Origin of the sequence: Serratia odorifera, from assembly GCF_041448735.1 — a bacterium.
GTDB lineage: Bacteria > Pseudomonadota > Gammaproteobacteria > Enterobacterales > Enterobacteriaceae > Serratia_F > Serratia_F odorifera.
This window is the reverse complement of record NZ_JBGMUT010000001.1, coordinates 684,888-741,437: the sequence shown is the minus strand read 5'-3', so window position 1 is coordinate 741,437 and position 56,550 is coordinate 684,888. Positions and strand designations below refer to the sequence as shown.

Here is a 56,550-nt window from a genome sequence, read left to right as displayed (position 1 = left end):
GGCCGGCGGCCAGGCGGTAACATGAAAGACAGCGACAAAGATCCCGATGACACCTTCAGTGATTTATTAAAAGTCATTGCGCTTGTCGTTATTGTCATGGTTGTTTTAGCCATCTGGTATTTCAGCGCGTAAGGCATAAGGAGGAACACGTGGCAAGCAAGCGCATGCGCAGCAAACACTGGAAAATGTTCCTGATTCTGTTGTTGATCTGTCTGGCGCTGCTACTGTTGCGCTGGGCGGCGATGGTATTCGGTTAATTTCCACTATCACACCTCACGTTATCGCTTCCCCTTACCGTTGTTTGCTCTGGTCGCCGGCATCGGTGGCGAATAGCCGCGCCAACTGCTACATTGAGCAAAAATCACCCAACCGAGGTTAACGATGATGTTCTCGGAACAGGAGATCAAACCCGTCTGGGACGAAGTGGCACGGCTGATCGGCGACAGCGTGATGCAAATGCGTCACCGGGGCGAAACGCTGTCGGTAGAATCGCTGGCAAAACATCTTTCACAGCAGTTGGCATGCAGCCAGAATATTGAACGCCGCATCCTGATCGGTGCCGCCATCAACATGCTGAAGGGAGAAAAGTGAATCGCCAACCGGACGGCTGGCGATTCGGCAGATGCTCAAGGTATGCAAGCCCAAGCATCCGGTTGGCAGTGTCTCACGCTAACGTGGCGATATTAATCAGAATTATCGCGATTTTATCATCAGACGGCATTTATCCTCCGAGGCTTTACATCAGCCAGCCCAACAATAGCGTTGCGCCAATTACCGTTGACGCGCCGCCAATACGCGTCGCAATCTGAGCAAACGGCATCAACCCCATGCGGTTGGACGCCGACAAAATCGCCACGTCGCCAGTACCACCCAAGCCGCTGTGACAACAGGTAACGATAGCCGCTTCCACCGGGAACATTTTCAAAGCGGGCGCAATCAGGAAACTCACCACGCCCATCGACAGTACTACCGATCCGCAGACGATCACATAGCCAAGCGAAAATACCGCCACCACGCTTTCCAGCGGCACATACAGCATGCCCAACCCAATCATCAGCGGCCACACCAGAGCTGCGGACACGAACTTGTAAAAACTGTGCGCGCCGGTTTCCATGCTGGCCGGAATGATGCGACAGTATTTGCACAATACCGCAAACAGAATCATCAATACCGGACCGGGAATGTGCACGATATGTTCAAACAGCCCGCCGACGATAAAGAAGGCGCAAATCACCAGCAGGCCACCGCCCATCAGTTGAAAATCCACCTGCCCCCCCTGCTCTTTTATCGCAAACACCGCATTCTCCTGCGCCGAACGGATCAGCATACCTTCACCGCTCAGCGCCTTGCGCTGCATGCCGATACGCGCCAGCACCCCGGCGGTGACGATGGCAAAAATGTTGCCCATCACCGCTGCCGGTGCCAGTTGCGCAACGTACACGTCCGGCGTGGCGCCCAGAATGGCGGAATAGGCCAGCGACAGCGGCAGAATACCCTCGCCAATGCCGCCGCCGATGATCGGCACAATGATAAAGAAAAAGGTGTGGTAGAAGCTGAAACCAAACAGTTTGCCCACCAGCAGTCCGGTGGCCACTGCGGTGACCGTTCCGACCACCAGCGGTACAAACATCCGTATCATGCCCTGGATCAGAATGACCCGGTGCATGCCCAGAATACTGCCGACCACCAGACTGGCGATAACGAAATACAGCAGGTTGGCATCCTTCATCAGCAAATGTACCGTAGCCATGACGTTTGGCTGGAAGAAGTCAAAGTACACCAGTACCGACGGTACCATCAGACATAAAATTGCCGGACCGCCAATATCGCGCAGCAGCGGTATGCTTTTGCCTAATTGCGCCAATGCAAAACCCAGCGTCATGATCACTGCCAAGCCGCCGATCATGTTTTTGGGCAAAAAGTTGGCATAAGCGGAAACCGCCACGATGGCACTAATAGTGATAAACAAGGCTACCGGCACCGCACCGATATCCAATTGACGTAATTGATTAATTATTCCGGATGAGTCCGATTGCGCTGTGTTTTTCTCACAGGCAAGTTCTGCGTTTAACTGTTTCATTATTCACCCTGCTGGAAAGTGTCGGGATTGAAGCGCTTCGCCGAATGGCAATCAGCTTAATTAATCAATAAAAACAATCAATTAATCACAACCCTAAGACCGGATGGGATGGATTCTTATTTGTGGATAAAACACTAGACAACCCTGACGATATGATAAAAAATAAAAAATAAGAACAAAATTGACTCGCGTAAATTAAATATTGTGAGCCTGCGCCAAGGTTGATTTTAATTAATTATCGTCAGCGTTTTGTAATTAAATTAATCAGTCAAAAATTCGCTGCTATGCTATACGGGAAAGCCTGTCGTCAGGCCTTTCATTAATAAGAATCGGAGCGGTGCAAGCTGAATCCGGTCAGCTACATCTGAACCCGTATTTCAATACGCCGCCGCATATTGAAAACGGGCATAATATCGCCAATAAGGAAGTAGAATATGTCTTCAACCGCTGTTACCCCTCAAACTCTCGCACGTTATGGTATTCACCACGCAATCGATGTCGTCTACAACCCTAGCTATGAACTGCTGTTCAACGAAGAGACGCGCGCCGACTTGCCGGCACTGGAGCGCGGCACCCTGACCAGCCTGGGCGCCGTCAATGTGGATACCGGTGAATTCACCGGTCGTTCGCCAAAAGACAAGTATATCGTGCGCGACGACACGACCCGCGACACCGTCTGGTGGTCCGATAACGGTACCGGTAAGAATGACAACCAGCCGCTGTCGCCAGAGGTCTGGCAGCAGTTGAAAGCGCGGGTTGGCGAACAACTGTCTGGCAAACGCCTGTTTATCGTGGACGCATTCTGCGGCGCCAACGCCGACAGCCGTCTGAAAGTACGCTTCATTACCGAAGTCGCCTGGCAGGCGCACTTTGTAAAAAACATGTTCATCCGCCCGAGCGACGACGAACTGGCAGACTTTGAACCGGATTTTGTGGTGATGAACGGCGCCAAGTGCACCAACCCGGACTGGCAGCAACAGGGGATGCACTCTGAAAACTTTGTTGCCTTTAACCTGACCGAACGTATGCAACTGATCGGCGGTACCTGGTACGGCGGCGAAATGAAGAAAGGCATGTTCTCGATCATGAACTACCTGCTGCCGCTGAAGGGCATCGCCTCGATGCACTGCTCGGCCAACGTCGGCCAACAGGGCGACGTGGCGGTGTTCTTTGGCCTGTCCGGCACCGGCAAGACCACCCTGTCCACCGATCCGAAACGCCAGTTGATCGGTGATGACGAGCACGGTTGGGATGACGACGGCGTGTTCAACTTCGAAGGTGGCTGCTACGCCAAGACCATCAAGCTGTCGCCGCAGGCCGAACCGGAGATTTACCAGGCGATTCGCCGCGACGCGCTGTTGGAGAACGTGGCGGTGCGTGACAATGGCACCGTCGATTTCGATGACGCCGGCAAAACGGAAAACACCCGCGTCTCCTACCCGATTTACCATATCGACAACATCGTCAAACCGGTATCAAAAGCGGGTCATGCGCAGAAAATCATTTTCCTTACCGCTGACGCCTTCGGCGTGCTGCCGCCGGTATCACGCCTGACGCCGGAACAAACCCAGTATCACTTCCTGTCCGGATTCACCGCCAAGCTGGCCGGCACCGAACGTGGCATCACCACGCCGACACCAACCTTCTCCGCCTGTTTCGGCGCGGCATTCCTGACGCTGCATCCCACTCAGTACGCTGAAGTGCTGGTGAAACGCATGGAGGCCGCCGGCGCCCAAGCCTATCTGGTCAATACCGGCTGGAACGGCAGCGGCAAACGTATCTCGATCAAGGACACTCGTGGCATTATCGACGCGATATTGAGCGGCGACATCGATCAGGCCGACACCTTTACCCTGCCGATCTTCGGGCTGGCGGTACCGAGCGCATTGCCGGGGGTCGATCCGTCGATTCTTGATCCGCGCAAAACCTACGCCGACGAATCACTGTGGCAAGAAAAGGCCGAAGATCTGGCACAGCGCTTTATCGATAACTTCGCCAAATACACCGTTACCCCAGCCGGCGAAAAACTGCTGGGTGCCGGGCCGACGCTGTAAACGACAAGGGCGCCACGGCGCCCTTGCTCCAATCTTCCGGGGCAGCCTGTCATGCCCCGTTCACGATTATCCGGTTAGCCGTTTACCATCCGTCCCGGTCACGATCGCATTTACCGCAGAAATCAATTGATTGTTTTGCCATCTAAATTTAGAACGGTCGAACAATAACAGATTAACGGGGAAGGCAATGGCAGCGCATACAGCGGTAATCGATGCCCGTCGTTCGCGACAGGCATTGCTGGCCGGTTCGGTTGGCAACTTTATTGAATGGTATGAATTCGGCGTTTACGGGTTTCTGGCAACCGTTATCGCCGCCAACTTTTTCACTCTGCAAGGCGAAAGCGAGATCACCAGCCTGATACTGACCTACGCCGCGTTCGCGCTGGCGTTTTTCTGCCGGCCCATCGGCGCGGTGATCTTTGGCCGCATCGGCGACCGCATAGGCCGTCGCCCGACGCTGATCGCGGTACTGCTGCTGATGACGCTGGCTACGGCGCTGATCGGCGTTATGCCAACCTACGCCGCCATCGGCGTTGCCGCACCGCTGCTGCTGACGCTGCTGCGCATGTTGCAAGGGCTGTTTGCCGGCGGCGAGTTTGGCGGCGCGGTGTCGTTGATGACCGAATTTGCCCCGCCCGGAAAACGTGGGCAATACGGTGCCTGGCAATCGCTCACCGTGGCGCTCGGGTTGCTGGCCGGCGCCGGTCTGGTCGCCTTGCTGGCCGCGCTGCTGAGCAAAGAACAATTATACCAGTGGGGATGGCGTATCCCCTTCCTGCTGGCCTTGCCGATGGGCGCGGTGGCACTGTGGCTGCGTCTGAAGCTGGAAGAAACGCCCACCTTTACCCAGGCGCAACAGTCCCCACAGTCCGACTCTGCCCCGGCGGCCAGCCTGCGTGGCGTGCTGACCACCATCCTGCTCGGCATTGGCCGCATGATGGGCTGGTCGGCCGCCGGTTATACCTTCCTGGTGGTGATGCCCTCCTATCTGCAAACCTCGCTGCATGCCACCTTCCAACAGGCGCTGGTGGCTACGGTGCTGGCCAACGTCGGTTTTGCTCTGACCATCCTGCCTGCCGGTATCCTCAGTGACCGCTGGGGGCGCAAAACGGTGATGCTGACCGCCATGCTGGCGGTGATCCTGTTCACCTTTCCGCTATTGCATCTGCTGCAAGATGTGCAAACCTCGCTGGCAATCAAAGGTATCGCCGTGCTGAGCGCCGGTGCGGTGGTTGGCCTACTGGCCGGCCCCGGCCCGGCAATGCTGGCGGAAATGTTTCCGACCCGGGTGCGCTATACCGGCCTCGGGCTGGCCTATTCACTGTCCAATGCGGTGTTTTCCGGCTCTGCCGGGCTGATCATCACCGGCTTGATCAAACAAACCGGCAATATTGATATTCCCGCCTACTACGTGGTCGCCACCTCATTAGTCAGCCTGCTGGCCTTGATGACACTGCGGCGCGACGACCATTTGCGCTCGCTGAACGAACGCTAACGGCTATGGCCCTGCTTGCAGGGCCATAGCCCTATTTCGTGATGGCGATCGCGCATCGCAAATGTTAACGTTAACTTTTGTGATTAACATCGCAAACAAGGCGCAGAACATCTTCCAAAGCGCAAAAGTTAACGTTAACAATAACGCCAACTTTCCTCACTGGGACATGGTCATGAACCGCGAAACAAAAAAATACTATCTGCTACTGAGCGGCCTGTTGTTCTTCTTTTTCTTTACCTGGTCATCCAGTTTTTCACTGATCGCCATCTGGCTGCATCAAAAAATCGGGCTGAAAGGCGCGGAAACCGGGCTAATCTTTTCCGCCATGTCGCTGATGGCGCTGTTTATCCAGCCGTTATACGGTTTTATTCAGGACAAGCTCGGCTTGCGCAAGCATCTGCTGCTGTTTATCGGCGTGCTGCTGGTGCTGACCGGTCCGTTCTTTATCTATGCCTACGCACCGCTGCTGCGCTTCAACCTGGCGCTGGGTGCTCTGGTCGGCGGCGTGTTCATCAGTCTGGCATTCAACGCCGGTATCGGCGTTCTGGAATCCTACACCGAGCGCGTCAGCCGCATTGTCGGCTTCGAGTTTGGCCGCGCCCGCATGTGGGGATCGCTCGGCTGGGCCAGCGCAACCTTCTTTGCCGGATTTATCTACAACATTAATCCCAATATCAATTTCTGGCTGGCTTCCGGTTCGGCAGTGCTGTTCCTGTTGCTGCTCAGCCAGGTGCAGGTGCTGAAACCCAACGCCATGGCGGCGCTGGAGTATGGCAAACCGGACAACCTGCGTTTGCAGGACGCGCTCGACCTGCTTCGCCTGCCGCGCTTTTGGGCACTGGTGGTGTTCGTCATCGGCACCAGCGTCTACGGCGTTTTCGACCAGCAGTTTCCGGTCTATTTTGCCTCTCAGTTCTCAAGCGCGCAGCAGGGCAACGAAATGTACGGCTTCCTCAATTCGTTGCAGGTGTTTCTCGAGGCCGGTGGCATGTTCCTCGCCCCGTTGCTGGTCAACCGCATCGGTATCAAGCAAAGCCTGTTGCTGGCCAGTAGCGTGATGGCATTGCGTATGTTCGGTTCCGGCCTGGCCAGCGGCGCCATCATGATTTCGGCGATGAAACTGCTGCATGCGGTAGAACTGCCGATCCTGTTGGTGGCGCTGTTCAAATACATTACCAGCCGCTTCGACAGCCGCCTGTCCTCCACGCTGTACCTGGTCGGCTTCCAGTTTATCGGCCAGGTTGCCGCCAGTTTCCTGGCGCCGCTGGCGGGCTATGGCTACGACCATATCGGCTTTGCCGATACCTATCTGCTGATGGGGTGCGCCGTGGCCTGCACCACCCTGCTTTCCTGTTTCCTGCTGCGCGGCGAATCGGCCGACGGTAAACCGAACATTCATCCCGTAAGTGAGCCAAGCCAATGAAAAATACTTTAGCCCAAGCCGATCATGCCGTAGAAATGCTGCGCGCCACGCGTAAGGACGATTATTACCCGCGCTTCCATCTGGCGGCCGCCGCCGGCTGGATCAACGATCCCAACGGGTTGATTTGCTTTAACGGCGTCTATCACGCGTTTTTCCAGCACCATCCGTATGACGAAAACTGGGGGCCAATGCATTGGGGACATGCCATCAGCCACGATCTGGTGCACTGGCAGCCGATGCCGATCGCGCTGACGCCCGGTGACAGCGATGACCTCGACGGCTGTTTTTCCGGTTGCGCAGTCGACGATAACGGCGTATTGACGCTGATCTACACCGGTCACCGCTGGCTGGGTGAGCCAGGCGACGACAGCCAGCTACGCGAGGTGCAATGCCTGGCCACCAGCGAGGACGGCGTACATTTCACCAAACACGGCGCGGTGCTGACGCCGCCGGATGGCATCCAGCACTTCCGCGATCCCAAGGTGTGGCGTCAGGATGGCCAATGGTGGATGGTAGTGGGCGCCAAGCGGCACGACCTCGGCCAGATACGACTGTATTGCTCCCACGACCTGCGTCATTGGCGCTTTGATCGCATCCTGGCGACGGCGGAGGAACCATCGCAGGGCTACATGTGGGAATGCCCGGATTTCTTCCCGTTGGGGGAACAACAGCTGTTGCTTTTTTCGCCGCAGGGTCTGACGGCGCACGGCTACCGCCAGCGCAATCGCTTCCAGAGCGGCTACCTGCTCGGCAACTGGCAGCCCGGTAGCGACTTCGAACTGACCCAACCGTTTGTCGAACTTGACGCCGGGCACGATTTCTACGCGCCACAGAGCTTTACCGCTGCCGATGGCCGCCGCCTGCTGTTTGGCTGGATGAACATGTGGGAGTCGCCGATGCCGAGCAAAGCGCACGGCTGGGCCGGAGCATTGACCTTGCCGCGCGAACTTTCGCAGGCCGAGGACGGTAGCATACTGATGAATCCGGCAACCGAGCTCAGCGCATTGCGCGGCGAAGCACAGCGCTTTGGCGCCACACAGTTCGCCAACCGGCAGTTGCTGCTCGGCGACGGGATACAAGAACTGGCGTTGAGCCTGGCCATCGACGCCAGCGATGCGGAGCGTTACGGCGTCAGCGTTGGCAGCGCCGTGCGGTTGTACGTTGACAATCAGGCACGTCGCCTGGTGGTTGAGCGTTTCAGCGACGACGCCGGGCTGTGCGGCTGCCGCAGCGTACCGTTGCCGGTGGGCGAAACGCTGCAGCTGCGCATTTTTGTCGATCGATCTTCAATAGAGGTGTTCGTGAATCGTGGTGAAGCCTGCCTGACCAGTTGCATCTACCCCAGCGACGGCGATCGGCGCATCAGTCTGTTCGCTGAAAGCGGCAGCGCCACCTTTGGTGAAATTACCGGCTGGGCGCTAAACGCTATTTGGCAGTAATCGCCAGGGCGGGTCCGTAGCGGGCCCGCCAACGACAGGATTACATCGAACCACGCAACAACAGCGGGCATGGCACCTGCACCGTGTCGCGATGCTCGCGTTGTTCGATCAGGTGCAGCGCCGCTTGCCGGCCCAGTTCGTAATGCGGCAACTGTACGGTAGTCAGCGGCGGCTGGAACAGCTGACCGATGCCCACCATATTGTCATACCCTAACACCGCCACCTGCTGCGGTATTTTCCAGCCCTGCGCCAACAGCGTCTGGTACACCAGAAATGCCACCCGGTCATTGCCACACACCACCACGTCGCACTCTTTACGCCCCGGTGCAAAATGGCGCGTCAACAGTGCCACACAGTCGCGATAGTGTTCATCACCACCGGTCAGGTCGAGATGATACTGCTTCAACTGCGCCAGATCGCCGCCCGTTTCCTGCCAGGCACGTTCCAAACCACGCCGCCGCAGCATCGCCGCCGGCGTGCTTTGCGGCAGATGGATACACAGCGGCGCGCGGTAGCCTTTGGCGATCAGCGCGCGCATGGCGTCATACTGGCCCTGTTCGTCATCGGGGATGTACGTTGCCACCTGGCTACCGGCGCTGAGGCAGTTCGCCAGCACCAGCCGTTTATCCAGCAGCTTGGTCGGCAACGTAACCTCACGCAGCCCCATGGTGGTAAAGATCACCCCGTCAGGGCGGTGCGCCATCAGCAAGTCCACGGTTTTTTCCGCCGACTCATCGGCAAACAGGTTAACCACGAAACTTTGCCAGCCGTGTTCACGCGCGGTTTTTTCAATCGACAGGATCATTTCCACCGAGAACGGCGTGGTCGCGGTGTCCAGCGCCAGCACGCCGATGGTCTGCACCCGACCGCCGTCGCCGCGAATACGCCGAGCGGCCAGATCCGGCACGTACTCCAATTGATCAATGGCCTGTTTCACCCGGCGGTAGGTATCGGCACGCAGTTTGCCAGGTTCGTTGATGGCACGCGATACCGTCATCAGCGATACGCCGGCCAGTTTTGCTACGTCTTTCAGCGAGGCCATGCACCCTTCTCAGCGTCAAATGGTATGTAAAGGCAAATAATCCCATAACTTAGCCACCGACTCTAGCCGAATGCGCAGCCGTTAGCCACCACTCGGGTGGTGCGACCTAATATCAGCCCATAACGCCAACGCGTTTGGCGTCAACGGCACCAGTTGGCTGGCGTGGTCCATCGCTGACCACCAGCCGCCCTGCCGTGGATGCAGCGTGAGCGGCTGCGGCTGGCGCAATTGCCAGTCGCCACGCAGGACGTAGATCACGCCGGCATGACCCGTTGGCAACGGCGTAGCGGCTACGACAGCTTGCACGTCGGCGCTCTGGCGCCCACGCCGCGTCATGATGTTGAAATCCTGACTGCTGCCGCCCGGTAATTGCGCCTGCACCTCCAGGTCGCCGGAAAAGGCAAATGGTTCGCCAATCGTCGTCAAACGATGATCGACCTGACCGGCGCTGTATAAATGCACGCCGTCGCCTTCCAGCAGTGTGATCGAACGATCGATGCCGCTGAAGGCAGAAAACGGCCCCGCCTGGGCAATGGTGGCAATGCTGGCGCGCCAGTCAAAATCCGCGTTGCCGAGCGGCAGGCTGACGATTTCGCGCGTCTCCCCCCCGCCGTTACGCCACGGGCTGACCGGCAGCTGTTTGAATTCGAAACGGTTAAACGGCATTACGCCTCCTGCTGGAAGGTTTTCAACACCTGCATAAACGCGGCGCTGCTCTGCTGTTGCAGCGCATGTTGTCCCTGCTCGATCACTTGCCGTCCGCCGACAAACACGTCGCGAATCTGCTCTTTACCGCCGGCGAACAGCCAACGGTTGAGAATGGAGGCATCAGGCGCGGCAGCAAGGTAGGGATCGTTACCGTCCAGCACCAGCCAGTCGGCACGATAACCGACCGTCAGTTGGCCTAGCGCCACGCCGCATGCCTGCGCACCGCCCTGCAACGCCTGCTGGTACAGCACATCTGCTACCGCTGGCTGTTGTGCGGTGGTCAGACGATTGCGGCGCCGATCGCGCAGCCGCTGACCATATTCAAACCAGCGCAACTCTTCCACCACGTTGAGGGATACATGGCTATCGGAGCCGATCCCCCAACGCCCCTGTTGTTGCAGATAGCGGTCGCCCGGGAAGATGCCGTCACCGAGATTGGCCTCGGTGGTCAGACACAGCCCGGCCACCGCCTGACTGCGCGCCAACTGCGCCAGTTCACCGTCATCCAGATGGGTGGCATGCACCAGACACCAGCGCGCATCAACCGGCAGATGTTCATACAGCCAGGCAACCGGGCGCTGGCCGCTCCAGCTCAGGCAGTCGTTAACCTCTTTCTGCTGTTCGGCAATGTGAATATGCACCGGCAGCGCACGGTCGGACGCGGCCAGCACCTGCTCCATTTGCCTGAGTTCCACGGCACGCAACGAATGGAAGCACAGCCCATGGTTCTGCAACGGCACGCCGGCCAGTTGCCCGGCCAGGGTTTGCTGCTGCGCCAGGTAACCGTCAACGTCCTGAATGAAACGCCGCTGTCCGTCCTGCGCCGGCTGGGCGCCAAATCCGGCGTAGCTGTACAGGACCGGCAGCAGCGTCATGCCGATCCCCGCCTGCCGTGCCGCCTGACTGAGCCGCCCGGTCATTTCGCCACGATCGGCATATGCCCTGCCGTACTCATCGTGATGCAGATAATGGAACTCCGCCACCTGGGTGTAACCCCCCTTCAGCATTTCGATATACAGCTGGCGCGCGATAATTTCGACCTGTTCCGGCGTCAGACGCTGTACCAGGCGGTACATCAGATCGCGCCAGGTCCAGAAACTGTCCTGCGGGTTGCCAGCCACCTCCGCCAACCCGGCCATGACGCGTTGAAACGCATGGGAATGGAGGTTAGGCATGCCGGGAACCACGTCACCCTGCAGACGTAGACAGCCTTCCGGGTTCGATTTTGGGGTAACCTTGGCAAGAAAACCGTGGGCGTCGACGTCCAGCCGGACATCATGGGCCCAGCCGGTGGCAAGCAATGCACGGGGAGCAAAATAAGCAGGCATGGCAGTATTCCAACGTTGGTATAAGGGCGAAAGCGCGCGACACGCGCATTTGTAAGCCAATTGTATATTTCTGGTTAATTGACCACTACTTGTATATACATATACATACGCCAGCAGCAACAGTAAACTGGTGTTATGATATTTTTATTTGACGAGGTTAACGTCGTGGTGGATCAACCGACCGTGTTACAGCTGGCTGCTGCAATGAGCGATACCCCTGCCCCCATTTATCAGCGGGTGAAGCAGGCTATCGTCAATCAAATCCGTGCGGGTCATTGGCAACCGCATCAGCGCGTGCCGTCGGAAAGCGAACTGGTGGCGGAGCTCGGCGTCAGCCGTATGACCATTAACCGCGCGCTGCGTGAACTGACCAGCGAAGGCTTCCTGATCCGCATGCAGGGCGTCGGTACCTTTGTTGCCGAAGCCAAAGCGCATACCGCACTGTTGGAAGTGCATAACATCGCCGATGAAATCGCCGCGCGGGGTCATCGCCATAGCAGCAAGATCCTGGAGTTCAAGGCGCGAGCCGCCAGCGATGAAGAAGCCAGCGCGCTGGGCATTTCGCCGGGACAACAGCTGTTTTACTCGCAGATCGTTCATTACGAAAACGAGATGCCGGTGCAGTTGGAAAACCGCTGTGTCAATCCGTTGGCAGCACCCGATTATATGGCGCAGAATTTCGATCGGGTTACGCCCTACATCTACCTGACCCAGGCCGCGCCGCTGACCGCCGGCGAGCATATCGTCGAAGCGGTGACGCCAACCCGTCAGGAACGCGACTTGCTGCAGTTGGAGGATCACGAACCTTGCCTGCTGATTCATCGCCGCACCTGGTCAGGGAAAACCGTGGTGACCTCTGCCCGCCTGCTGTATCCCGGCAGCCGCTATCAGCTGTTTGGCCGCTTCACCAACGAGGTGTGAGATGATGGGGGCGATAGCCCCCGTTAGTTACCGGCGATCACATCCTGATAACAAATTTCCCGCCCTGCTCTTGCCGCATGCCGATGAATGCGCTAGGTTGTTTTTAATTGTATATACAACCATGTGGGAGTTGGTCACCATGTCCTCCGAAATTCACTGCGACAGCCTGTGGTATGGCGCAGACCTTGTCACCATGCGCGACGGCAAATATCACATTCTGCATGACGGGGCCATCGCGGTACGCGACGGTAACATCGTCTGGATTGGCCAACGTGCAGCGTTGCCAGCGATTAGCGCGACCAAAACGGTAGAGTTTGACGGCGGCATCATCACTCCAGGCCTGGTGGACTGCCATACGCATCTGGTGTTTGGCGGCGATCGCAGCGCCGAATTCGAGCAGCGACTGAACGGCGTCAGCTACGCCGAGATCGCCGCACAGGGCGGCGGTATCGTTTCCACCGTGAAGGCCACCCGCGACACCGACGAACAACAGCTGTTGCAGCAGGCGCTGTTTCGCCTGAAACCGCTGCTGGCAGAAGGCGTGACCTGCGTTGAAATCAAGTCCGGTTATGGCCTGACGCCGCAAAGCGAACTGAAAATGCTGCGGGTGGCACGCCGGCTGGGCGAACTGCTGCCGGTCGAGGTAAAAACCACCTGTCTGGCAGCCCATGCGTTGCCGCCGGAATACGCCGGTCGGGCTGACGACTATATCGATTTGGTGTGCGATACCATCATTCCCGAAGCTGCCGCGGCCGGGCTCGCGGATGCGGTTGATGCCTTTTGCGAGCATTTGGCCTTTTCGCCACAGCAGGTGGAAAAGGTGTTCGCCGCCGCCGAGCGTGCCGGTCTGCCGGTCAAACTGCATGCCGAGCAGCTGTCTGCATTGGGTGGTAGCGCGTTGGCGGCGCGTCATCACGCCCTGTCTGCCGATCACCTTGAATATGCCACCGAACAGGATGCACAGGCGATGGCCGCCGCCGGTACCGTGGCGGTGTTGCTGCCAGGCGCCTATTACCTGCTGCGTGAGACCCAGTGCCCACCGATCGCGCTGTTCCGTAAACACCAGGTGGCAATGGCCATCGCCAGCGATGCCAACCCGGGCACGTCGCCGGCTCTGTCGCTGCGTCTGATGATCAACATGGCCTGCACGCTGTTCCGTCTGACACCGGAAGAAGCGCTGGCTGGCGTCACCCTCAATGCCGCCAGGGCCTTGGGGTTACAGCACAGCCACGGCTCGCTGGAAAGCGGCAAAGTGGCGGATTTTGTCCATTGGCCGTTATCACGCCCGGCTGAACTGGCTTATTGGTTGGGTGGGCAACTGCCCTGTACGGTGATTTTCCGAGGAGAAGTACGTCAATGACCATTCGAGATCCGTTTCAATTTCATACCGGCACTCTACCGCTGCTGATCAGCATTCCGCACGCCGGCACCCGCTTGACGCCCGCGGTTGAAGCCGGCCTGACCGACGATGCACGGCCGCTGTCTGACACCGACTGGCACATTCCCCAGCTGTATGATTTCGCCCGGGCGATGGGCGCCAGCCTGCTGGTGGGCAATTATTCGCGTTTTGTCATCGATCTTAACCGCCCGTCTGACGATAAGCCGCTGTATACCACCGCCACGACCGGTCTGTTCCCCGATGTGCTGTTTGATGGCCGCGCCAGCTTCCAGCCGGGTAAAGCGCCGTCAGAGCAGGAACGCGCCGGCTATTTACAACACATCTGGCATCCCTATCATCAACAATTACAGGATGAGCTGGCACGCTTGAAAGCCAAACACGGCTACGCCATGCTGTTCGATGCCCACTCTATCGCGTCGGTGATCCCGCGGCTGTTCGACGGCCAACTGCCGGATCTCAACCTCGGTACCAACGGAGGTGAAAGCTGTGCCACCGCACTGAGCGATCGGCTACTGCGCCGTTGCGAAGATCAACAACGCTTCAGTTATGTGCTTAATGGCCGGTTTAAAGGTGGTTATATCACGCGTGCCTATGGCAAACCGGCTGAAAACCAGCATGCGGTGCAATTGGAGTTGGCGCAGGTGAATTATATGTCCGAACAATACCCGTTCGCTTTTGACGCCGAACGGGCTGCGCCGCTACAGCGTCTGTTGCAGCAATTGCTTGAAACCATGATTGCCTGGGGCGCAGCACAACGCTGATTGCCCACTTAATTTATCCTCCGGGTCGTCACTTTCCTGGCCCGGAGGCGCCCTGCCTCTTCCTGCCCCATCCTGCTGCGTCCGGTTAAGCGCCAACAACGCTGGCATCTGATGTGCAATTTGCGTACTGCTTCGCAGTTTTAACTAAAACAGCGTTCCCATTTTACCCCAGCGCACAAAACGGCGGCTGCCGACGCGCGTGCTGCGCCACAATCGGCGCAAAACCACTGCCTGCGGCAGAATAAGAAACATCTGACTGAACCGTGCCAATCCCTATCAGTCCCAGTAGCCATCTGCTGAGACTGGAATTGATGCAGTCCGTCATGTCACTCTGGAGGCTACCATGTCCGATATCCCGCTAAACTGGCGCCAGGCCCATGCTGTCGCCGAACGGCTGCTGGCCGACTGGCAACGCCCAGGCGAGCCCGGTGGCGCGATTATCCTGTTTGACGCCGAGCAGACGCAGGCCGTCGCCTGTGCCGGCCTGGCCGATCTGGCCCAGGGCACCCCCTTTAGCGCCGACAGCGTGGTTCGTTATGCCTCGGTCACCAAGCATATCTTCGCTGCGCTGGCGCTTAACGCCGTCGATGGCGCGTTGCAGCTCGATCAACCTATCGGCGATTTGTTGCCACAGCTGCGCGGCGAATTGGCGAAAGTTCGCGTCGGCCAGGCGCTGGATATGACCAGCGGCTTGCCCGACGTACGGGAAACCCTCGGCCTGCTTGGCATTTCTGGACATACCGTCAGCGATGCCACGCCGGTGCTGGAGTTTGTTTATGGTCTGAACCGGCTCAACTTCCCACCCGGCAGTGAAATCAGTTACAGCAATACCGGTTATCGGCTGGTGGAGGCCGCGCTGAACGCGCAAGGTCACACGTTTGATCGACTGGTGCAACAACACATCGCCGAGCCGCTGGCAGTCCAACTGAGGGCGCCTGAGAGCTGGTTCGATATCGTTGCGGGACTGGTGCCCGGCTATTGGCCCACGCCTCACGGCTGGCAGTTGGCCAGCAACGGACTACACCTATCGGCATCGGGCAGCCTGACCGGCAGCGCCAACGCCCTGACCCGCTGGCTGCAGTCTCTGCTGGCAGATCGCGGGCCAGGCGCTGGCGTACTGGCGCAGTTAAGCGCTGCGCGGCGTTTAGCCAATGGCCAGCTCAGCGATTATGGCCTCGGTATGGCGCATACCAGGTTGGGAGCGCAGCGCCTGTTGGGGCACGGCGGTTCGCATGCCGGCTATAAAACCCACTTCCTGCTGGCAGCCGATCGCAGCGCGGGCATGGTGCTGGTAGCCAATCGCGAAGATTGCGACAGTTTCAACATCGCCTTGCAGGTGATGGCCGCCTTGTTGGGGGAAACCCTGCCGCCGCGCAGTGATGCCATACCCGATGGCATCTATGCCAGCGTGGCTGAGCCCTACTGGCTGGAAGTCAACGACGGCAACGTCGCCTATTTGGGTATCAGCGAACCACTGTACCAAGGAACGGATGGCTATGCCGTATCGCTGTCGGCGCATATGCCGATGCGTTTGCGCTGGAATGGAGAAGCGGTCGAAGGTGAAGTGGGACATGTCACACGGCATTTCTTGCCAGTAACGCTGAATAACGATTGCCTGAAACACGTACAGGGAGTGTGGTATCACCCGCAGTATCGTACTGCGTTTGAAATCCGCGGCGATCGGATACATATCGGCGTTGGCCCCGCAGCGCAGATCGGCAGGTTAAGCTCGCTGGGCCATGGCCGCATGCTGGTTGAATCGCAGGATGGCCCCTGGCTAAAACGTTTCTGTCTGTATTTCCGGGGTTATAGCGTCGATCTGATCGCCAACCGCAGCCGGGTGCTGACCTTTCAACGCAGCACCACCGGCCGTACCGACTAAACCAGACTAGGGCGTGCTGCGGGTTCTCACCGCCAGCAGCGCGTCAAACAGCCGCTGTTTATCGGCATCGCTCAGATTATGCTGTTGCAGTGCGTTGACGAACCCCTGACGCTCTGTTTCGCTAATCGGCCCAGCCTGCAAGCGCTGCGCCAGCCGTTGCAGTATGGCACTGCTCAGGCGCGCGATCTGCGGCCGCACCTGGTTCAGCGGGCGCGGCTGCCAGTGCTGTTCCGGCTGCGATAACCAGTCGGCCCGATACCGGTATTGAATCGCCTTGGCGACATCCATTTGCGCCATGACAAACGGTTTAATCGTGGCAGCATCCAGCCCTAGCGTTTCGGCTTCGGCCTGGGTACTGGCCAACACCTTGCTTTCCTGGGCCAGATCTTCAATCGGCAAATGCTGCTGCGCTTTATAGCCGGCCACGTCTTTCATCAATGACAGTCGCTGGTTGACGGTTTCGGCGATCGGCTTAGCCTCGTTCGCCAACGTGGAGAAACTGCACAGTAAACCCGCTATCAGCATAATTTTAAACATAATCCCTCTGTTTTTTCCGTCTGCGAATCAGGCAATATAATGCAATGCGTTCAGGCGGATCATCTTTATTTTCGCCCACAAAAAAGCCCTGCCGGAGCAGGGCTTGATATGTTTGCTTGCGTGCTAGTCGAAAACACCGTTAATTACGGAAGCGACAATCGCCGTGCTGAGCGCTACCAACACCAGATCGTCGCCGGCAACGCGCCATTCATAACCAGGATAATGTGGCAGTTGGCCCAGCAAGGACGCCGGTACGGCTTTCTTGGCGATGCCCGGAGGCAGCGGCTTGCCGCGTGCCAGGTTCTTGGCAATGCCCGGAGGCAGAGCCTGATAGCCGGTCAGGCCATAGTTGAGAGCCAGCGGGCGCACACGATCGTAAGAAAGGTTCACGGACACCAGGTCGTTATTGCCGCCTTTGCCCTGTTTACCTTTGGCATGATCGCCGCTGTTACCGTTACCTTTACCGTTTCCATTACCATTGCCATGGTTGCCATGATTTGCACTGTTGCCATGACCGTTACCATTGCCGCCGCCGTTGCCATTACCGCCTTTATCAGCGAAAACCGGTGCTGCGCTCATACCCAGTGATACGCACAGCGCCAGAGCTGTCAGGGTCATACGACGTTTTTTCATGATGTAACATCCTGCGTGGGGGAACTGAGATTACTATAAGTGTAGTTTACCCTATAAAGTATACGGAAAACTCTTATATTGTTTCCCCCTGCTCCGTGGGTCGCGGGGCAAACTGCCGTGGCGATCGCCACCAGCAATATATAATGCATAACCATTCGGTTTTACTGAGCGTTTACCTAAGATTTTTCTTGCGACGTAATAAGCGATGCCGTACTTTGGTCAGGTAACAAAAAAGAGTTAGCATGCTCTTTTTCGTCACGCCTCAAATTTTCATGTGATCCAAACAGGATAAGACACGTCTCTTTCCCGCCGCTTGGTGCGGGACTCTTTTTCTCTTTTGGCCGCGTCTGCACCAAACTGGTGCTTTATGTTGAGATTTCGTGGTTAATATCTTAAATTTGACGGCTGAGAAACCTTAACCTCCCACGGTGGCCAGGTTGGCAACGGGTGGGCGTTCAGGAGCAAAAGTAATGCAAATGACCCTCATGGAATACATCACTCTGCATTTTAACGGCGATCTTCACCGCTACGCGCAGGCGGAAGGCGTAAGCAGCGATCAGATCCGCCGCTGGATCGACAACGAATGCTATGTCATCAAGGGACGACTGGTTATGCCGGTTAAGCACCTGCCTGTCGAAGTCATGCAGTGATGCCATAAAAAACCCCGTCGATGCGGGGTTTTTTATATTCAGTGCCACAATCAGAAATTGTAACCAACCACCAGATAGTAACCCCAGCCGGTAGACTTGATTGGCCCTTGCGGCGTGCCGATATCTACGCCATCTTGCCATTGACCGCCGTTATGGAAATAACGTGCAACTACCGAGTAATGCCAGTGATCGTAGTTCAGCGCCAGGATATGGCTGGATGCAATGGAATTGCTGGTGCGTGCCTGACGGCCGTTGACGATGAAATCGTCCTTGCCCAGATCGGAGCCAAAATCAAAGTTGGTAAAGCCGATGTAATTCAGATTACCGCCCCATAGCTGGGTCAACGGCACAAAATATTTTACCTTGAAGCGGTAACCATCCCAGCTGTTCTGGTTGGCGGCACCGTAGTTCTGCCATTGGTATTTGGCATAAATGTTCATCGACAGGCTCATTGGCAGACCGGTATCGATGTCGGTACCCAGACCCATATACCAGGTGCTCTGGCGAGATGAATCGTTGCGTCCCATGTCATAGATGTAGTTGTTGGCGAAATACCATTCTTTAAACGGCCCGAAGCTGAGATCGGCGCCGGTCAGCTTGTCGATGGAAAAGCGCGGCTCGATTTCCATAAACAGCGGTGAACCTTTGTCCCAGATACCGCGATCCGGCGCATTGCCCACGCCAAAGAATTTCGGCACGTCGACGTAGCCATAGAAATCAAACCATTCGTGTTTGGCGAAGGCTTCGTATTCCAGATAGACATCGTTGTTCAACTGCGGTCCGAAGCGAGTATGGTAGCTCCCTACCACGTTCACGCTCTGATGCCACCAATCTGAAACGTATTGACTGTCTTTGCTATCAGCCATTGATGATGCACTGTACGATGCTGCGAGAAGCACACCTGCTGCGAGAGCTATTTTTTTCATTTTATTACCACATGCTTAAAGGGCCATTTCCTGCCCGTTAGAAAAAATGACAAATGAGTCTGAATGACACCTGGCGTAACCAACGGTGAATCAATGCACATTCACCGCGCGCATTATAGAAATCACCGAGTGTAATAATCTGTGATCCAGTCACCCATTTCGCGAATAGGTAATCGATTGCGTTCACATTTGTCAAATTATGTTTCATGCAAATTCACAATCGCTGTGATTTTTGTCATGAGCGGACGTTTTTTATGCAGGATTCGTGCCCAATTCCACCAACAGCCGGCTATCGTCCAGGTTACATTTTTTGACGGAAGATGCCGGCGCGCAGCCGGCAGAGATGGAGAGCGAGGGGAGTAAAACTGACTAACTCAACGGGCGCCTGGAACCGCTTTGGCAATATTGTCGGCGCGAAACACCACTTCTTCGCCACGTGCAATTTCCCACTCTTTGGGTGGGATATCCGTTTTCGGCGCGGCAGCGATCACCGTACCAATAATGCGCTTGTCTTCGCGACGCAAGATACTGACGTCAAGCTGATATTCGTGGCGCAGGTTGGCGGTGGTGAGCCGCACCGTATCGCCCCGGCCGAAGTTCTGATCGTCGATAATGGGCTGCTGAATAAACTGCACATCGCTTCTCATGGTTCACGTTCCTTCTGACAGAAGACGTAATTTGAGCTTAGCTGATTTCAGGCCTGACGCAGGGAGCCGTATCAAATATCTGCACTTATCCGCGAGTTGCTCGCCAGCATATCAGCGAGCCCAAAATCACCATCACCACGCCTTGCCAAAAGCTCACCGTCAGTGCGGTGCTGAGCAATAGCGCAGCAAATACCGAGGACAACACCGGGGTAAAATACGACGCCGTGGCCAATAACGTCATGTTGCCCCGCAAGATGCCGACATTCCATGCCGCATAGCCGGTCCCCATCGCCATGCCGGCGCACAGCAGCGTCGCGGTGACCGGCAGCGTGAAATGCAAGGCCGATTCATTGCTGAAGGCATATTGCAGCCACAGTACCAGCGCCGTCAGGGTAATGAACACCACCACGCCGTTATGACCCTGGGCAATACGCCGGGTGACGTTACAATAAACCGCCCAGATAACCGCGCCGCTGAACGCCAGGCAATAACTGAGCGGGTTACTGTGAACGTTTGCCAGCATTTGCGCCGGCGACCAGCCCCCCTCGCCGCTCATGATCCACCCAATGCCCAGCAACGCCAGCAATAGCCCTGGGATCACCCACAGCGTGGCTTTTTGGCCGTTGAACACAATGGCCATTAATACCGTCAGGCTCGGCCACAGGTAGTTGATCATGCCAAGTTCGATCGCCTGCAGCCGGTTGTTGGCGTAACCCAGTGACAAGGAAAGACAGATCTCATAAGTGACGAACAGCAGGCTGCCGAGCAATAAGTAGGGTTTGGGAAAATGGTTTAGTCTGGGCAGCCCCATCACCACCAGCAGGAAAATCGCTCCCACGCTGTAGATCATCGCCGCGCCGCCAATCGGCCCCAGCGCTTCGCTGACGCTGCGAATCAGGCCGACGACGCTGCTCCACAGGACAATCGCCAATAATCCCATCAGCGTGGCGCGGTAAGTCGTGGAGATCGCAGGCATTTGACTCTTCCAATGAATTCATTTCAACCAGCGTTTGACTGTACAACGGCGCAGAGAAGAATAAAAGTGAAACGGAGATCGGCTCCCCGTTTCGGCAAATCACCCGTAGAGTCAGAGCGCCGGACAACACAGCGTCAAGGCAGCCAGATTTTCCGACAACGCCCCGATTACGCTGTGAGACCGCTGCACGCCTGGTAATGTGACAGCGTCACTGTTGGGTTTGGCGTTCGAACTGCGGTGGTGGCTGGCGGAAACGCCGGGTGAGGTATACCAGATAGGCAAAGCCCAGAGCCGCCCAGCACAACCCCATGGTCAGCGAGCTCTTTTCCAGATTCAGCCACAGCACGCCAACCGTCAGCGCACCGACCAGCGGCAAAATCAGGAAATGGACGCGATCCTTCCAGGTTTTGTTGCGCCCTTCGCGAATAAAGAAATGACTGATCACCGACAGGTTAACGAAGGTAAACGCCACCAAGGCACCAAAGTTGATCAGCGCAGTGGCGGTCACCAGATCAAAGGACAACGCAGACAGCGCCACGGCACCGACCATCAGCACGTTCAGCGTCGGGGTGCGCCATTTCGGATGAATGTAACCGAACAGTTTTTCCGGGAACACGTTGTCACGCCCCATGACGTACAGCAAGCGCGACACGCTGGCATGGGATGCCAGACCGGACGCCAGGGTATTGATAAAGGTAGTGCACAGGAAAATCGACTGGAACAGCTTGCCGCCCACGTACAGCGCTATTTCCGGCAGTGCCGCATCCGGCTGTTTGAAACGTTCGATCGTGGGGAAAAACAGCTGAATAAAGAACGAAACGCTGATGAAAATCACTCCGCCGTACAGCGCCGTCAGGAAAATGGCGCGCGGGATCACTTTGGCTGCATTGGGCGTTTCCTCGCTCAGCGTGGTGACCGCGTCAAAACCGAGAAAGGAAAAACACAAAATGGTGGCGCCGGTGATAATCGGCAACAGGTGGGCGTTCTCACTGACGAACGGTTGCAGGCTCCACACCGTTCCCAGCCCTTCACCGCGCTGTAGACCCTGAACCACCAGAAAAATGAACACCACGATGATCATGATCTGCGCCAGAACGAACAGGGTATTGAAGTTGGCGACCACGTTGACGCTCTTCAGATTGATCGCCGTCATGATGAACACGAAACCGACCACCCAGACCCACGGGGGAACCTCGGGAAACAGCGCGGTGAGGTAGATTTTCGCCAACAGCGTATTGATCATCGGCAGGAACAGATAGTCCAGCAGCGAAGACCAGCCGACCAGAAAGCCGACGTGCGGATTAATCGCCTTTTGTGCATAGGTATACGCCGAGCCGGCGGTCGGAAACTGGCGTACCAGTTTGCCGTAGCTGATGGCGGTAAACAGCACGCCAGCCAACGCAAACAGATAGGACGCCGGCACATGGCCGTCGGTGACGCCGGAAACGATGCCGAAAGTGTCAAAAACCGTCATCGGAGTCAGATAGGCCAGGCCCATCATCACCACTTGCCACAGCTTGAGCGACTTGCGCAATTGCGGCTTATCCGCGTCATTACCATCGATGACATTTGTTGTCATGGGAATTTCCTCACCAGCGTCCTGTACGCTCAATTGGAAGAAATGGTTAACCGCAGCGCGCAGCCTCGCCGGGCCACAGGATAGCCGACAAAATACGCCTGACGCGCGCGAGGGAGTGAATGGGCGGAATCAGGCGTTTTTCAGCATCCACTCAATTTCGGTTTCGGTGATCAGGCGTTCAAACTGCACCAATTCATCGGTTTTGCAGGCCAGGTAAACGTGAGTGAAGCGCTCGCCGAGCAAACGATGCAACACCGGCTGATGCTCAAACTCGTACAGCGCGTCGCTCTGGCGGATCGGGAACGGCAACCCTTCCTGCTCCAGTCCGTTGCCGGTTACCGGCTCCGGTAAGGACAGCGGAGTGTCCAATCCATATACGATGCCGGCCAGCACGGCTGCCATCACCAGATAGGGGTTGGCGTCAGCGCCAGCCACCCGGTATTCCACCCGATGACTGTCGCGATCGCCGCAGGGAATGCGCAGCGCCACGGTGCGGTTATTATGCCCCCACGACGCCTGGATCGGCACATACATGCCCGGCTGAAAACGCCGATAGGCGTTGACGTTCGGTGCCAGCAGCGCCATCGACGCCGGCATCAGCGCGATCATGCCCGCCAGCGCCTGTTTCAATAGCGCAGAATCTTCACCATCGGCGTCGGAAAATACGTTATTTCCCTCATTGTCCAGCATGCTGATGTGGATATGCATGCCGCTGCCGGCGTGCTCTTCATAGGGTTTGGCCATAAAGGTGGCGTGCATGTTGTGGTTTTCAGCCACCATGCGGATCAGGCGTTTCAAGGCCAACGCATGGTCGCAGGCTTGCAGCACGTCGCCGGTATGATGCAGGTTGACTTCGAACTGCCCAGGCGACGCTTCGGCCACCGCGCCGTCCGCCGGAATGCCTTGCAGGCGCGCCAGCTCGTCGATGTCACTCAGCACATCGGCAAAATGATTAAGGTTATCGACCGAATACACCTGACTCTGGGTGTTGCGTTCCTGGGTGCCCGGCGCACAAGGCGGTTGTAGATAGCCTTCGGCGTCGCGCTGGCGATCGATGAGATAGAACTCCAACTCTACCGCTACCACGGGAGACAACCCGCGCTGCCGCAAGCGCTGCCATACACGGTTCAGCACATTGCGCGGTTCAACGTCAAAGGGAGTGCCATCTTCATCCAGCATGGTGAGCAACACCTGACCGATATACTGCGGGTCCGCCGCCGACGGCGTCAGACTACCCGGCACCGGAACGCAGATATGATCCGGCTCGCCCAGTTCCTGCCCCAACCCGGCCTCTTCGACCACATTGCCCAGGATGTCCATCGCGAATACCGAAGCCGGGAAGTAACAGCCCTTCTCCAGCTTGTTCAAGCCAGCTAGCGGAATACGCTTGCCACGGAAACTGCCGTTCAGATCGGTCAGCAACACGTCAATGTGCTGGGTTAACGGATAGCGTTCCAGGTATTTGTTCACCTCGCGCTGGAACATGCTACTTCGCCTTTCTTCATTGTGTTGAACAAAGTTTTCCACTTCTACGATGTTGGTCTGCATGGGTCACCCGCCGTTATGTTTGCTCAGTGGTTTTCACTACTGTCTGCGGTCGATGTTTTCGACCAGGATGCTCAATATAATGTCCACCAATGAAACATAGATGCAACAAAATTGTTTTGCAAGTGTTACTTTTGGTTTGAATATTAGGCTACCCACTGCTAGATTTATTAAATATTGAACAAAAAAGCCAGCAAAGACGTGTTTCGTTCATAATTTCGAACATACCAAGAGGATATCATGGGCAATATATTTAACAGGCCGATCGTCGGCGTCGTGATGTGCCGCCATAGGCTAAACCAACATCCGACACAGACCTTGCAAGAAAAGTACCTGAATGCGGTACTCGCCGCCGGCGGATTACCGATCGCCCTGCCACACGCGCTGGCAGAACCGGATTTGCTGGAAAATCTGCTGCCATACCTGGACGGCGTGATGCTGCCTGGCAGCCCCAGCAATGTGCAGCCGCACCTTTATGGTGAAAACGGCGATGAGCCTGACGCCGATCCTGGGCGTGATGAACTGAGCCTGGCGCTGATCCGCCTGGCGCTGGACAGGCGCATTCCCCTTTTCGCCATTTGCCGGGGCATGCAGGAAATGGTGGTAGCCACCGAAGGTACCCTGCACCGTCGCCTGTACGAACGCCCCGAGCTGTTGGAACACCGAGAAGATCACGATCTGCCGCTGGAACAGCAATATGCCCCGGCGCACGAAGTCATCGTCGCAGACGGCGGGCTGCTTTCGCAACTGATCCCGGATTGCAACCGCTTTTGGGTCAACTCGCTGCATGGCCAGGGTGCCAAGACCCTTGGCGCCGGCATACGTATTGAAGCGCATGCCGCCGACGGATTGGTGGAAGCCATCAGCGTACGCGATCGGCCATTTGCCCTCGGCGTGCAGTGGCATCCAGAGTGGAACAGCGATGAATACGCGCTGTCGCGCCTGCTGTTTGAAGGTTTCATCGCGGCATGCCGCCGCTACCACCAGGAAAAGGAACAGCGCCAATGAGCAATGCCAGCTTGGCTCCGGGGAAACGCCTGTCGCAGATCCGTCAGCAGTTAGGTTTGTCGCAGCGCCGCGTGGCCGAACTGTCTGGATTAACCCACAGCGCCATCAGCACTATCGAGCAGGACAAGGTCAGTCCGGCCATCAGTACGCTGCAAAAGCTGCTGACGGTGTACGGACTGTCGTTGTCAGCGTTTTTCGCCGAGCCCGACAAACCTGCGGAGCCGCAAATTGTGATTGAGCAAGCAGATTTAATCGAAATCGGCAGTCAGGGGGTATCGATGAAGTTGATTCATAACGGCGACCCCAATCGTACGCTGGCCATGATGATCGAAACCTATGAGCCGGGCACCACCACCGGCGAACGCATCAAGCATCAGGGGGAAGAGATCGGCACCCTGCTGGAGGGCGAAGTGATGCTATTGGTCAACGGTCAGACTTACGCGTTGGCCGCCGGCCAGAGTTACGCCATCAACACCGGTATTCCCCACAGTTTCAGCAACACTTCGGCGCGCATTTGTCGCATTGTCAGCGCCCACACGCCGACCACATTCTGATTAACGGAGCAAGGTATGGATTTCCATCATCAGCAATACTGGCAACAGCGGGCGCAGGCCCTGAAGATTGAGAATCGACTGTTTATCAATGGCCGTTATCTGCCCGCCGCCGAGGGCGGTACCTTTGCGGTGGACGATCCCGCCGGGCAACGCGAGCTGACACAGGTCGCTCGCGCAACCGGCGTCGATGTCGACCTGGCGGTACGCGCCGCGCGTGAGGCATTCGAGCGTGGTGACTGGTCGCAGGCCTCGCCGGCGCAACGCAAGTCCACGCTGGCAACGCTGGCGACGCTGATGGAACAACATGCAGAAACGCTGGCATTGCTGGAAACGCTAGACACCGGCAAGCCGATTCGCCATAGCCTGCGCGACGATATTCCGGGGGCCATACGCTGCATCCGCTGGTACGCCGAAGCCATCGATAAGGTTTACGGCGAGATAGCCCCAACCGGCAACGATTCGCTGGCGCTGATCGCCCGCGAACCGGTCGGAGTGGTCGGCGCGATTGTGCCGTGGAATTTCCCGTTGCAGCTGGCCTGTTGGAAGCTCGGTCCGGCGCTGGCAACCGGCAATAGCGTGGTGTTGAAGCCGTCGGAAAAATCGCCGCTGAGCGCCATTTATCTCGCCCAACTGGCGACGCAGGCCGGGCTGCCGGACGGCGTTCTGAACGTCGTGCCCGGTTACGGCCACGATGCTGGCAAAGCGCTGGCGCTACATCATGATGTCGACGCCCTGACCTTCACCGGCTCGACCCAGGTCGCCAAACAGTTACTGATCTACGCCGGTGAATCGAACATGAAGCGCGTGTGGCTGGAAGCCGGCGGCAAAAGTGCCAATATCATTTTCGCCGATTGCCCGGATATTGATAAGGCCGCGCAAAACGCCGCCGCCGGTATCTTTTATAACCAGGGACAGGTTTGCATCGCCGGAACGCGTCTGTTGGTAGAAGAAAGCATCCAGCAACCGTTCTTGCAGGCGCTACGCAGGCACGCGGCCGCCTTCACACCTGGCGATCCGCTCGATCCGACCAGCGCGATGGGCACGTTGATCGACAGCGACCACCGGCAGAAGGTGGCCAACGCTATTGAACGTGGCCTGCAGCAGGGTGCCACACTGTTTCTCGACGGCCGCACGCACCCGTTGGGCGATCATGACGGTTATCTGGGACCGACCATTCTGACTGCGGTAGACAACCGTATGGACCTTGCCCGTGAGGAGATATTCGGCCCGGTACTGGCGGTGACGACGTTTAACGGTGAACAACAGGCGATTCAATTGGCCAACGACAGCGATTACGGTCTGGGAGCCGCACTGTGGACTCGCGATCTGTCGCGCGCCCATCGTCTGTCACGCCAACTGAAAGCCGGTTCGGTATTCGTCAATAATTACAATGATGGCGACATGACCGTGCCGTTCGGCGGCTACAAGCAAAGCGGCAATGGGCGTGACAAGTCGCTGCATGCGCTGGAAAAATTCACCGAACTGAAAACCACCTGGATTTCACTCGACTAAGGACCGACAACATGACTGAACACGTGAAGAGTTATTATGCCGCCAGCGCCAACGCTCATCAGCCTTATCCACAGTTGAGCGAGTCATTGGAGTGCGACGTCTGCATCGTCGGCGGCGGCTACACCGGCCTGTCCTCGGCGCTGTTCCTGGTGGAAGCCGGCTATGACGTGGTGTTGCTGGAATCCGCGCGCATCGGCTTTGGCGCCAGCGGTCGCAACGGCGGCCAATTGGTCAACTCCTACAGCCGCGATATTGATGTGATCGAACAGCGCTACGGCGCAGAAAGCGCCCGGATGCTCGGCAGCATGATGTTCGAGGGCGCCGATATTATCCGCAGCCGCATCGAACGTTATGCCATCGATTGCGACTACCGACCGGGCGGCATTTTCGCCGCTATCAACAACAAGCAATACCATGCACTGATCGAGCAGAAACAGAACTGGGAGCGTTACGGCAACGCACAACTGGAACTGCTGGACGGTGCGCGCATTCGCCAGGAAGTGGCCAGCGATCGTTATGTCGGCGCGCTACTCGACCACAGCGGCGGCCACATTCATCCATTGAATCTGGCGCTTGGCGAGGCCGAAGCCGTGCGCCAGCAAGGCGGTCGGATCTTCGAGCAGTCGGCCGTTACGCAGATTCGCCATGGGGAGCCGGCGCTGGTCAGCACCGCCCACGGCCAGGTAAAAGCACGTCATGTGATCGTCGCAGGCAATGCCTACCTGGGCGACAAACTGGAGCCGAAACTGGCCAAAAGCAGCATGCCATGCGGCACCCAGGTGGTAACCACCGAACCGCTGGCAGCGGAGATCGCCCAGGCGTTGATCCCGCATAACTACTGTGTGGAAGATTGTAACTATTTGCTGGACTATTACCGCCTGACCGCCGATAACCGTTTGCTGTACGGCGGCGGCGTGGTGTACGGTGCGCGCGACCCGCAGGATATCGACAACCTGGTGCGTCCCAAGCTGTTGAAGACCTTCCCGCAATTGAAAGGGGTACGCCTCGACTACCGCTGGACCGGTAACTTCCTGCTGACGCTGTCACGCATGCCGCAGTTCGGCCGGCTGGAAAACAACATTTATTATATGCAGGGATACAGCGGTCACGGTGTTACCTGTACCCATCTGGCAGGGAAACTGATCGCGGAGTTGCTGCGCGGCGACGCGGAACGCTTTGACGCCTTCGCCAAGCTGCCGCACCTGCCGTTCTTTGGCGGACGTAATCTGCAAATCCCCTTCACCGCCATCGGTGCGGCCTACTACACCTTGCGCGATCGCATCGGCGTGTAACGCCAGGCGGGATCGGCATGCTGTGGGCGCGGTCTATCAGAGCGCGCCCACGCTTTATACCTTAGACAATTTTAGGTTGGCCATCCGAAGCGGTGGCACCGCCATCGACCGGAATATTGGCGCCATTAATAAAGCTGGCGTCATCGCTGGCAAGAAACGCCATCACCGCCGCCACCTCTTCCGGTTCTGCCGCCCGGCCGAGCGCAATGCGCTCGTTGAATTTATCGCGGATCTCCTGCGGCCAACCGTTGGTCATATTGGTTTTTACCAGACTCGGGCAAACAGCGTTGACGCGCACACCGTCACCGCCGTGGTCAAGCGCCATTGCACGAGTCAGGTTCACCACCGCCCCTTTGGCCGCGCAGTAATAGGCTGCCCCCCAGTCGCCCCCCAACCCGGACACTGAGGCGGTATTAACGATGCAGCCTCTGGTTTTCAGCAGGTACGGCAAGGCAAACTTGGAACAGAAAATCACGCCGTCGATATCAACGCCGGCAATACGTCGCCAGTCCGCAACGCTGGTTTGCAGTACGCTGCCTGCCACGTGCACGCCAGCGTTGTTCAGCAGCACATCAATGCGACCAAACTTCGCTGCGACCCCATCCATCATTTTCTCAACCGCCGCGGCATCCGACACATCGATATGCACCGCGTGCGCCTTACCTGCCGGCAAAGACGCCGCTACCGCGTCAACCGCCGTTTTTGCCCAGTCCGCCAGCACCACCGTGGCACCTTCGGCCGCAAAGCGACGCGCCGCCGCTTCCCCCATACCATTACCTGCGCCAGTAATAATCACTACTTTATTGTCAAAACGCATAGGACCTCCTCCATGTGAAGCGTATTTGCATAAATCATACAAATCCTTAACCGCTTCGAGGATAATCCTGCAATAGGGTGACCGCCAGTCAAAACGTGCGGTTTTATAACTCTAAAGAGTTATTATTCGGTGCTAATTGGCGGTAATGACGTTGATTAATCTTCGATCGGTATCACCAACAGGTCGACCTGCAGCGTATTAATCGCCTGACGCGTCGACGACTTCAAACGGCTCCAGATATCATGATGGTGGCCGAAGATAATCAGATCGAACCCTTTTTCTTTCGCCGCGTTGTTCAGTTCCTCCGTTAATTCCCCACGGCCGATGATCACCTCATCAACAGGATATGATGAGGATTTCTTGAACGATTCAAGAATGTTTTTTGCACGTTCAGAAAAGGTGTGATCGGTGTAGTTGTAGGCGCCAACCCCCAGTTCGGCGTAATAGCCGGTATGATGGACGTCGATATATATCATTGAAAGTTTGGCGTTTAAGGCACCGGCTAGCTTTGCACCCTTATCCAACAGGATTTCTGCATCTTCACTGAGATCGGTTGCAACGACAATATGTTGATATGCCATGATTACTGCCCTCCGCATTGCGCTTGCCCACAGGCGGCGTTCCTGACCACCGGCTTTCTATCCTCCTGATAGATACTGACAGTTTAGGCCAATGGCGATACGGTTGCCGAACATCAATGCACACCTGGCGGAAACCAGCGCGCCGTTAATTACCCGGTCATTGCCGGTCACCTTAACGACTCCCCAGCCGCGCCAACCTCCTGGCCGTAGCGTTTTCTCACGCGACGAGGACCCAAAAAAGCCCGGCAATCGCCGGGCTCGCATGGTCAGATGACGCTGACGTCAGCGCTCGATTTCAGACATCTCTCTGACTTCATCTCGGTTGATCTGCTGCTGCGTACCATTAGCATCTTTATACTTAATCAGCCCGGTCGCATTGTCCTCCGACGGTTTACCCTCACTGATGATGGTGCGGCCGTCGTTTGTATGGATAGCATAATTGCTTGAGCAACCTGCTAAAAAAGCAGAAATCAGCGTAACACACAGTACAGAGGCTAATTTTTCCATGGTTGCTAACTCCCTATAATGGACACAGTATAATATTTAGCATAATTTATGTTTTTTGCCATATGGATTAGTGCTTTATACTACACTCGCTGAATTATAAGACAGTTCCGACTACCTGACGCTGCACTGCAGCAATGGCTGCGTATCAACCGCCGGAACGGGTTTTGTCGGCCGCATCTTCCTCCAGCGGGCCACTTTTGCCCAGATCGCACCCCGTTAGCGGATTTACCCGCGGGTCGGACCGGGTCCGTTGGGCCATCGCCTCCACATCGCTCTGCTGTTCCAACGGCAATACCACGCTGGCGACCCCTTCGCCTCCATCCACGGCCGGCTGCGGTTCGGCAACATAGTGCAGATTTTCGTCCGCGTTCCAACTGCCACGTACTTCACCTTCCGCCGACATATTGAAATATTGGTCGGCGTATTCTTCGATCGGCGGCAATTTACCCGGAGGGAAATTGTTGCGGATCGCATACAGCGCTTTTTCAAAGGAGATCTGATGCGCCACTTCGCGGGTCATCAGAAAGCCGAGCGCCTGCTTGACGCCGGGATCGTCAGTGACGTTGATCAACCGCTCATAGATGATTTTGGCACGCGCTTCGGCGGCGATATTGGAGCGCAAATCAGCAGTGGGTTCGCCGATGGTATCGATATAGGCGGCACTCCAGGGGACGCCGGCAGAATTGGTCAACGCCGGGCCGCCGCCGTACAACAGCGACGTGATATGGCTGTCATTGCCATTGCCGGTCAGCGAACGGTACAGTTCCGCTTCACTTTCCGTGGCTTCAGCCAGCTGTCCTTTCGCTCCCTTGTTCAACATACCCACCAGAGAACCGATAATTTCCAGATGGCTCAACTCTTCGGTGGCGATATCGAGCAGCATATCGCGGCGCCCGAGATCGTCTTCACCCAGTCCCTGGATAAAATAGCGGCAGGCCGCAGCCAGTTCGCCTTGCGGTCCACCAAATTGTTCAAGCAATAGGTTGGCCAGGCCCGGATTGGGCTCTGATACGCGGACGGTGTATTGCAGCTTTTTTACGTGTCGAAACATGATGTTCTCCTGTTCAGTACCCCCGCACCTTGGCAAGTGCCCGGTTCTGTAGGCTGAAACGGCATCAACTCCGGTCAATTTTTGGCTTCCACTTCCGGTGTGGCAGAGCGCACCAGAAATTGCTCGGTCACCGTCGGTAAATGCGTCAACGCCCACTCGGCCATTTTCTGTTCCTGCTCACGGATTTGCTCAAAGATGCGCGCGCCTTCGGTATCGCCGACCAGTTCGGCAGCGGCAATCAGCGAGGTGTAACAACCCATCTCAAAATTCTCAAAGGTATAGCTGCTGATGGCGCCCTTGACGACTTCATCTTCAGTAAACATTCCCCCCAACGCCTGACCCATGGCGGTCATTTTGCCCATGGTATCTTTCAGCGCCGAATTGGAGGTGTCGTTGCGTTCAATAACCGTTTGTAATAACGCCTGTTGTTGCAGCGTTTCATCGATGTGCTGCTCAATGCGCGCTTTGAGATCGGGATAATGTTCCAAGCGGTCGGCCATACTACGCAACATGGTTTCCGCCTGCTTTTCCATCGCGTGGGCGTCACGTAGCCAGTCAAGATAATTTTCTTCGTATGTCATGCTGCTACCTCGCTAAGGGGTGCTGGTAGGTGATATATCAAACTTTAGGTTAGGAATTTTATTAACAAATTTAAAATGACTTATATACCCCCCATTTAAAACAGATGAGGGTTATTAGCCCGCTATTTCACCCTCATGCTATCGGTAAAAATGTTAATCATTCCACGCGGGCATATTATAAACGATAGACCTTAATAGCGATTTTTCGAGGTCGTAATAGATAAAAAATTGAAAATTGTGGTAATTATTTTCGCAATACGCCCAACGGTTAAATAAAATAATTAAATGTTTTATTTTTGTTATTGAATTATTTCAGAGAATTTCAGTGGGTTTAAATTTTTATATCACACCGCTATCCCATGGAAAAAACCGTCATAGGTTCTATAGTTTTACCTGATCGGAGAAATCTTAATTTCTTTGATATCAGCAAACCCTTATTAAATTAACTCTCTTTATTCAGGAGGTTATTATGGTAGAGCATCGTGGCGGTTCAGGTAATTTTGCTGAAGACAGGGAACGCGCTTCTGAAGCCGGTAAAAAAGGCGGTCAAGAGAGCGGTGGGAATTTCAAAAACGATCCACAACGCGCTGCGGAGGCAGGTAAAAAAGGCGGTCAGGTCAGCGGTGGTAACTTTAAAAATGACCCTGAGCGCGCCGCTGAGGCCGGCAAAAAAGGCGGGCAACATTAAGCGTATCGGCGCTTGACGTTAGCCGTTCTGCCAGGTTATTTGCCGCCAGCCAGCCCTGCAATGGGGTTGGCTGTAGGTAATTGGCATAATAAACATCATTGATGTGGCATCGTTGAATCTGCCTGTACCGCACCAATCCAACAACCGCCGGTACGCCATGACAGATTTGTTTTTCTGGCATCGACAGCAATTCGTTTGAGGAGTTGAACATGCAGCACACTTCTTTTACACGCGCCCATCGCCACACCATCAGTACCGAGTTGAAGCTGCAATTGGTCGATTTGACTACCTTTCAGTTTGCCAATCGCGTGCCGGAAGTGGTCAGCCTGTGCAAGGTGAAAGATTATATAAAAACCCATAATAATCAGCCTGTCATCAATGTATTCAGTACCATGCATGCCACGCCCGCTACGTTGCTTGACGAGCTGAAAAGTATTACCGTCAACCTGGCAGACAGCGCCGCTCGCTGCCACTGCGGGTTATGCGGCGGCGGGGCACGAATCGACCACCGGGCTGTCTGCGGATTCGGCCAGAATATTCACGTCAGCGTTGAGGACGCCAATCAGGCCGCTTATCTTTGTCAGGCGCTAAAGGCATACTTGCCGCATTTTATCGCATTGAATGATTCGTCGCCGTTTAACCAACCCGACCCCGCTGACGCGGTACCTTCCCCCATCAGACCAAGGCCGGAGCTGGGTAGCGTCGAAATCGGCATATGCGATTCGCCCCTTACCTTGCCCCATGCGGCCATGCTGTGCGGCTATGCGCAGCTGTTGGTCAATTTGCTGCTTGCCGTTCAGCCTGATGTCCCCGTAGATCGAGACGCCTGCTATGCCAGCAACCTGCGCAATGCACGCCGTGCGGGCGTGTCAGCCCATTATACCGATCCCCTGAAGGGAGAAACCGTCATGTTGAAGCAGCACATTGACGCCACGCTAACGCTGTTGACGCAACTCAGCAAGGAGGATGAGTGCGGCGTAATAAAATACTTCCGTCATTATTTGCAGCAAGAATATCATGACGGAGAATTGTTACGTCATAACTTGGACGTTGGTGTCGGCACGGCTGGCATCGCCCGTTCCATGATCAATTTACTGATCCCTCCTGAGCATATTATTGTTAATGAGCAATCCATGCTCCAGCGGAGTGCCTATGAAACTTTATGAGTTGCTGATAGGGAAATTCTCGGTATATGTGGTAGCGAAAAATGAGGAGCATGCCAAAGACCAGGCAATGGAAATAGCCTTTCACCTCGCCGAACGGGGGCCGAGCATGTATATATCGGGAATGATACTGTGTGAAGCCGATACTGTTCACCTGGAACGTTACCATCACTGAATGCATGCCGATAAAATTTATTTTTATTTTATTTCCCTTATGCCAATCTATGAAAAATGCCATAAGAAATACAAATAAAAAATTAGGAAATTTATTATTTCTAATGGTTTCAATCAGGAAGACGGTCTATTATTAAAGTGTCGTTTCACGACAATATAGAGTCGCTTCGTTACCCCACACGGCTCATGGATTTGAGCCACCTCCTCAACGAAGCAGACCTATCGCGACAAGTTAATTTCCCCTTTGCATTTGCAAACCCGGCCTTACGGCCGGGTTCTTTCTCTCTATCGCACGAATGGGGTGCCACGCATCGCCCTTCTCAGGCGAGCACCATGATTATTTTTTACTTTGTCATGGCTGCTATGGTTGTCCCCCTTTGATAATCCTGACTCAACACCATGGCATTTATAGATCCCTTGATGGAACATCCTGTTACTCAGGCAATAGTTTAAGCATTCTTTGAAATGACGGGCAGGATAAATGGTCACTGGCCGGGCAAGCGACCACATGCCGTAAACCATCGCGTACCGCACTCAGGCGCCGAATGGTGTTATCTATTTCTGTCGCTTTGGCCGCCAGACGTTGACGATCTATCTGCATTTGTCCCTGCGCATTAAACATGGCGCTGATTTCCGTCAATTGCAGGCCAGCCTGCCGACCCAGTTTGATAATCGCCAGCGTTTGTAACACGCTCGGATGGTATTGCCTGCGCAAGCCGCGACGACCAATCGAATGGATCAATCCTTGCTCTTCATAGTAACGCAACGCGGATGCTGCCAAACCGCTGCGTTTTGCCACCTCGGCAATGTCCAGCTCGTTCATGCTTGACCTCAAGTCAACATTAAGTTGCACAATGACGCCCACTCTACCACCGCAGCCAATCACTGGCTGCACTCGTCATCATCTTGAGAGAAAAACATGACCACTACCAATACCATCATCGCCACTTGTTTTATCGGTATCCTCGGCACCGGCGTTATGGATGTATGGGCATTGATACTGCGAAAAATGTTCGGCATCAAACCGCTGGATTATGCCTTGGTAGGGCGCTGGGTCGGCCTGATGAGGCACGGGCAATTTTGCCACCGAACCATCATAACCACGCCGCCGATAGCCGGGGAGCGCCAGCTCGGTTGGCTGTTGCATTACGCCATCGGCATGGCCTGCGCGGCGGTATTGATAGCCGCCGCCGGCTGGCCATGGCTGTATGCGCCAACCCTGGCACCGGCGCTGTTGGTCGGCGTCAGCAGCGTTATCGCACCGCTGCTGGTGATGCAGCCGGCGTTTGGTTTTGGCTTTGCGGCAACCAAAACGTCATCCCCGCTGCAAGCCTGTCTGCGTAGTCTGATGGCACATGGCGTGTTCGGCATCGGGTTGTATCTGGCGGCACGGCTATTCAATGGGCTGGGCTGTTTTATGCCATAAACATAACCTAATGATTGAGAATATACATAATGACCATTACTCGCGTTGACGCCGCTGAGCAACGCTCATAGGCAGATTGTATTCGTGGTCGGGGCTGGCGGCTACCGAAGGTCGGTTACAGGGCATCGATAATTGATTGCCAGCGTCAGCTGGACAAAACGGTTGCGCTGTAACGTTGCACCCAGCGGGAACCTGATGGTTCCTTTTTTATTCTCCAACTTACAACGGTTAAACGATAGCGTCGCCCATCCATAAAGCTTTCAGCGGCATAGCGCTCTCCATCAGGCGTTCGACGCCATAGGTCACGGTCTTGCGCCTGCCTTGGCGTTAACAGTCCCTATCGCCGCTTTAAACCTGCGTCGGCGATGCAGCACCAGCCCCCGACAATATAAGTCGCTGAATAATAGGCGCGAATTAAATTGCCGATTTTTTGATAGCCGTTGAACCCTGGTTAAAGCATCCGTATTTACAGTAGTCCCAGTTTAGTTTTACCCGCGGAAACGCTTAATAAAGAGCGGTCAATCAGCACCGCACAATGACCATTGTTCATCCTGATGCATGATGTTTCCCTTCATGTAAATGACGTTTAATACATAAGAAGTTATACAGGCTATGATACGGAAAATTATTTCCTTCGCATCCGGTTGGCGCGTAGGCACAGCAGAAGAATATAGAACATGTTATCGCCTGTATGGCGGCAGTTTTGTAACCCACCCTGACGTTTTAAATTTTATGCAGCGTCAGTTAAACCTGCGGCATAATTACTACATCAAAAAAGGAGAAAATAACGCTCTGCTCGGCGGCATGTGTACCAATGGAACGAAAGAAATTGCTCTCATTGGCCGCACGTCCCAACAATCGGGCATCGATCTGTTCCCCTTTAACAAAGATGAAATTATTTTACCCATCAGCCGCTGTGTTAAAACAGTGATCCCCTATCGTTCAAAGATCCTATCCCGCATTAACGGCCGCTGTACGCTCAACGCCACCTTCTCACTGAATAGTCATCGTGAAATATGCCTGGCTAAAACCTGTGGCAAAGGCGGCTATTCGGCATCAACTAAAAACAGTCGCAACCGTGAGTTGAAAAAATTCCTCAGTTCAGGCGGTGAGGTCGTCGATCAGGCACTATTAACACCGACTCAAATCGTCGATATTTATTTTGAGCTGTATGCAAAACGCTGGGGTGAAAGACCCGCGAATGAGCGACAAATGATGGACATGATAACCTCCCTGCGTGATATGATTTTCGGTTATGTGCTGTTCTATAACGGCCAGCCGTGCGCATTCCAACTCATTACCCGCGCTGACAGTCCAGAGTGGATCTGCTTTGATTATGTCAATGGTGGCTATGATCGCCAATACAACGGATTTTGCCCAGGCACGATCGTAACATGGTTAAACGTTCGTGCTGCATACGAGCTATGCCAACGGCAAGATAAAGAGATGCGCTACTCTTTTGGCAAGCCGACGGAAGCGTATAAAGACCGCTGGTGTCAACGTGCGCCGCTGGGGCGCACGCTGTCGTTTTAAAGCCATAAACGTGGCTGCATGAAATACGGATGGGTTACCGGCCGTTTGCAGTAGCGTTTGGGTGCCGCAGTTATTCCCAAGGCACGCCTTGCTGCCAACTTGCCACCAGCAGGTCAATAAAAGCACGAATTCGCGGCGATAAGTGGCGTTTACTGGGATAAATGATCCGAATAGGTTCTGGCGGAAAAGGATATTTCTCTAGCACCGGTATCAATTTCCCCCTACGCAAATCGTCAGCAAGCAAATAGGTCGGTAAGTGAACAATACCAAATCCGGCAATTGCCGACTCTCGCATGGCTTCCGAGCTGTCAAGGTTGAGCCTTCCCGGCCCATCATAAACAAAGACGCCTTCTGGGGTTGTAAACCGCCAGCATCGTCTTTTCTCGGCGCTCAGAAGAAAGATAGTGTCATGGTGGGTTAATTGTTCGGGTGTTTGCGGAACGCCGCGGGACGATAAGTAGTCGGGTGATGCACAAGTGACAATGCGTTGTGAAGCAATCGTACGGGTAAGAATACGTGAGTCGTCGCGAGGTTCACCGATGCGGATAGCTATATCAAAGCCTTCTTCAATAAGGTCGACAAATCTGTCACTGAAAGACACCTCTGCCCGTAGTTCTGGCCACTTTTTCAGATAAATATCCAGAATAGGAAGAATATGCCGCTGCCCAAAAGAGAGCGGCGCGCTAAGCCGGAGAGTCCCCGTTGGCTTAACCCTGCGCATCGCCATGGTGGCATCAACTTCCTCAAGGTCTTCCAGTATTTGCCGGCAACGGTCAAACATGACCCTCCCTTCATCGGTAAGACTCAGACTCCGGGTGGTGCGGTTAAGCAGTCGAACTCCCATACGGGTTTCAAGCCTGACGATACTTTTGCCAATGGCCGAACGGCTGAGCCCAAGCGAACCCGCAGCCTGGGTATAACTGCCCGCTTTTACCGCAACCACGAACGCGGCGATATCGCCAATGCTGTTGATCTCCATGCTTCACTTCTCTCACTGTATACGGGCGTTTCCGTACCTTTATATGGGAAGCACATTCCCGAAATGTTTATATATCATAAATTCCTGTTCCACATTAACGCAAATACCAACAGGAATACCCATGATTACTCAACCCACCCAGCAAGCCGTAAAAGAATGGTCAGAAAGTGTAGCCGGTCTGGCTCCGGTCCTCACAGGTCAGGATACCCTGACCTCGATGAATGAAATCCGTAACGCCTATAGCCGTATGTTGGCTAAAAATCCTGCGCCTGTCGGCGTTGGTTTTACTCAGATCGATATGGGAGGTATCCCGGGAACCCTGGTTACACCAGACAATCTTAAAACCGATGCCATCGTGATGTATATCCACGGCGGAGCCTATATCGTCGGTGAACCCGCGGGCTATCACGGCATTGGTGGCAACTATGCCAGCCTGCTGGGTGCTCGAGTCTATATGCCGGATTATCGTCTAGCGCCGGAGTACCCTTTCCCAACGCCGGTCACCGATACGGTGGATGCCTATGAATGGCTGATTGAACAAGGCGTCGACGCCAGCAACATCGTGCTGGTGGGCGAGTCGGCGGGTGGAGCGATGGTGGTCACCGTTATGGTTGCAGCGCGCAACAGAGGCCTCCCGCTTCCGGCGGGCGGCGTGTCTATTTCCCCCTGGGCCAACCTCGAACACAGCGGTGCATCCATGACCAACAGAGAAGGTCTGGATCCACTGAACACCAAAGCGGGTTTGGATTTACTGGCACGTACCTTCCTGGGTGACGCATTGCCCAATCATCCCATGGCATCCCCGGTATTTGCCGACGTCACGGAGCTGCCGCCGATACTGATTCAGATTGGTGAAAACGAACTGATGCTGAGCGATGCCATACGCCTAGCGACACACCTGAGCGATAACCGCGTGCGCGTCAATCTGGAAGTCTGGCCGGGTATGTTCCACGCCTGGCATTTCTTCTCGACGCTGCAGCCAGAAGCGCTACAGGCCATCGAAAGTTCAGTCATCTTTATCAAGCAAGCGCTGCAGAATGCCGCAAAGTAACCGTCATTGATGGTTAACTCACCTAGGGGCGCGGGAAACCGTGCCCCTTTATCAGCAGCTTGCAGAAATCCTGCTCTTTCCCGCCACGGCTTGACTCACCTGCCTGTTCATTTTCTCCCTTTAACCAACGTTGGCCCGTTCACGTCGAATTTTCCACAAAGATAAGCCCGTTATGGTCATCAAATGGAAAGGTTTTTTTGCTTTGCACATTACGCAGCGTCCATAAAGACGCTCGATACTGGTCAATAAAAAACCGCCCTGAGGCGGCCAAAATGGATATAATTAGGTAAATATCTCCCCTTCCATGTCATGACACTTTCTTCGTCCACGTCAAATCCGTCACCTCAAAAGAAAACATCTTGAACGTTGCAGTAGCCGTTGCAATAACATCCCCTGCCTCGTTAAGTAATTCACCAGATGTAAATATAATAGAGCTCTTTGCATGAGCAATGCGGCCCTTGCCATATATCTTCCCTGGAAAAGCGGCATTTACAAAGTTAGTCTTCGACTCAACGGTGACAGCAACTTTCCCTTGAGGCATCGTGATATAAATGGCTGGCCCCATTGAATCATCCAACATTGCCGAGAGTACGCCTCCTTGAATACATCCCATCGGGTTTACTAGCGAATTGCTTGCATCAAACTCAACATGGACTTCTTTCTCTTCGCTATTGTATTTAAGGAACTTCCAGCCAAGCACTTTTGCAACAGGAGACATTTCAGCCAGGCCATTAACAACATTCATGAAAAGTGGTTCACTAGACATAAATTTCTCTGTATCAGATAGAACAACAATTATTAATGTAGTAGAAATCCGATACAGTTCAAATTAACAACAGTTTTTTTTGAATTTTGCCCAATGGTAAACGCCGTGATCTGCCGAGCTGATTAGCTGCCAACCCAGCTGCTGCGGGCCATAAACCCCAGAAACAGACCGATTGATATCACCATGACTGCGGAAAAGGCTGGATCACAATAACGGTATAAAGAGGTAATTTTGGCAGGATTTCTATAAAACATTTTTAATAAAATGCTTTGATAACCGTTTCAAGTTGAATAATAAAAAATGGAAACCATCAGACCCACGTTATCATTTAACGCTTAAACACCATTACATATGCTTAATGATAGCGTCGCCAAACTCTGAACATTTCAGCAGATTAGCGCCTTCCATGCCCTTAACAATCAGGTCAGCCGCTTCGAACCAGCCCAGGTGGCGCAGCATTAGTTTGACGAACCAGATTTAATCTTTTGAAAAATATAAATATTCCATATAGTGGCGTATGGTTTTCAATCTATTTATGTCATTTGTAACCCGTTGATTTATATATAGCTGTGTCGGATTTTGATAATCCATTTTTCCCTTGTCATGCCTGAGCACGTACTCGCCTAAGCTATACTTGTGCAGAGTCAGGAATACAGGAAATACAAATGTGTGGTCGTTTTGCCCAAGAACAAACATGTTCAGACTATCTCGACATGCTCGCGGTGTTGTTATAACTGTATACGATGTCACTATGATAACGGCAAACAGTATCCGCCATTATAACTTAATCGCGAAACCTGGAGACCGACTGTGAAAGACATCGAGGCAGAAGTACTGGAGTTTGTAAGACATGAGCTACGTTGCAAGGTTGATGTAGATTCGTCACTGAATATTGGCGAACATGCCACTGTTGCAGAAGATATTTATGACATGATGGACAAGTACTCAGCTATTTTCAACATAGACTGTAGCCAAATCCATTGGCGCCGTTATTTCCCGCAAAAAGTGCTTCCATTCCTTCCAAACGCAGTGCTCCCTACGCGTCTTAAATCTGATCGACACAAACCTGACTCTTTCACTGTTAGCATGCTTATTGACTCCGCCAAGGCTGGACGTTGGCTGTATTAAGCCGGGTTATCCCCGGCTGGTCATCACGCCAATTCCCAATCAAACTGATATTTCAAGACATCCATAATCCATCTGTTGAAAACCGATACTTCATCAGAGCTAAGTGCAACGCTAAAAATCGCAGTCATAGCCAGGTCTACCGGTTTTCCATTCACAGAACCCAGTGGCCCCCCGAGCGATCCCACCATAATATTTCCGCCAATATCTACCCGGCCACCCGATGGCAGCGCGTACGACGCCGCGTTAAGCGCCCCATCTTGTCGCAACCAACAATTACCGCCATTCAAGCCAGGGGCGCTGCGCCCTTCTGCTATCGCCCACGTACCAGGGTTATATGACAAAGAGGTTTGAATAAGGCCTTTAGTACCATCAGCTCTGACAACAGAGTTATTGTAAAAAAACGAGTTAGGCCGGAACATCAGACCGGTACCCTGGCTTGTTCCGCCTCCCGGTGCTTGGCCATTAAAGTTTGATAAAATCGCAGCTTCTTCTTTGGGATCCGGTGCTCGTGCAACGCCAATCAAAGTCATCTCGTCAGTATGTGCTACGCGACTATCAATGTAATTTTCACCACTATTGAACGTGGTATAAGTACCATGCGGTACCGGCTTGCCGATAACCCGTCCCGCCGGCTTACCTCGTACTAAATTTCGCGTCAGGTTTCCTGTGTCGCCACAATAAAAATTGAGATATTCAAGCCCACGCATGATCGGCGTTGTGACGCTCTTCGCTCGAGAGATCGCTCGGGAGTTGTTGGAAACGATAGTGATACCGAGATCGACTAAATCAGTCATTTTTTACCGCCTCAATTCTGTACGCGCAGCTCGCGTTGTTCAGTGGGTAGGGTTTATCAACGTAGGCAGGTAGGTTTGCAGCAGCATATTGGCCGGTTCCCTCCCTGTATTCATAGTTGTACAGTGCTCGCGTTGTGTCTGAATCAAAAAGGTTTCCATCCCCGCTGTATGTCTGGCCGGCATACCACACGTAAACAGGTGACACGAGATCGCGATCAGCAACGATACGCGTGATAGTGTCAGCTGCAATCTCAACGTTGACGATTGTCGCGTCGCCGACAGCATCTGTGATGCGATAGCCCTTGTTCTGGAACATCGTCGGATTAATAGCACTGAACGTTTCACGCCATTGAAGCGGAGGACTCCAAACCATATGGTCGGCGAGAACTTCCCGGCCTGAGTATGTGGCGCTGATAGGGTGCAAAGGGAACCAGTCAAGACGGCGATCGGCAACCTGGTGTAACACCTTCCCAATCTGCTGACCTAACCAACGATACCCGTTTGGGTCCCGGTGGCCGCCAGGCTTGGACGGAACAAACGCTTCTGGGCCGACAAGAAACACATTGTCGCGTTCGTTCTGCATTTCGACATGCGCCATGCCAATCGACAGGTTCGTGGCATCCCGGGTGTAATTATCCCCTGTCTGCATAGTGATAAAGAACGGGCGTTCTGTTACACCAAAGATCGCTTGATTTTCAGAGCTAATATCATCAAACAGCGTACCCAGAACTGCTTTAAAGCCGTCTTTATCCGTCGTGCCGTCTTTACCGAGGTAGTTCCACTGGTTCCCGTTGTAAACACAGCCTGCAATCCCGCATGTTAACGTACGGCCAATTTCCGTAGATTTCGCATCCACAAGCGCCTTGATATTATTCAGCGCCTTCAGTACGCGATTTTCATAGTGCTGAGCCGGTGCACCTTTTGACAATTGTTCAACAGAACGGCCAGCGACGGCGCAATTCACTACGATAATTTTCCTGTTGGGGTTTTCTGTCATCCCCTGCAGCTGCAACTGCAAAGCACGCCAAAGGTGAACTGCACTGACTGCGCTATCCTCACCTTCGCTTGTATCACCGGGTGCCAGCGCAGCAACTTGGTCATCAGGTAGCTCAAGCGCATTTGTGCCTTGCACAATAGCCCGCAATGGTTGGAAAATATTTTCACCCAATGGGGCATATGTCCCACTTCGAGAATTGCCGCGCGTTGAACCACCAACCATGAGCAGGTTTTCGATTTCCCTGGCAACTTTTGTCAATGCAGGCCAGCCCTCCATTGCAGAGGCGAGCGATTGACCGTATACGAGAATAATGCAGTAATCCCAAATTGCCCCGGCGATGTCGTAGGTGATGCCCCGCGATTTTCTGAACATCGCAGCAAGCTTATTGCGGTTGTCTCGTTCTAACAGTGTGTTGCCCGGCTCCGGCGGCTTAGGTGGCTCAGATTCATCTACTGGTGAGTCTTCTGCCTGGAACTCAAACGACTGCGGATCCATTAAGATGAATCGGCCTTCGACATTTGTTTTGATTGAAAACGCCTCGTTAACCAATTCTTCGGTACCAACAAGCACTTTTGCCGTTCCAAACGCACCACCCTTTTGGATCTCAAACTCAGTAAAACCATTAGGGTCACGGATAGCTGCGGCAAGATCGGCCTTATCATCCTTCAGTGAATTCGCCACTTTTTCCACAGCGTTACCGCTGGTAGTGAAAACGCCTGTCGGTGTCAGTACTTTATTAACGTTGTGGTATTCGTCAGAAACGTGACCTTCAACGGTAGAGCGAACCCAGATGTACTCTCGGGTTTCTGCGCCACTATTAACAGCTTCCTGTGCTTTCGCTAGCGTTGGGTATGCGTCAATTCCAGCCTGGGCGGCATCAGCTGACGCTTTTGCATCATCCCGCGCTTCTTTGGCTTGCTGCGCATACACGGCCGCCGCAGCACGCATATCATCAACGATTGCCACAATCGCTGGCGTTAGCTCATTCTGACCTGGACTGGTCAGGAAATCATTCAGCGTCCCTGGCTTAGAATCGCTATAAACAGTAATTTGCCCTACTTTCTCGAATGGACGACCATACGCTTCAATCATTACGTTATGCGTGCCGACTTCGACAGACAGTGAATAGCTACCATCTGGGCCAGTTGTGGAGCTTGATGGCGCAAGATGAACTACTGCCGATGAAGTCTTGACCGCTGTCAGCATAATGGTTACACCGGGGCGCGGATCGCCATTTGGACCAATCAATTTACCGCTGATTAACACAGCCATATTTTCTCCAGGCGTAAAAAAACCCGCCGAAGCGGGCTCCATATAGATGGTTTAATTAAGAGAGAACCCGCTATTCTGCGGTGTGGCCCATACCATTACTGTGTAACTGCTACTTTCACTATTCCCTTGGTCCAAGTCGCCTGCATGGATATTAATATCCAGCGATTCGGCTTTTCCAATATCTCGGGAAAAGGAATACATAACAGTATATCTCACTGCACTTGATGAGTTTGTATTGCTAGCCAACTGTAACCCATTGACGGCCGAGCCTTCATTACCATTAAAATAAACTTTGGTTTTTGATTGTCGGATCATCACAGCCATCACGTAGCCGTACACGCGCATTGGCATCAGTGGGTTTCCGTCATAACGAAGTACTCTATTGGCATTCGTAGTGGCGAGATTAAAGGAATACGCATTACCTTGAACTAAATTACCCTCTATGTTTGCAGCGGATAATTTACCATCGATAGTGCAATCCTCAAGAATGTGACAATTTCCTATTTCACCGTTTTTAAACCAACCGGAATTAGATCGAACACTACCGGATACATCAACATGGCTAAATGTCGCAAAGCCATTTTTGTTGATTGCCCATCCCTGCCGCAACTCTGGGTTATCATTCCATATATAATTGGATGATTTGATTTCCTCAGCGATCTTGGCGCTATCAATAGACGCTTCTTTGATGAAAGCACTATTCATAAACACCTGGCCACCTTCCACCGCAAATGGCACTGAGACAGACGAACCCTGACCATCGGCGGTGTTCAGTACTGCGAACCGGTCAGCCAATATCAGCACCTGGCTCTGCATCCCTTCTGGGGTATTTTCAACGCCCACTCCGATCCCGGCGGTGTACAGCTTCCCGTCAACGGTCTGGCCAACTTTAACAGACCACATATCTTTCAGCTTTCCGGCATCCTCTACCGGCCCCAGCAGCTCCTGCCCCAGCTCCGTTTCGGTGATCTTCCCCTTCAAATAGTCCAATACTTCGCTGGCGTCATCGCTCGATGTTCCTTGTGTCCATCCCGTCCAGGGCCCAGTATTTCCCAGCTTGTCTACGAGACGCGCTTGAAACCAGAAATTAACGCTGGCGGCCAGCCCTGTCATCGTATGGCTACGCTGTGGGTAGGCATAATCGCCGAGGTGCATTTTGTTGCTGCCATCTGAGTTCTGGCTATACCAGATTTCAGTACGCTGCGTGTCCTCTGCGCCGAGCGGGAACTCCCAATTCAAGACAATGCCGAACACCTGGCCTACCGTTGTGAAGCTGACCAATGCCGGCGGTTCTCCCTGCTTACCGGTCAGTACCATTTCAGCCGCATTAGCCCATACGCTGGAAATTTCGGACGGGTTAATGGCGCGGACACGAGCCTGATAGCGTCCGGCATAAATGCCAGAAACCTCAAAGCCGAGTGTTGACGTGCGCGGTGCGGGTATCCAGTTGCCGTTGTCCCGGCGCCACTCCGCCTCATATGCGATCGCGCTTTCAGCCCTGTCCCACGTAACGCGCAGTGTGGCCACGGCCAACCCTTGAATAATGGCTGACGACTCACCGATCTGTACATTGGTCGGCGGCGGCTGTACATCCGGTGGGATAACGCTGATCGGCGGGTCTTCGATACGCGCTCCAGTATCAATTTTCGCGTATTTATTGGGGTCATGTTCTACTGCGGTAATATCGAATGAAGCCCCATCATCGCCTTCTTTAATGCCTGTAACGCGGTACTGCTGCAGCGCGAGGTCTGACGCGTCAACTGCCCACACAGCTTCGGAAACCGGTGTTTCAGAATACGCCGTTGTGACCGTAACGGTTTTACCCGATACAGCCGCAATGGTTCGCCCCTCCGCTTTCCCGCTTGGCAGGTTCAAAATCAAACGTTCGCCAATAGCTGCTGAGGAAACGCGATCAAGAGTAATATTGCGGCCATCTACGGAGCTGATACGGCCACCGAGTGGGCGTCCTGCAAGCATTTCATCGGCTACAGCGATAACCCACCCCGGTAACGGCACCTTGCCATCAAGACCGACAGTGAATGAAACCAGGCGATCTTTATCGTTGGTGTGTAGCAGCCATTTACCCCGGCGGATACCTTCAGACTTTCGAATACATCCAATAGCGGTCAGATCGGCCTGTTTGATGCCATAGCGGCGGATCAGTGATTGTTCTGCTACTGGCTCTATCGCATCTTGATAACCGTTTGCCGGGTCGCTCCAGCTCACCATGCAGGTGCTGTAATGCGTTTTCTCGCTGGCGCTGGCATAGGTAAACTTGCCATCTTTCACGTTGGCGCGAGTGAAGATGTATTTAACATCGGCGGGCATGTCAGCAAGGGCATTCATGCCGTTATTTGCCCAAAAGGTAGAGCCGCGATAAATGGACGCTATGTCACGTAATACATTCCAGGCATCCTCTTGTGACTGGATATAAACGTCACAAAGAAAACGTGGTTCTTTCCCGTCACCACCCCGGCCATCAGGCACTAACTGATCGCAGTACTGCCCGATCTGATACAAGTCCCATTTTGTCAGCGCGAGGTTTTCCGCCTTAACTTGAGTGCCAATGGAGAACCGGTCATTTATCATCAGGTCATACGTTATCCAGGCGGGGTTATTCGTCCATGCTGTTTTAAATGTCCCGTCCCACACCCCGGTATATTCCCGTGTCTCCGGGTTGTAATTCGATGGCACCCTGACGATCCGCCCTTTTGGCTCACAGGATACTTGCGGAATATTGGGAAACTGTTTCGCATCGAACTGGATAAACAGCAGCGCTGTTTCCGGGTAACGTAACTTGGCGTCGATCGTCTCCGTAATGGCTTCGACAACCATTTTATCGGCGACCCGGTTACTGGTGCTGTTTGGTGTCAGACGACGGACACGCACTTGCCACCCTGTTGTGGCCACCGGCAGATCGATGCGGTGACTGCGCTCATATTTGGTCGTCGTTTTGCCATCAACAGCCGTGCGCAACACCTCTTGATAGGCGCCACCATCAGTGGCAACGTCAATTGCATACTCGATGCGATACCCGACTACATCCCCGTTATCTTGCTGCTGCTGCAACTGGGCCCAAGAAAAGCGAAGCCGTACTGCTGAAAGTTGTGTATTCGTCACCGAGCGAACCCAATCTCTATCGCTGGTTAGTTCGGTGCTGACAGTAATTTCATTCTCTACGTCCGGCATGCCGGGAATATAATCTTGGTGCGGCGTACCAGGTCGGAGCTCCCAACGAACGCCGGGAAAGTTTTCAGAGCCATCTGCTGACGTCAGCGGAGTGCCATCGAGAAAAATCCGGGTACCATCGAGATCCCCCGCAAATTCCCCTTCACCCAGCGCCAGAAGTATTTTTGCGTATGAAGTGGACTGCAAGGAGTCAGGTGATTCTGTCGGGGTGCTCGGGCTGCTACTGCCCCCTTTGCGGCCTTCAATAACGTGCATTCTTTTCTCCAGGCGTAAAAAAACCCGCCGGAGCGGGTTCTGTTAATCAGCGTGCTTATTACTGCTGGTCTTCTGCGTAGATGCCAGCGGAGATGATAGCGCCACCTATACGACGCTTCCCATATAGGATTGGTACTGGATTACCCTGAGCAATGGTGTTTACTGGGCCACCAAAGGCGTAGGACGGTTTGTTATCTGGGTCCTGCCGCGATGCGAGCCCACCCTGCATAGGGGAAAGCATTTGAATCACACCACCAAGCATCATTGCCCCGCCAGCCCATGCCAACTGAGCACCAAAGGCTGACATTGTCCCTGCGCTGAAATAGCTGATTGCAACACCAACAACTACCATCACAGCCCCTAAAATGGTTTGAAATACCCCAGCTTTTTTGCTGCCAATGACAACTGGTGCGATTCTAATATCCGCTCCGTTGGAGTTTAAAAACAAATCTTCTTTTACGAGATTCCGCTTCCCTTCGAATACCGCATATGTGAGGCCTTGTTCTTTACTTTTAAGTAAAAACTGTTGAAACCCTGGGATAATAGTTGATAAAGCTTTTATTGCCTCAACGGGGCTATCCACGGCAATACGGTGCTCACGACCGAACCTGGCACCCAGCACACCATACAATCGGATGGTTTTAATTTCCGGAATTAAAATAGGCATACGCATATCCAATAAAAAACCACCTTTCGGTGGTTTATTTTCAATTTAATGGGAGTGGCTTCACATCAAGATTTCCACTTGGGTCGGAGAATAACCTAACTGCTTTCGTTTGACTCTGTTTCAAATTTATATCCCTACCAACAGGAACCTCGTCTGCAATACAAACCTTTCCCTCGCCTTTCATCGCAATATTGTGTTCACCTGCAGGGAGGTAAAAATTCACTCGCTCTCCTGGATTGAGGCTTGCGGAACGCTCACCGTCAACATATACGCCAAAATAACAACCGCCACCTAAAAAGCCGTTATCCCTGACTACAATTAGTTGTGCGCTATTTACTTGTGGAGATTGATATTTAAAAACTCTTTCCTTTGGGGCTAATTTTGCCTGGTTTGGCAAAACGGCTTGAGTCGCACAACCTGATAGAGTCGCTATTGCTACAGTCACAAACACTATTTTTTTCATTGTGATATCCCTTTGCTGAATATCACAACATCATAGCAGCAGATCAGCCTTTGTAACGTAAAACGGTGATTGTCCTTTCTGACCAGTACCCGCCATAAGGAACGCGCGTACTGAGCTGTCCATACATGTGATGCACCATTACCCCATCGCCCAAGTATACGCCTGCGTGATTCGGCTCCGGAGCCTGAACTTGCATAACGATTACGTCGCCGACCTGTAGCTCGCCCGAAGCCGGTACGAAGCCAGCCTCGGCGTAGAGTTTCATATAGAGGTTTTCCCCTCTATCCCACCAGCCATCTGTCCGTTTAAAATTCGGCAGCGTGATGCCACGCTCGAGCTGATACCAATCCCGGATAATGGCGTAGCAGTCCCAGAATCCATGCACGAACGGGCGTCCAAGCAACGGCTTGATGCCCGCACTGGGCATCAATTCCCTGATATCACCTTCCGGCCAACTGGCAATGATCCACGGCAACTGTGACAGGTCACACTGTGCGATATCGAGCTGGCTGGGTTGGGTTGTTGCATCAGGGTGGCTGTGGACAATCGCAACGATTGTGCCGGCATCTTCAGCGGCAGCGTAATCCTCCGGCGACAAACTGAATTGTTCCGTTGGCTCTGGAGACAGATTGCGGCACGGTACATAGCGCTGCCGGCGGCCATTCTGCACCACCAGCCCACAACACTCTCGCGGATACTCAGCCTGAGCATGCGCCAAAACGGCGCTGATTATCTGTTTACGCATCATTACCTCTTCAGCAATGCCGAGCCTGGGAAACCACCGAACGGCAGTTGCTCTGTCGCGCCCCAACGTTTTTTGCAATCACTGAGCAGACCGCCGCAGGCGTCCTTTGATGGATCGTCAACAGGATTGCCGTCTTCATCAAAATATCGCGTTCCCGTGTATCCACATGATGCCCCGCGGTACTGCCCGCGAATGCACCAGGTGCACAGGCTATGGATTTGGCGCGTGGGGATTTGAATACCCTGCAGGTCTGCCGGTGAAGAAAGCTGGAACTCAATAACTTCATTATCTTCGCTGGTCTTGTTCTCGATATAGAATACATCCAGCTTTTCCTTTGTCGGATCAGCCTCTGCATTCCCATTAGGGAAATTACGAACGTCAAGATATTGAGCGAAGGTAAAATGTCGAGTCACCTTGGCCCGGGCCATGTTCTGATATGCCAGACACATAGCAGAAATGGTTCCGTCCAGGTTGGCCACACGCAACGTTGGCGTTGGTGCACTGCCATCATTGGTCACTTCAAACCCCGTAGCCTCAACTGGCCACGGTTTGTATTCTTGCCCCTGCCACCAAATCGATTTCGCAGGTAGTTGATCAGGATCGCCGCCGCCGGCGATCAGTTCATCTTCGGTGTAAGGGATCGGATAGTTATGGAAAAACAACTCCGGACCGTCGAACATGCTGCCGTCAACATGGAACAAATAGACCTTGCTCCCCGGCCGCAGCAGTTGGAGATCAGCATTGATTGACATAATTTTTCCTACGGGTGATATGCGCGGGTGAATGTTACGGTCAGGATATAATTACGGCCCTGAGCATTGGCAAAGGTCGGCGTTATGGTAAAAGCCCCAGCGTCGTAGAGCCCCAACTGGTACAACGGATTACGCCACTGAAATGAACGGTATCCGTTATGCTCTCGTAAAAAAGACACGATCGGTTCAATAAAAGACCAAGGGCCCGAAAACGTTAATGGCCAGCTTTCCTTTTCGCTGTTGATGCCATCACCGGTTACCTGTTTGTAGCCATCACCGAACTGTACTTCTCTGACAACCGGCTCAAATTCCCCCGCCGAACCATACCGGGGTGGAAAGCTGAACGTTTTAAGTTGTGCCATTAGCCCCTCCCTCCACGAATAGCGCGGTTTAATACACCGTTTTGGCTGAGATCCTTATCTCGTAACTCACGGTATTTCTTGGCTACATAGTTGCCAATATCAGCGCCAAACGATTCCAGCCCTGGTGCCGTTTGCTGTTGTGATGCCTGCCCATTGCTGTCGATGGTGATATTCACCTGTGGTGCCGCTCCAGTCGGGCCTGCCGCGGCAGTGTTATAGGCACTGACGCCCAAACGACCATCTGGACCACGCTTCAATGGCAATATCCCCTCGTAACCAGCCTCACCCATCACGCCAGCACCTTTGGCAAACGCAAAGAACGTCGGCTGATTCACAACCTGCCCACTGTAAGCACTCAGCGAAGGTGAAGAGTATGCGCCGCCCTTGGCATTAGCGAACATAGGGACAGAACCGGGGTTGTTACCAGCACCGCCCGAGAAAGCGCCAAAGAGACTTTGCAAACCTTGAGACATCGCCATTCGCAGCGCGATTTTGGCCAGGTCTGAAAGGATTGAAACAGTGAACGACCTAAACCCGGCTTTTCCCGTCGTCACAAAAGACGTCAGCGCATCTTCCATACCAGAGAATGCCCCCGTGAAGAGTGATTTAGTCATACCGGCTGTATCGGCGGCCTGATCCTGATAGTTACTCCAGGCAGAAGAAGCGCCTGCCATCCAGTCCCCTCGCAGCCTGTCTTCCGCCGCGTAATAATCCTTCGCGGCCTGTAACTGGCGCTTATAGCCAGCATCATCCAGGCTCCCGCCCTGGTTCAACCACCCTTGGCTAAGCTGAGCAAAAGTGCTTTCACGCTGGCCAGCACGATCCCCCAAACCGGCACTGCGCTGCAATGCCTGCTGTTTCTCCGCCATTTGAGTGACATATTTGGTCGAAGCGTCCTGCAGTTTGTTGAGCCGTTCCTGCTGGGCAATTTGATCGCCGAGCGAGGCCTTCTGCTCCGCCAGCGCCAGTACTTTATCCTTGCTGGATAACAAGGATTTCTCCTGTGCGGATAGCTGACGTTTACTGGCGGCCTCTTCCAGCACAGTGAATTGCGCCTGCGCTTTCCAGAGATCCTTGCGCTGCTGGCTTATCGTGTCATTCAGGCCAGTATGTTGCCGTAAAACCTCCAACTGAGACTGCAGAGCCAACAAATCAGATTGAGAACTATCTGCCGCCCGCTCGCCTGCAGGAGTTCGGTATTGAGGCGCTTTTGGGGATTTTGGATCCTTGAACTGTTCGTTAATCCGTTGTATCTGCTTATCACGCTCTGCAGCAGTCTTGATGATGCCGTTGTTGAAGGCCTCATTCGTCTGCCTGATTAATTTCGCGCGCTTTTCTTCCTTGGTCTGCAGTGTGGTAGCCAGAGCATCTTGCTGTTGCGCCAAGCGCAAACGCTCCTGCTCATTTTCCTTTTGCTGCTGGCCTACGGTCTGTATGCCTTTCTCTGCACCACTTCGCAGGTTCATGGCATCAAGTTGAGCATTCAATAAATCCAGTTCTTCACGCCAGGCCTGCAATTTACCATTGCGCTGGTTGTAGCCAGTGCGTTCAGAATTGGCAATCTGCCGTTGAATGCTTGCCGCACGAGATTGCAATTCGGCAGTAGCCTCACCGGCCGTCTTGTCTCGGAAAACCCCCGTAATGGCATCCCACATCCCGCCAGCCATATCCTTCAGCGTACGCATATAGGACTCAACCGAGGAAAGCTCGGCTTTCATTTTCACTGCCGTACCATGCATCGCTTCGGCAGCAAGATCAGAGGCCAGTTTTACTGCATCCATCTGCCGACCTTGCTCTTCCAGAGATCGTATGTTGGCGTACTGCTCAGCAGTAAGGAAATGCAGGCTTTCATTCAGCGCTAAAATTCCCTGGCTTGGATCCTTGGCAATCGCAGTAAATTTGCCGGCCAATACGTCCAGCCCTTCGCCGCTCTCTTTCGCATAGGCGGCAATCGCCTGGCTTATCTGTGAAAAATTAGTTCCCGATGTGGCGCCGGCAGCAATCAGTGCCTTGAGGGAGTCAGTCACTGAAGTAAATGAACGTCCGGCAGCCGTACCTTGGTAAACCAAATCTTGCAGGCCTTGTTTGGTTAACCCAGATACACCATTGGTCCGTACCAGCTCACGATTAAGATCGGCGATCCTTTTACTGCTGTCGTACGCATCATAAGCCAGTAACCCCATCACCGCGGCGGTGCCACCGATAAGCAACCGTGCCGGCGTTAACAGACTGAGCATTGCTTTTAGTGCATTACCGGCACCACCAAAGCTATCTTTGATCTGGCCCCCCTGCTGAATGGCAACCAGCCATACAGGCGCACCCGATGCTAAAGAGGTTGTAATGTCGGTGATCTGCATCGGTAATTGGCGCATAGCCATTCGATATTGACCAGCCGAAATCGTGCCTCCCTTCCAGGCGCTCTCCTGTTCCCTGATTTTGGCAATCAGAGGCGCTGCCTGCTGGGAAATACCTAATTGCGCAGCCTTATACTCCTGAATTTGAGCGTTTGTTTTACCCTGCAATTCAACCTGTTCACGCAACGTGGACAAATAATTTTCCCGTTGCCGTTGTGCTCGCTCAACCTCACGCGTGGCAGCACGTTCAGCTGCTTCCTGTTCCGCAAGAGCTGCCTTCAAACCACGTGCGGCTATTGCTGCTGCGCGTTTTTGATCAGCCTCACGGCGAGTCGCAGCCTCTTGCTGGCGTAATGATTCAATAAGAGGAGCGGCTTCTTGGCTGATCCCAAGTTGAGAAGCACGATACGCTGCTGATTCAGATGCTGACGAACGGAAAAGCGCATTCTGATCACGCAGTTTTTGAAGAAAGGCATTTTTGGTTTGCGTAGCCTCGCGTTCTGCTTGAGACAAAGCACGCTCTTTCGTCGCCGTTTCCGTCACCAGCGAGAGGTAATCGCCCTGCGTAATATTGCCGGCAGCCCTGGCTACCCGGATCTGCTCCTGGATGACACGAAGTTCCTGCAGGCCGTTTTCCGTACCCCTTATCGCATCGATCTGGCGAAAAAATGATGCTGTAAGACGGTCCTGCGCATCCCCAGTAACCTGTGATTGCTGCTGCTCTTCACGAAGACGGGCGCTAAGTTCCGCAATACGTTGATGGGTTTCATCCACGGCCCTTGATGCTTCAGACCATTTCCCCTTCATGCCATCCACGGCGATAGCCTGGCTTGCCTGCATCTTGGTGGTAGCGCCGGCGCTGTTTTCCGCTACCCCACTAATGGTTGCAGCCTGGCGTTCAGCCAGTCGCCGCATCCGTTCGGTAGACACATCCGCTTTTCGGCTAGACTCAAGCAACTGACGCTCAACGCGCCCCATCTGCTCCTGAAAAGAAACGGTGTTTGCATCCAGATTGACGACGAGATCAGCAATCTGCTCCGCCATAACGTACCCCTCCGAAAATCCCCTCCCCGATCAACATAAGTTCATCGTCTGTTTGCTCTGTTTCCGGCTCGGGCGGGGTTAATATGCTGAAATCACCGGGATAAATATCTTCATCACCGGAAGTAAACAGAGCCACCATGGTTGCCTTGAGTGATGAAAACTCAGCATCGAGCAAGGCGTCAGAAAAGCGGTTTTCCCGGTAATATCCTGCCCACTCGCCCAGCTCCGTCGAACTGATCTCTGAAAGCATCCGCCGCCAGTCCGGGCGCTTAAACTCGCGTGCCAGGCACATGGCAAAATGGATTTCGGAGGCTAGGGCTTTTCCGGGGTGAGCTCTTCCCTGGGATCTGGCAGGGCATGTTCATCGGTATCTGAGTGTTCAACCTCGGCCGGTACCATATCGCTCAGCACCAAGACCTTCTGGCTACAGCCGGCAATCGCCGCACCAGACCATTCCACTAAAATAGTCTGCTGCAGTGTTTCAACATCTTGCTTTTTATCGCTATGCCAAAGCGATGCGGCCACCAGCCAGGCGTTAATGCGCAGGCGCATCGTGGTAAAAGCAATGTTTCGGTCAGAATCGCTGGTATCTTCTGGCAGTGCATCGAACTGATCGGCTGATTTTTTAATAAATGAAAGATAATCAATACGTTGCAATCCAGAAAGTTCACTCACTTCCACTTTCTGACCGGCATAGTCAAACGTGTCTTTTTTCAGCATAAATCCACCAATAAAAAACGCCCCTTACGGGGCGCTATATTAAAATTAAGCCACAGTGATCTTGGCAATAGCCACCAGCAGACCATCGTTTGTCATCCCGATGATGTCCACGCTACCGGCTTTTACCCCTTTCACTTTGGCCACATTGCCATTTTGAGTTACCGTTGCCGTTGCCGGCGCAGAGGTACTCACTCGCAAACCGGCATCAGTCGCATTGGTCGGCAGAACGTTAAAGGTCAAATCCACGGTTGCCCCGACTGCAACGTTTGCGGTGGTCGGCGCGACGGTTACACCCGTGACAGGCACGACTGGCGAATCACCGTCTTCAGCAATGTACGGACGCCCAGTATTGGTCACTTTGATGGAGCGGGTGATCACCTCTTTGGCGGTCACGGTTTTCCCCAGGCTGCTTATCCAGCCTTTGAACACATCAACGGCGCCATTCGGGTATTTGACCTTGTAACCACGGACCTCCCCGGAATGGAACCACGCTACCAGACCTTGCTGGCCAGTTTCGCCGGGCTTCCAGGCTAACGTCAGGTTAGCCTCACCGGCGGACTTCGCCCCTTGAGCCGTCGCATTCCAGTCAGCGTCTTCATCATCGAGATAACTGTCGTCATAGGAATCAGCAGTGATTTCACCCGGCTGCAGCTCCTTGATTTTCGCCAGCCGTGTCCAACCATCATCAATGAGCGGGTTGCTGTACGGGTCGCCATTACCCGTATAAAGCCAAAAGGTTGTCCCGGCGCCTTTTACTGGCGCCAAAGGATTTGGAGTTTTTGCCATTATTGGCTCCTTACATGGTGTAGGTCAGTTGGTAGGAAATATCGGCGGCACCCCAGGTGGCCATGTCATCATCCCGTTGGTAGTTGTAACCCACGGGGATCATGGTTTCAGCCAGACTTGCCATATCAGGAATATCATTCAGAACAGGATAGATTTTCTCTTCTACCCACTGATCCAGCGCCGCATCAGGCTGGGTCACCTTGAGATACACAACAATGTGCAAAATGGCGTGCCAACTATCCTCGTCCAGCGATGCGCCCGTATAACGTGCGTCATCAAGAAACACGGCCACGGCCGGCAAATCATTTTCATCAACGAACGCCGGCCTGCCGTCGAAATAGGTCACATCATCCGTGATTGTTGCGCGACAACGGTCCAGTATCGCGTTGCGGATCTCAGCATGCTTAATCATCCAATTTTCCTCGCAAGATAAAGCCGCAACTGGTTTTTCAGGGCATATCCCATTTCCTTGCCCATATCGGTTTCCAGCAAACGCCGCGTTTCTTCCTGATAGGCTTTGGTCAGAGGTGTTACCAACGGAATTTTGACGACTTCGATCGGATAACGGGATCGACCAACACGTCGCATGACATGCCAGCGGCCGTTGTTCAATTGCTGAATAAATGCATTGCGGAAGGTGTAGCGCCCAATCTTCAAGACGCTGCCCTGTTTACCCACAAATCCAGCACGACGGGATAGTTGTAACCTTGCAGCCCCCAGCTTGATCGCCGGCAAATTACCACGGTTGATCGAGAGCGTTGCCCGTGGCGGGTTTTGTTCGGCACTGGCCCGGCGCAACCGGGCACGCTGCCTGATCAATTTCTGCTGCACCCGAACATCTTCGGCCACCAGTTTGGTGCTACGACTTATTGCTCGTCCTGCAACGCGGTTCAATGACTGCGCCGTCGCGCGCGGCACCATGGACTTGCTGAGGGTGTTCAGATTACGAATGGCCTGCTCTATGCCTTTCATGCCGATCCCCTTATTCAATCCAGATATGTGGCTTACCGTTAAAAAGCTGGTGACGCGTCACGATGTAGTTTTTGCCAGTGAAAATCACCGCGTCATTTCGGTGTGGTCGATACCCCGCAGTGAAAATCACCAACGAAATACCGTCACCACTCATCGCCTGCAATTCAGGGATAAAATGGGCTTCCACCGCAATGTGATCAGCGCCACCCAGCGTGACAGGCTTACCGAGCCGGGAAAGTGTGACGCTATCCATCCTGGCGGCCATCCTGTCAAACGGATTAGCCATTGAGTTTTACCGCAATCACAGTGACGTCTTTCGCCGCGGCTTCCCAGGCATAGCCG

At 54.1% G+C, this 56,550-nt stretch carries 57 protein-coding genes and 1 pseudogene (1 of these 58 cut by a window edge); 22 read left to right on the top strand and 36 right to left on the bottom strand.

Annotated elements, in window-relative coordinates:
• Window positions 1–164: 164 nt before the first annotated feature.
• Together yniD and ACCC84_RS03485 are read left to right on the top strand one after the other, a co-directional pair.
• Window positions 165–257, top strand: coding sequence for a small membrane protein YniD (yniD, locus tag ACCC84_RS03490; protein WP_233092464.1), 93 nt, complete (start codon window positions 165–167; stop codon window positions 255–257).
• Window positions 258–381: 124 nt separating this feature from the next.
• A complete protein-coding gene (locus ACCC84_RS03485; RefSeq protein ID WP_004963788.1) occupies window positions 382–591 on the top strand; it encodes a hypothetical protein in 210 nt (69 codons plus the stop codon).
• Window positions 592–736: 145 nt separating this feature from the next.
• Here the strand turns inward: ACCC84_RS03485 and ACCC84_RS03480 are convergent, their stop codons facing one another.
• Window positions 737–2,080, bottom strand: a complete 1,344-nt coding sequence (locus ACCC84_RS03480; RefSeq protein WP_004963790.1) for a 2-hydroxycarboxylate transporter family protein — start codon at window positions 2,078–2,080, stop codon at window positions 737–739.
• A gap of 434 nt (window positions 2,081–2,514) precedes the next feature.
• Between ACCC84_RS03480 and pckA the strand changes: the two genes are divergently transcribed.
• The 4 genes from pckA (at window position 2,515) to ACCC84_RS03460 (ending at window position 8,491) form a co-directional block, all read left to right on the top strand.
• Window positions 2,515–4,134 carry a phosphoenolpyruvate carboxykinase (ATP) gene (gene pckA, locus ACCC84_RS03475; protein WP_004963793.1) on the top strand — a complete coding sequence of 540 codons (1,620 nt, stop codon included), beginning with the start codon at window positions 2,515–2,517 and terminating at the stop codon, window positions 4,132–4,134.
• Window positions 4,135–4,321: 187 nt separating this feature from the next.
• Complete coding sequence (locus ACCC84_RS03470) at window positions 4,322–5,629, top strand: MFS transporter (protein ID WP_198774031.1); 1,308 nt, start codon at window positions 4,322–4,324, stop codon at window positions 5,627–5,629.
• Between the two features lie 172 nt (window positions 5,630–5,801).
• Window positions 5,802–7,052 carry an MFS transporter gene (locus ACCC84_RS03465; protein ID WP_039992759.1) on the top strand — a complete coding sequence of 417 codons (1,251 nt, stop codon included), beginning with the start codon at window positions 5,802–5,804 and terminating at the stop codon, window positions 7,050–7,052.
• Window positions 7,049–8,491, top strand: a complete 1,443-nt coding sequence (locus ACCC84_RS03460; RefSeq protein ID WP_004963802.1) for a glycoside hydrolase family 32 protein — start codon at window positions 7,049–7,051, stop codon at window positions 8,489–8,491. The genes ACCC84_RS03465 and ACCC84_RS03460 overlap by 4 nt, the downstream gene beginning before the upstream one ends.
• 40 nt (window positions 8,492–8,531) lie before the next feature.
• On the opposite strand, the gene ACCC84_RS03455 is transcribed toward ACCC84_RS03460, so the two are convergent.
• From ACCC84_RS03455 to ACCC84_RS03445, 3 genes are all read right to left on the bottom strand, one after another.
• A complete protein-coding gene (locus ACCC84_RS03455) occupies window positions 8,532–9,533 on the bottom strand; it encodes a LacI family DNA-binding transcriptional regulator (protein WP_088499677.1) in 1,002 nt (333 codons plus the stop codon).
• Between the two features lie 81 nt (window positions 9,534–9,614).
• Complete coding sequence (locus ACCC84_RS03450) at window positions 9,615–10,199, bottom strand: HutD/Ves family protein (protein WP_004963812.1); 585 nt, start codon at window positions 10,197–10,199, stop codon at window positions 9,615–9,617.
• Window positions 10,199–11,569 carry a formimidoylglutamate deiminase gene (locus ACCC84_RS03445; protein WP_004963814.1) on the bottom strand — a complete coding sequence of 457 codons (1,371 nt, stop codon included), beginning with the start codon at window positions 11,567–11,569 and terminating at the stop codon, window positions 10,199–10,201. The genes ACCC84_RS03450 and ACCC84_RS03445 overlap by 1 nt, the downstream gene beginning before the upstream one ends.
• Window positions 11,570–11,704: 135 nt before the next feature.
• On the opposite strand from ACCC84_RS03445, the gene hutC reads away from it, so the two are divergent.
• The 4 genes from hutC (at window position 11,705) to ACCC84_RS03425 (ending at window position 16,532) form a co-directional block, all read left to right on the top strand.
• Window positions 11,705–12,490, top strand: coding sequence for a histidine utilization transcriptional repressor HutC (gene hutC / locus ACCC84_RS03440; protein ID WP_004963817.1), 786 nt, complete (start codon window positions 11,705–11,707; stop codon window positions 12,488–12,490).
• Between the two features lie 139 nt (window positions 12,491–12,629).
• On the top strand, window positions 12,630–13,850 hold the full coding sequence (gene hutI, locus ACCC84_RS03435) for an imidazolonepropionase (protein ID WP_039992762.1): 1,221 nt from the start codon (window positions 12,630–12,632) through the stop codon (window positions 13,848–13,850).
• Window positions 13,847–14,650 carry an N-formylglutamate deformylase gene (hutG, locus tag ACCC84_RS03430; RefSeq protein ID WP_004963821.1) on the top strand — a complete coding sequence of 268 codons (804 nt, stop codon included), beginning with the start codon at window positions 13,847–13,849 and terminating at the stop codon, window positions 14,648–14,650. The genes hutI and hutG overlap by 4 nt, the downstream gene beginning before the upstream one ends.
• A 343-nt stretch (window positions 14,651–14,993) precedes the next feature.
• Entirely contained in the window at window positions 14,994–16,532 is a 1,539-nt protein-coding gene (locus tag ACCC84_RS03425) for a serine hydrolase domain-containing protein (RefSeq protein WP_004963824.1), read from the top strand.
• A gap of 6 nt (window positions 16,533–16,538) precedes the next feature.
• Here ACCC84_RS03425 and ACCC84_RS03420 read toward each other — a convergent pair whose 3' ends face one another.
• Window positions 16,539–17,069, bottom strand: coding sequence for a chorismate mutase (locus tag ACCC84_RS03420; RefSeq protein ID WP_198774037.1), 531 nt, complete (start codon window positions 17,067–17,069; stop codon window positions 16,539–16,541).
• Between the two features lie 123 nt (window positions 17,070–17,192).
• A complete protein-coding gene (locus ACCC84_RS03415) occupies window positions 17,193–17,702 on the bottom strand; it encodes an anti-virulence regulator CigR family protein (protein WP_371901553.1) in 510 nt (169 codons plus the stop codon).
• A 470-nt stretch (window positions 17,703–18,172) separates the two neighbouring features.
• Here ACCC84_RS03415 and ACCC84_RS03410 point away from each other — a divergent pair, with 470 nt between their 5' ends.
• The gene (locus ACCC84_RS03410) at window positions 18,173–18,352 is read left to right on the top strand and encodes a hypothetical protein (RefSeq protein WP_004963831.1); all 180 of its coding nucleotides are present in this window, start codon (window positions 18,173–18,175) and stop codon (window positions 18,350–18,352) included.
• Window positions 18,353–18,402: 50 nt separating this feature from the next.
• Here the strand turns inward: ACCC84_RS03410 and ACCC84_RS03405 are convergent, their stop codons facing one another.
• From ACCC84_RS03405 to ACCC84_RS03385, 5 genes are all read right to left on the bottom strand, one after another.
• A complete protein-coding gene (locus ACCC84_RS03405; protein WP_371901552.1) occupies window positions 18,403–19,278 on the bottom strand; it encodes a nucleoside-specific channel-forming protein Tsx in 876 nt (291 codons plus the stop codon).
• A 374-nt stretch (window positions 19,279–19,652) separates the two neighbouring features.
• Window positions 19,653–19,925: a hypothetical protein gene (locus ACCC84_RS03400; protein ID WP_004963838.1), complete on the bottom strand. Its 273-nt coding sequence runs from the start codon at window positions 19,923–19,925 to the stop codon at window positions 19,653–19,655.
• Between the two features lie 85 nt (window positions 19,926–20,010).
• Window positions 20,011–20,901, bottom strand: a complete 891-nt coding sequence (gene yddG / locus ACCC84_RS03395) for an aromatic amino acid DMT transporter YddG (RefSeq protein ID WP_198774040.1) — start codon at window positions 20,899–20,901, stop codon at window positions 20,011–20,013.
• Window positions 20,902–21,109: 208 nt separating this feature from the next.
• Window positions 21,110–22,480, bottom strand: coding sequence for an APC family permease (locus tag ACCC84_RS03390; RefSeq protein ID WP_039992173.1), 1,371 nt, complete (start codon window positions 22,478–22,480; stop codon window positions 21,110–21,112).
• Between the two features lie 129 nt (window positions 22,481–22,609).
• Window positions 22,610–24,028 (bottom strand): glutamine synthetase family protein, encoded by a 1,419-nt coding sequence (locus ACCC84_RS03385; RefSeq protein WP_198774042.1) that lies wholly within the window; start codon window positions 24,026–24,028, stop codon window positions 22,610–22,612.
• Between the two features lie 237 nt (window positions 24,029–24,265).
• Between ACCC84_RS03385 and puuD the strand changes: the two genes are divergently transcribed.
• From puuD to ACCC84_RS03365, 4 genes are read left to right on the top strand one after another with little or no spacing between them, the layout of a single operon-like run.
• Entirely contained in the window at window positions 24,266–25,033 is a 768-nt protein-coding gene (gene puuD / locus ACCC84_RS03380) for a gamma-glutamyl-gamma-aminobutyrate hydrolase (protein ID WP_004963853.1), read from the top strand.
• Window positions 25,030–25,587, top strand: coding sequence for an HTH-type transcriptional regulator PuuR (puuR, locus tag ACCC84_RS03375; RefSeq protein ID WP_004963856.1), 558 nt, complete (start codon window positions 25,030–25,032; stop codon window positions 25,585–25,587). The genes puuD and puuR overlap by 4 nt, the downstream gene beginning before the upstream one ends.
• A gap of 15 nt (window positions 25,588–25,602) precedes the next feature.
• Entirely contained in the window at window positions 25,603–27,099 is a 1,497-nt protein-coding gene (gene puuC / locus ACCC84_RS03370) for an aldehyde dehydrogenase PuuC (protein WP_273867783.1), read from the top strand.
• An 11-nt stretch (window positions 27,100–27,110) separates the two neighbouring features.
• Window positions 27,111–28,391 (top strand): NAD(P)/FAD-dependent oxidoreductase, encoded by a 1,281-nt coding sequence (locus ACCC84_RS03365; RefSeq protein ID WP_004963865.1) that lies wholly within the window; start codon window positions 27,111–27,113, stop codon window positions 28,389–28,391.
• Window positions 28,392–28,452: 61 nt separating this feature from the next.
• Here ACCC84_RS03365 and budC read toward each other — a convergent pair whose 3' ends face one another.
• From budC to ACCC84_RS03340, 5 genes are all read right to left on the bottom strand, one after another.
• Window positions 28,453–29,208, bottom strand: coding sequence for a meso-2,3-butanediol dehydrogenase (budC, locus tag ACCC84_RS03360; protein ID WP_198774046.1), 756 nt, complete (start codon window positions 29,206–29,208; stop codon window positions 28,453–28,455).
• A gap of 155 nt (window positions 29,209–29,363) precedes the next feature.
• Window positions 29,364–29,789, bottom strand: a complete 426-nt coding sequence (locus ACCC84_RS03355; protein ID WP_039992174.1) for a universal stress protein — start codon at window positions 29,787–29,789, stop codon at window positions 29,364–29,366.
• Between the two features lie 282 nt (window positions 29,790–30,071).
• Window positions 30,072–30,296, bottom strand: a complete 225-nt coding sequence (locus ACCC84_RS03350; protein WP_371901551.1) for a YgdI/YgdR family lipoprotein — start codon at window positions 30,294–30,296, stop codon at window positions 30,072–30,074.
• A gap of 145 nt (window positions 30,297–30,441) precedes the next feature.
• On the bottom strand, window positions 30,442–31,347 hold the full coding sequence (locus tag ACCC84_RS03345) for a manganese catalase family protein (RefSeq protein WP_004963877.1): 906 nt from the start codon (window positions 31,345–31,347) through the stop codon (window positions 30,442–30,444).
• A 74-nt stretch (window positions 31,348–31,421) separates the two neighbouring features.
• The gene (locus ACCC84_RS03340; RefSeq protein ID WP_004963881.1) at window positions 31,422–31,928 is read right to left on the bottom strand and encodes a ferritin-like domain-containing protein; all 507 of its coding nucleotides are present in this window, start codon (window positions 31,926–31,928) and stop codon (window positions 31,422–31,424) included.
• 469 nt (window positions 31,929–32,397) lie between these two features.
• Between ACCC84_RS03340 and ACCC84_RS03335 the strand changes: the two genes are divergently transcribed.
• The 3 genes from ACCC84_RS03335 to ACCC84_RS03325 all read left to right on the top strand — a co-directional run bounded on the left by ACCC84_RS03335 (window position 32,398) and on the right by ACCC84_RS03325 (window position 33,954).
• Window positions 32,398–32,616 carry a con-10 family general stress protein gene (locus ACCC84_RS03335; RefSeq protein WP_004963884.1) on the top strand — a complete coding sequence of 73 codons (219 nt, stop codon included), beginning with the start codon at window positions 32,398–32,400 and terminating at the stop codon, window positions 32,614–32,616.
• 209 nt (window positions 32,617–32,825) lie between these two features.
• Window positions 32,826–33,782 carry a glutamate-cysteine ligase family protein gene (locus ACCC84_RS03330; RefSeq protein WP_004963891.1) on the top strand — a complete coding sequence of 319 codons (957 nt, stop codon included), beginning with the start codon at window positions 32,826–32,828 and terminating at the stop codon, window positions 33,780–33,782.
• Window positions 33,769–33,954, top strand: a complete 186-nt coding sequence (locus tag ACCC84_RS03325) for a hypothetical protein (protein WP_371901550.1) — start codon at window positions 33,769–33,771, stop codon at window positions 33,952–33,954. The genes ACCC84_RS03330 and ACCC84_RS03325 overlap by 14 nt, the downstream gene beginning before the upstream one ends.
• Window positions 33,955–34,386: 432 nt before the next feature.
• Here ACCC84_RS03325 and ACCC84_RS03320 read toward each other — a convergent pair whose 3' ends face one another.
• Window positions 34,387–34,776: a helix-turn-helix domain-containing protein gene (locus ACCC84_RS03320; protein WP_004963900.1), complete on the bottom strand. Its 390-nt coding sequence runs from the start codon at window positions 34,774–34,776 to the stop codon at window positions 34,387–34,389.
• Between the two features lie 96 nt (window positions 34,777–34,872).
• Between ACCC84_RS03320 and ACCC84_RS03315 the strand changes: the two genes are divergently transcribed.
• Together ACCC84_RS03315 and ACCC84_RS03310 are read left to right on the top strand one after the other, a co-directional pair.
• On the top strand, window positions 34,873–35,379 hold the full coding sequence (locus ACCC84_RS03315) for a DUF2938 domain-containing protein (RefSeq protein WP_273867777.1): 507 nt from the start codon (window positions 34,873–34,875) through the stop codon (window positions 35,377–35,379).
• Between the two features lie 612 nt (window positions 35,380–35,991).
• Window positions 35,992–36,912: a GNAT family N-acetyltransferase gene (locus ACCC84_RS03310; protein WP_039992176.1), complete on the top strand. Its 921-nt coding sequence runs from the start codon at window positions 35,992–35,994 to the stop codon at window positions 36,910–36,912.
• 70 nt (window positions 36,913–36,982) lie between these two features.
• Here ACCC84_RS03310 and ACCC84_RS03305 read toward each other — a convergent pair whose 3' ends face one another.
• A complete protein-coding gene (locus ACCC84_RS03305) occupies window positions 36,983–37,891 on the bottom strand; it encodes a LysR family transcriptional regulator (protein ID WP_371901549.1) in 909 nt (302 codons plus the stop codon).
• A gap of 121 nt (window positions 37,892–38,012) precedes the next feature.
• Here ACCC84_RS03305 and ACCC84_RS03300 point away from each other — a divergent pair, with 121 nt between their 5' ends.
• A complete protein-coding gene (locus ACCC84_RS03300; protein WP_004963913.1) occupies window positions 38,013–38,942 on the top strand; it encodes an alpha/beta hydrolase in 930 nt (309 codons plus the stop codon).
• Window positions 38,943–39,249: 307 nt separating this feature from the next.
• Here the strand turns inward: ACCC84_RS03300 and ACCC84_RS03295 are convergent, their stop codons facing one another.
• Window positions 39,250–39,708 carry a PaaI family thioesterase gene (locus tag ACCC84_RS03295; protein ID WP_071586676.1) on the bottom strand — a complete coding sequence of 153 codons (459 nt, stop codon included), beginning with the start codon at window positions 39,706–39,708 and terminating at the stop codon, window positions 39,250–39,252.
• Window positions 39,709–40,053: 345 nt separating this feature from the next.
• A pseudogene (locus ACCC84_RS03290) lies at window positions 40,054–40,173 on the bottom strand (hypothetical protein); the annotation flags it as partial.
• A gap of 345 nt (window positions 40,174–40,518) precedes the next feature.
• Here ACCC84_RS03290 and ACCC84_RS03285 point away from each other — a divergent pair.
• The gene (locus tag ACCC84_RS03285; RefSeq protein WP_371901548.1) at window positions 40,519–40,836 is read left to right on the top strand and encodes a DUF1493 family protein; all 318 of its coding nucleotides are present in this window, start codon (window positions 40,519–40,521) and stop codon (window positions 40,834–40,836) included.
• Between the two features lie 23 nt (window positions 40,837–40,859).
• Here the strand turns inward: ACCC84_RS03285 and ACCC84_RS03280 are convergent, their stop codons facing one another.
• The 16 genes in view from ACCC84_RS03280 to ACCC84_RS03205 are tightly spaced (at most 58 nt apart) and all read right to left on the bottom strand, a layout consistent with a single transcriptional unit that may run on beyond the window.
• The gene (locus ACCC84_RS03280) at window positions 40,860–41,630 is read right to left on the bottom strand and encodes a hypothetical protein (RefSeq protein WP_371901547.1); all 771 of its coding nucleotides are present in this window, start codon (window positions 41,628–41,630) and stop codon (window positions 40,860–40,862) included.
• On the bottom strand, window positions 41,623–43,899 hold the full coding sequence (locus ACCC84_RS03275) for a prophage tail fiber N-terminal domain-containing protein (protein WP_371901546.1): 2,277 nt from the start codon (window positions 43,897–43,899) through the stop codon (window positions 41,623–41,625). The genes ACCC84_RS03280 and ACCC84_RS03275 overlap by 8 nt, the downstream gene beginning before the upstream one ends.
• 51 nt (window positions 43,900–43,950) lie before the next feature.
• Complete coding sequence (locus tag ACCC84_RS03270; RefSeq protein WP_371901545.1) at window positions 43,951–47,343, bottom strand: TipJ family phage tail tip protein; 3,393 nt, start codon at window positions 47,341–47,343, stop codon at window positions 43,951–43,953.
• Window positions 47,344–47,401: 58 nt separating this feature from the next.
• On the bottom strand, window positions 47,402–48,010 hold the full coding sequence (locus ACCC84_RS03265) for a tail assembly protein (protein ID WP_039991602.1): 609 nt from the start codon (window positions 48,008–48,010) through the stop codon (window positions 47,402–47,404).
• Window positions 48,011–48,050: 40 nt separating this feature from the next.
• Window positions 48,051–48,473: a lipoprotein gene (locus tag ACCC84_RS03260; protein WP_004957970.1), complete on the bottom strand. Its 423-nt coding sequence runs from the start codon at window positions 48,471–48,473 to the stop codon at window positions 48,051–48,053.
• 43 nt (window positions 48,474–48,516) lie between these two features.
• Window positions 48,517–49,218 (bottom strand): C40 family peptidase, encoded by a 702-nt coding sequence (locus tag ACCC84_RS03255; RefSeq protein ID WP_371901660.1) that lies wholly within the window; start codon window positions 49,216–49,218, stop codon window positions 48,517–48,519.
• Window positions 49,219–49,220: 2 nt separating this feature from the next.
• Entirely contained in the window at window positions 49,221–49,970 is a 750-nt protein-coding gene (locus tag ACCC84_RS03250) for a phage minor tail protein L (RefSeq protein WP_371901544.1), read from the bottom strand.
• Between the two features lie 8 nt (window positions 49,971–49,978).
• Complete coding sequence (locus ACCC84_RS03245) at window positions 49,979–50,332, bottom strand: phage tail protein (RefSeq protein ID WP_004957963.1); 354 nt, start codon at window positions 50,330–50,332, stop codon at window positions 49,979–49,981.
• Window positions 50,332–53,730, bottom strand: a complete 3,399-nt coding sequence (locus ACCC84_RS03240; protein WP_371901543.1) for a phage tail tape measure protein — start codon at window positions 53,728–53,730, stop codon at window positions 50,332–50,334. Before ACCC84_RS03240 ends, ACCC84_RS03245 begins: the two co-directional genes overlap by 1 nt.
• Entirely contained in the window at window positions 53,711–54,022 is a 312-nt protein-coding gene (locus tag ACCC84_RS03235) for a phage tail assembly protein T (protein WP_004957959.1), read from the bottom strand. Before ACCC84_RS03235 ends, ACCC84_RS03240 begins: the two co-directional genes overlap by 20 nt.
• A 20-nt stretch (window positions 54,023–54,042) precedes the next feature.
• Window positions 54,043–54,450, bottom strand: coding sequence for a phage tail assembly chaperone G (gpG, locus tag ACCC84_RS03230; RefSeq protein WP_004957957.1), 408 nt, complete (start codon window positions 54,448–54,450; stop codon window positions 54,043–54,045).
• Window positions 54,451–54,495: 45 nt separating this feature from the next.
• Entirely contained in the window at window positions 54,496–55,236 is a 741-nt protein-coding gene (locus ACCC84_RS03225; protein WP_371901542.1) for a phage tail protein, read from the bottom strand.
• 10 nt (window positions 55,237–55,246) lie between these two features.
• A complete protein-coding gene (gpU, locus tag ACCC84_RS03220) occupies window positions 55,247–55,648 on the bottom strand; it encodes a phage tail terminator protein (protein ID WP_371901541.1) in 402 nt (133 codons plus the stop codon).
• Window positions 55,645–56,208, bottom strand: coding sequence for a phage tail protein (locus ACCC84_RS03215; RefSeq protein WP_004957950.1), 564 nt, complete (start codon window positions 56,206–56,208; stop codon window positions 55,645–55,647). The genes gpU and ACCC84_RS03215 overlap by 4 nt, the downstream gene beginning before the upstream one ends.
• A 10-nt stretch (window positions 56,209–56,218) precedes the next feature.
• The gene (locus ACCC84_RS03210; protein ID WP_004957948.1) at window positions 56,219–56,494 is read right to left on the bottom strand and encodes a DNA breaking-rejoining protein; all 276 of its coding nucleotides are present in this window, start codon (window positions 56,492–56,494) and stop codon (window positions 56,219–56,221) included.
• Window positions 56,487–56,550, bottom strand: the final stretch of a protein-coding gene (locus tag ACCC84_RS03205) for a DUF2190 family protein (RefSeq protein WP_371901540.1). Its footprint extends 257 nt past the window's final position; 64 of the gene's 321 nt are visible here — the last part of the coding sequence; its start codon lies beyond the right edge, outside the window; it ends in the stop codon at window positions 56,487–56,489. Before ACCC84_RS03205 ends, ACCC84_RS03210 begins: the two co-directional genes overlap by 8 nt.

Coding starts and splice junctions, on each gene's coding strand:
- yniD (WP_233092464.1), top strand. CDS start 165: ATGCGCAGCAAACACTGGAAAATGTTCCTGATTCTGTTGTTGATCTGT.
- ACCC84_RS03485 (WP_004963788.1), top strand. CDS start 382: ATGATGTTCTCGGAACAGGAGATCAAACCCGTCTGGGACGAAGTGGCA.
- ACCC84_RS03480 (WP_004963790.1), bottom strand. CDS start 2,080: ATGAAACAGTTAAACGCAGAACTTGCCTGTGAGAAAAACACAGCGCAA.
- pckA (WP_004963793.1), top strand. CDS start 2,515: ATGTCTTCAACCGCTGTTACCCCTCAAACTCTCGCACGTTATGGTATT.
- ACCC84_RS03470 (WP_198774031.1), top strand. CDS start 4,322: ATGGCAGCGCATACAGCGGTAATCGATGCCCGTCGTTCGCGACAGGCA.
- ACCC84_RS03465 (WP_039992759.1), top strand. CDS start 5,802: ATGAACCGCGAAACAAAAAAATACTATCTGCTACTGAGCGGCCTGTTG.
- ACCC84_RS03460 (WP_004963802.1), top strand. CDS start 7,049: ATGAAAAATACTTTAGCCCAAGCCGATCATGCCGTAGAAATGCTGCGC.
- ACCC84_RS03455 (WP_088499677.1), bottom strand. CDS start 9,533: ATGGCCTCGCTGAAAGACGTAGCAAAACTGGCCGGCGTATCGCTGATG.
- ACCC84_RS03450 (WP_004963812.1), bottom strand. CDS start 10,199: ATGCCGTTTAACCGTTTCGAATTCAAACAGCTGCCGGTCAGCCCGTGG.
- ACCC84_RS03445 (WP_004963814.1), bottom strand. CDS start 11,569: ATGCCTGCTTATTTTGCTCCCCGTGCATTGCTTGCCACCGGCTGGGCC.
- hutC (WP_004963817.1), top strand. CDS start 11,705: ATGATATTTTTATTTGACGAGGTTAACGTCGTGGTGGATCAACCGACC.
- hutI (WP_039992762.1), top strand. CDS start 12,630: ATGTCCTCCGAAATTCACTGCGACAGCCTGTGGTATGGCGCAGACCTT.
- hutG (WP_004963821.1), top strand. CDS start 13,847: ATGACCATTCGAGATCCGTTTCAATTTCATACCGGCACTCTACCGCTG.
- ACCC84_RS03425 (WP_004963824.1), top strand. CDS start 14,994: ATGTCCGATATCCCGCTAAACTGGCGCCAGGCCCATGCTGTCGCCGAA.
- ACCC84_RS03420 (WP_198774037.1), bottom strand. CDS start 17,069: ATGTTTAAAATTATGCTGATAGCGGGTTTACTGTGCAGTTTCTCCACG.
- ACCC84_RS03415 (WP_371901553.1), bottom strand. CDS start 17,702: ATGAAAAAACGTCGTATGACCCTGACAGCTCTGGCGCTGTGCGTATCA.
- ACCC84_RS03410 (WP_004963831.1), top strand. CDS start 18,173: ATGCAAATGACCCTCATGGAATACATCACTCTGCATTTTAACGGCGAT.
- ACCC84_RS03405 (WP_371901552.1), bottom strand. CDS start 19,278: ATGAAAAAAATAGCTCTCGCAGCAGGTGTGCTTCTCGCAGCATCGTAC.
- ACCC84_RS03400 (WP_004963838.1), bottom strand. CDS start 19,925: ATGAGAAGCGATGTGCAGTTTATTCAGCAGCCCATTATCGACGATCAG.
- yddG (WP_198774040.1), bottom strand. CDS start 20,901: ATGCCTGCGATCTCCACGACTTACCGCGCCACGCTGATGGGATTATTG.
- ACCC84_RS03390 (WP_039992173.1), bottom strand. CDS start 22,480: ATGACAACAAATGTCATCGATGGTAATGACGCGGATAAGCCGCAATTG.
- ACCC84_RS03385 (WP_198774042.1), bottom strand. CDS start 24,028: ATGCAGACCAACATCGTAGAAGTGGAAAACTTTGTTCAACACAATGAA.
- puuD (WP_004963853.1), top strand. CDS start 24,266: ATGGGCAATATATTTAACAGGCCGATCGTCGGCGTCGTGATGTGCCGC.
- puuR (WP_004963856.1), top strand. CDS start 25,030: ATGAGCAATGCCAGCTTGGCTCCGGGGAAACGCCTGTCGCAGATCCGT.
- puuC (WP_273867783.1), top strand. CDS start 25,603: ATGGATTTCCATCATCAGCAATACTGGCAACAGCGGGCGCAGGCCCTG.
- ACCC84_RS03365 (WP_004963865.1), top strand. CDS start 27,111: ATGACTGAACACGTGAAGAGTTATTATGCCGCCAGCGCCAACGCTCAT.
- budC (WP_198774046.1), bottom strand. CDS start 29,208: ATGCGTTTTGACAATAAAGTAGTGATTATTACTGGCGCAGGTAATGGT.
- ACCC84_RS03355 (WP_039992174.1), bottom strand. CDS start 29,789: ATGGCATATCAACATATTGTCGTTGCAACCGATCTCAGTGAAGATGCA.
- ACCC84_RS03350 (WP_371901551.1), bottom strand. CDS start 30,296: ATGGAAAAATTAGCCTCTGTACTGTGTGTTACGCTGATTTCTGCTTTT.
- ACCC84_RS03345 (WP_004963877.1), bottom strand. CDS start 31,347: ATGTTTCGACACGTAAAAAAGCTGCAATACACCGTCCGCGTATCAGAG.
- ACCC84_RS03340 (WP_004963881.1), bottom strand. CDS start 31,928: ATGACATACGAAGAAAATTATCTTGACTGGCTACGTGACGCCCACGCG.
- ACCC84_RS03335 (WP_004963884.1), top strand. CDS start 32,398: ATGGTAGAGCATCGTGGCGGTTCAGGTAATTTTGCTGAAGACAGGGAA.
- ACCC84_RS03330 (WP_004963891.1), top strand. CDS start 32,826: ATGCAGCACACTTCTTTTACACGCGCCCATCGCCACACCATCAGTACC.
- ACCC84_RS03325 (WP_371901550.1), top strand. CDS start 33,769: ATGAAACTTTATGAGTTGCTGATAGGGAAATTCTCGGTATATGTGGTA.
- ACCC84_RS03320 (WP_004963900.1), bottom strand. CDS start 34,776: ATGAACGAGCTGGACATTGCCGAGGTGGCAAAACGCAGCGGTTTGGCA.
- ACCC84_RS03315 (WP_273867777.1), top strand. CDS start 34,873: ATGACCACTACCAATACCATCATCGCCACTTGTTTTATCGGTATCCTC.
- ACCC84_RS03310 (WP_039992176.1), top strand. CDS start 35,992: ATGATACGGAAAATTATTTCCTTCGCATCCGGTTGGCGCGTAGGCACA.
- ACCC84_RS03305 (WP_371901549.1), bottom strand. CDS start 37,891: ATGGAGATCAACAGCATTGGCGATATCGCCGCGTTCGTGGTTGCGGTA.
- ACCC84_RS03300 (WP_004963913.1), top strand. CDS start 38,013: ATGATTACTCAACCCACCCAGCAAGCCGTAAAAGAATGGTCAGAAAGT.
- ACCC84_RS03295 (WP_071586676.1), bottom strand. CDS start 39,708: ATGTCTAGTGAACCACTTTTCATGAATGTTGTTAATGGCCTGGCTGAA.
- ACCC84_RS03280 (WP_371901547.1), bottom strand. CDS start 41,630: ATGACTGATTTAGTCGATCTCGGTATCACTATCGTTTCCAACAACTCC.
- ACCC84_RS03275 (WP_371901546.1), bottom strand. CDS start 43,899: ATGGCTGTGTTAATCAGCGGTAAATTGATTGGTCCAAATGGCGATCCG.
- ACCC84_RS03270 (WP_371901545.1), bottom strand. CDS start 47,343: ATGCACGTTATTGAAGGCCGCAAAGGGGGCAGTAGCAGCCCGAGCACC.
- ACCC84_RS03265 (WP_039991602.1), bottom strand. CDS start 48,010: ATGCCTATTTTAATTCCGGAAATTAAAACCATCCGATTGTATGGTGTG.
- ACCC84_RS03260 (WP_004957970.1), bottom strand. CDS start 48,473: ATGAAAAAAATAGTGTTTGTGACTGTAGCAATAGCGACTCTATCAGGT.
- ACCC84_RS03255 (WP_371901660.1), bottom strand. CDS start 49,218: ATGCGTAAACAGATAATCAGCGCCGTTTTGGCGCATGCTCAGGCTGAG.
- ACCC84_RS03250 (WP_371901544.1), bottom strand. CDS start 49,970: ATGTCAATCAATGCTGATCTCCAACTGCTGCGGCCGGGGAGCAAGGTC.
- ACCC84_RS03245 (WP_004957963.1), bottom strand. CDS start 50,332: ATGGCACAACTTAAAACGTTCAGCTTTCCACCCCGGTATGGTTCGGCG.
- ACCC84_RS03240 (WP_371901543.1), bottom strand. CDS start 53,730: ATGGCGGAGCAGATTGCTGATCTCGTCGTCAATCTGGATGCAAACACC.
- ACCC84_RS03235 (WP_004957959.1), bottom strand. CDS start 54,022: ATGTGCCTGGCACGCGAGTTTAAGCGCCCGGACTGGCGGCGGATGCTT.
- gpG (WP_004957957.1), bottom strand. CDS start 54,450: ATGCTGAAAAAAGACACGTTTGACTATGCCGGTCAGAAAGTGGAAGTG.
- ACCC84_RS03225 (WP_371901542.1), bottom strand. CDS start 55,236: ATGGCAAAAACTCCAAATCCTTTGGCGCCAGTAAAAGGCGCCGGGACA.
- gpU (WP_371901541.1), bottom strand. CDS start 55,648: ATGATTAAGCATGCTGAGATCCGCAACGCGATACTGGACCGTTGTCGC.
- ACCC84_RS03215 (WP_004957950.1), bottom strand. CDS start 56,208: ATGAAAGGCATAGAGCAGGCCATTCGTAATCTGAACACCCTCAGCAAG.
- ACCC84_RS03210 (WP_004957948.1), bottom strand. CDS start 56,494: ATGGCTAATCCGTTTGACAGGATGGCCGCCAGGATGGATAGCGTCACA.